The 57671-nt window shown below is 56.9% G+C and carries 44 protein-coding genes, 1 other RNA gene and 1 pseudogene (2 of these 46 cut by a window edge); 21 read left to right on the forward strand and 25 right to left on the reverse strand.

Annotation, left to right across the window (positions count from 1 at the left end; translation table 11 throughout):
- The 6 genes from carB to grpE all read right to left on the reverse strand — a co-directional run.
- On the reverse strand, positions 1-1641 hold the 5' portion of the coding sequence (gene carB, locus HBO09_RS14110; RefSeq protein WP_169995160.1) for a carbamoyl-phosphate synthase large subunit. 1581 nt of this gene lie to the left of the window's left edge; only the first 1641 of its 3222 coding nucleotides appear in the window; the start codon lies at positions 1639-1641; the stop codon falls past the left edge of the window.
- A 105-nt stretch (positions 1642-1746) separates the two neighbouring features.
- Positions 1747-2883, reverse strand: a complete 1137-nt coding sequence (carA, locus tag HBO09_RS14115; protein WP_169995163.1) for a glutamine-hydrolyzing carbamoyl-phosphate synthase small subunit — start codon at positions 2881-2883, stop codon at positions 1747-1749.
- Between the two features lie 259 nt (positions 2884-3142).
- A complete protein-coding gene (dapB, locus tag HBO09_RS14120; protein WP_029298999.1) occupies positions 3143-3949 on the reverse strand; it encodes a 4-hydroxy-tetrahydrodipicolinate reductase in 807 nt (268 codons plus the stop codon).
- Positions 3950-3959: 10 nt separating this feature from the next.
- Positions 3960-5084 carry a molecular chaperone DnaJ gene (gene dnaJ / locus HBO09_RS14125; RefSeq protein ID WP_169995165.1) on the reverse strand — a complete coding sequence of 375 codons (1125 nt, stop codon included), beginning with the start codon at positions 5082-5084 and terminating at the stop codon, positions 3960-3962.
- A 316-nt stretch (positions 5085-5400) separates the two neighbouring features.
- On the reverse strand, positions 5401-7323 hold the full coding sequence (gene dnaK / locus HBO09_RS14130; RefSeq protein ID WP_029299003.1) for a molecular chaperone DnaK: 1923 nt from the start codon (positions 7321-7323) through the stop codon (positions 5401-5403).
- Positions 7324-7426: 103 nt separating this feature from the next.
- The gene (gene grpE, locus HBO09_RS14135) at positions 7427-7996 is read right to left on the reverse strand and encodes a nucleotide exchange factor GrpE (protein ID WP_038445951.1); all 570 of its coding nucleotides are present in this window, start codon (positions 7994-7996) and stop codon (positions 7427-7429) included.
- Between the two features lie 232 nt (positions 7997-8228).
- On the opposite strand from grpE, the gene recN reads away from it, so the two are divergent.
- Complete coding sequence (recN, locus tag HBO09_RS14140) at positions 8229-9902, forward strand: DNA repair protein RecN (protein WP_169995167.1); 1674 nt, start codon at positions 8229-8231, stop codon at positions 9900-9902.
- Positions 9903-9999: 97 nt separating this feature from the next.
- On the opposite strand, the gene fur is transcribed toward recN, so the two are convergent.
- Positions 10000-10404: a ferric iron uptake transcriptional regulator gene (gene fur, locus HBO09_RS14145; protein ID WP_003194220.1), complete on the reverse strand. Its 405-nt coding sequence runs from the start codon at positions 10402-10404 to the stop codon at positions 10000-10002.
- A 98-nt stretch (positions 10405-10502) separates the two neighbouring features.
- On the opposite strand from fur, the gene HBO09_RS14150 reads away from it, so the two are divergent.
- A complete protein-coding gene (locus HBO09_RS14150) occupies positions 10503-11030 on the forward strand; it encodes an outer membrane protein assembly factor BamE (RefSeq protein ID WP_029299006.1) in 528 nt (175 codons plus the stop codon).
- A gap of 61 nt (positions 11031-11091) precedes the next feature.
- Here HBO09_RS14150 and HBO09_RS14155 read toward each other — a convergent pair whose 3' ends face one another.
- Positions 11092-11406 carry an RnfH family protein gene (locus HBO09_RS14155; protein ID WP_169995169.1) on the reverse strand — a complete coding sequence of 105 codons (315 nt, stop codon included), beginning with the start codon at positions 11404-11406 and terminating at the stop codon, positions 11092-11094.
- Positions 11399-11833, reverse strand: coding sequence for a type II toxin-antitoxin system RatA family toxin (locus HBO09_RS14160; RefSeq protein WP_169995171.1), 435 nt, complete (start codon positions 11831-11833; stop codon positions 11399-11401). The genes HBO09_RS14155 and HBO09_RS14160 overlap by 8 nt, the downstream gene beginning before the upstream one ends.
- 168 nt (positions 11834-12001) lie before the next feature.
- Between HBO09_RS14160 and smpB the strand changes: the two genes are divergently transcribed.
- Positions 12002-12484: an SsrA-binding protein SmpB gene (smpB, locus tag HBO09_RS14165; protein WP_029299012.1), complete on the forward strand. Its 483-nt coding sequence runs from the start codon at positions 12002-12004 to the stop codon at positions 12482-12484.
- A gap of 66 nt (positions 12485-12550) precedes the next feature.
- Here the strand turns inward: smpB and HBO09_RS14170 are convergent, their stop codons facing one another.
- Positions 12551-13318, reverse strand: a complete 768-nt coding sequence (locus tag HBO09_RS14170; RefSeq protein WP_070994380.1) for an FCD domain-containing protein — start codon at positions 13316-13318, stop codon at positions 12551-12553.
- Positions 13319-13577: 259 nt separating this feature from the next.
- Here HBO09_RS14170 and HBO09_RS14175 point away from each other — a divergent pair, with 259 nt between their 5' ends.
- The 5 genes from HBO09_RS14175 (at position 13578) to HBO09_RS14195 (ending at position 20557) form a co-directional block, all read left to right on the forward strand.
- Positions 13578-15272, forward strand: a complete 1695-nt coding sequence (locus HBO09_RS14175) for a lactate permease LctP family transporter (RefSeq protein WP_169995173.1) — start codon at positions 13578-13580, stop codon at positions 15270-15272.
- 126 nt (positions 15273-15398) lie between these two features.
- Positions 15399-18233 (forward strand): FAD-binding and (Fe-S)-binding domain-containing protein, encoded by a 2835-nt coding sequence (locus HBO09_RS14180; protein ID WP_169995175.1) that lies wholly within the window; start codon positions 15399-15401, stop codon positions 18231-18233.
- Positions 18234-18334: 101 nt separating this feature from the next.
- Positions 18335-18619 carry a hypothetical protein gene (locus HBO09_RS14185; RefSeq protein WP_169995177.1) on the forward strand — a complete coding sequence of 95 codons (285 nt, stop codon included), beginning with the start codon at positions 18335-18337 and terminating at the stop codon, positions 18617-18619.
- Between the two features lie 102 nt (positions 18620-18721).
- Positions 18722-19115, forward strand: a transfer-messenger RNA (tmRNA) gene (gene ssrA, locus HBO09_RS14190).
- Positions 19116-19300: 185 nt separating this feature from the next.
- Positions 19301-20557 carry an integrase domain-containing protein gene (locus HBO09_RS14195; protein WP_044268624.1) on the forward strand — a complete coding sequence of 419 codons (1257 nt, stop codon included), beginning with the start codon at positions 19301-19303 and terminating at the stop codon, positions 20555-20557.
- Between the two features lie 459 nt (positions 20558-21016).
- On the opposite strand, the gene HBO09_RS14200 is transcribed toward HBO09_RS14195, so the two are convergent.
- The 3 genes from HBO09_RS14200 to HBO09_RS14210 form a co-directional block, all read right to left on the reverse strand.
- A complete protein-coding gene (locus HBO09_RS14200) occupies positions 21017-23590 on the reverse strand; it encodes a nuclease domain-containing protein (protein WP_169995179.1) in 2574 nt (857 codons plus the stop codon).
- Positions 23563-25728: an AAA family ATPase gene (locus HBO09_RS14205; protein WP_044268634.1), complete on the reverse strand. Its 2166-nt coding sequence runs from the start codon at positions 25726-25728 to the stop codon at positions 23563-23565. The genes HBO09_RS14200 and HBO09_RS14205 overlap by 28 nt, the downstream gene beginning before the upstream one ends.
- Before the next feature lie 410 nt (positions 25729-26138).
- The gene (locus tag HBO09_RS14210) at positions 26139-26789 is read right to left on the reverse strand and encodes a HEPN domain-containing protein (protein WP_044268637.1); all 651 of its coding nucleotides are present in this window, start codon (positions 26787-26789) and stop codon (positions 26139-26141) included.
- A gap of 187 nt (positions 26790-26976) precedes the next feature.
- Between HBO09_RS14210 and HBO09_RS14215 the strand changes: the two genes are divergently transcribed.
- From HBO09_RS14215 to HBO09_RS14235, 5 genes are all read left to right on the forward strand, one after another.
- The gene (locus HBO09_RS14215) at positions 26977-28254 is read left to right on the forward strand and encodes a DUF445 domain-containing protein (RefSeq protein WP_153429524.1); all 1278 of its coding nucleotides are present in this window, start codon (positions 26977-26979) and stop codon (positions 28252-28254) included.
- A 104-nt stretch (positions 28255-28358) separates the two neighbouring features.
- Positions 28359-30449, forward strand: a complete 2091-nt coding sequence (locus HBO09_RS14220) for a hypothetical protein (protein WP_044268641.1) — start codon at positions 28359-28361, stop codon at positions 30447-30449.
- Positions 30442-32331: a dynamin family protein gene (locus HBO09_RS14225; RefSeq protein WP_044268643.1), complete on the forward strand. Its 1890-nt coding sequence runs from the start codon at positions 30442-30444 to the stop codon at positions 32329-32331. Before HBO09_RS14220 ends, HBO09_RS14225 begins: the two co-directional genes overlap by 8 nt.
- The gene (locus HBO09_RS14230) at positions 32331-32960 is read left to right on the forward strand and encodes a hypothetical protein (protein ID WP_044268646.1); all 630 of its coding nucleotides are present in this window, start codon (positions 32331-32333) and stop codon (positions 32958-32960) included. Before HBO09_RS14225 ends, HBO09_RS14230 begins: the two co-directional genes overlap by 1 nt.
- A 272-nt stretch (positions 32961-33232) precedes the next feature.
- Positions 33233-34264, forward strand: coding sequence for a WYL domain-containing protein (locus HBO09_RS14235; protein WP_044268649.1), 1032 nt, complete (start codon positions 33233-33235; stop codon positions 34262-34264).
- A gap of 280 nt (positions 34265-34544) precedes the next feature.
- Here HBO09_RS14235 and HBO09_RS14240 read toward each other — a convergent pair whose 3' ends face one another.
- The 8 genes from HBO09_RS14240 to HBO09_RS14275 all read right to left on the reverse strand — a co-directional run bounded on the left by HBO09_RS14240 (position 34545) and on the right by HBO09_RS14275 (position 41569).
- Positions 34545-34754, reverse strand: a complete 210-nt coding sequence (locus HBO09_RS14240; protein ID WP_044268652.1) for a hypothetical protein — start codon at positions 34752-34754, stop codon at positions 34545-34547.
- A 26-nt stretch (positions 34755-34780) separates the two neighbouring features.
- Positions 34781-34981 carry a hypothetical protein gene (locus tag HBO09_RS14245; protein ID WP_044268654.1) on the reverse strand — a complete coding sequence of 67 codons (201 nt, stop codon included), beginning with the start codon at positions 34979-34981 and terminating at the stop codon, positions 34781-34783.
- Positions 34982-35272: 291 nt separating this feature from the next.
- Positions 35273-35833 (reverse strand): hypothetical protein, encoded by a 561-nt coding sequence (locus tag HBO09_RS14250; protein ID WP_044268656.1) that lies wholly within the window; start codon positions 35831-35833, stop codon positions 35273-35275.
- Positions 35830-36276, reverse strand: coding sequence for a hypothetical protein (locus tag HBO09_RS14255; RefSeq protein WP_235369364.1), 447 nt, complete (start codon positions 36274-36276; stop codon positions 35830-35832). The genes HBO09_RS14250 and HBO09_RS14255 overlap by 4 nt, the downstream gene beginning before the upstream one ends.
- Before the next feature lie 99 nt (positions 36277-36375).
- The gene (locus tag HBO09_RS14260) at positions 36376-37980 is read right to left on the reverse strand and encodes a DUF2357 domain-containing protein (RefSeq protein WP_044268663.1); all 1605 of its coding nucleotides are present in this window, start codon (positions 37978-37980) and stop codon (positions 36376-36378) included.
- 3 nt (positions 37981-37983) lie between these two features.
- Positions 37984-40248, reverse strand: coding sequence for a hypothetical protein (locus HBO09_RS14265; protein ID WP_044268671.1), 2265 nt, complete (start codon positions 40246-40248; stop codon positions 37984-37986).
- A gap of 155 nt (positions 40249-40403) precedes the next feature.
- Positions 40404-41234 (reverse strand): HNH endonuclease signature motif containing protein, encoded by an 831-nt coding sequence (locus tag HBO09_RS14270; protein WP_044268675.1) that lies wholly within the window; start codon positions 41232-41234, stop codon positions 40404-40406.
- Between the two features lie 74 nt (positions 41235-41308).
- Entirely contained in the window at positions 41309-41569 is a 261-nt protein-coding gene (locus HBO09_RS14275) for a hypothetical protein (protein ID WP_169995181.1), read from the reverse strand.
- A gap of 117 nt (positions 41570-41686) precedes the next feature.
- Here HBO09_RS14275 and HBO09_RS14280 point away from each other — a divergent pair, with 117 nt between their 5' ends.
- From HBO09_RS14280 to HBO09_RS14290, 3 genes are all read left to right on the forward strand, one after another.
- Positions 41687-42562: a WYL domain-containing protein gene (locus tag HBO09_RS14280; protein ID WP_044268680.1), complete on the forward strand. Its 876-nt coding sequence runs from the start codon at positions 41687-41689 to the stop codon at positions 42560-42562.
- 145 nt (positions 42563-42707) lie between these two features.
- The gene (locus HBO09_RS14285; RefSeq protein WP_044268682.1) at positions 42708-43382 is read left to right on the forward strand and encodes a hypothetical protein; all 675 of its coding nucleotides are present in this window, start codon (positions 42708-42710) and stop codon (positions 43380-43382) included.
- Positions 43383-43407: 25 nt separating this feature from the next.
- A complete protein-coding gene (locus HBO09_RS14290) occupies positions 43408-43572 on the forward strand; it encodes a hypothetical protein (RefSeq protein ID WP_017528830.1) in 165 nt (54 codons plus the stop codon).
- Here HBO09_RS14290 and recD read toward each other — a convergent pair.
- From recD to HBO09_RS14310, 4 genes and pseudogenes are all read right to left on the reverse strand, one after another.
- Positions 43560-45653 carry an exodeoxyribonuclease V subunit alpha gene (recD, locus tag HBO09_RS14295; RefSeq protein ID WP_044268683.1) on the reverse strand — a complete coding sequence of 698 codons (2094 nt, stop codon included), beginning with the start codon at positions 45651-45653 and terminating at the stop codon, positions 43560-43562. The genes HBO09_RS14290 and recD overlap by 13 nt on opposite strands.
- Positions 45650-49327, reverse strand: coding sequence for an exodeoxyribonuclease V subunit beta (gene recB / locus HBO09_RS14300; RefSeq protein ID WP_044268688.1), 3678 nt, complete (start codon positions 49325-49327; stop codon positions 45650-45652). Before recB ends, recD begins: the two co-directional genes overlap by 4 nt.
- Positions 49324-52806 carry an exodeoxyribonuclease V subunit gamma gene (gene recC, locus HBO09_RS14305; RefSeq protein ID WP_153430001.1) on the reverse strand — a complete coding sequence of 1161 codons (3483 nt, stop codon included), beginning with the start codon at positions 52804-52806 and terminating at the stop codon, positions 49324-49326. The genes recB and recC overlap by 4 nt, the downstream gene beginning before the upstream one ends.
- A 446-nt stretch (positions 52807-53252) precedes the next feature.
- Positions 53253-53504, reverse strand: a pseudogene (locus HBO09_RS14310) (exodeoxyribonuclease V subunit alpha); the annotation flags it as partial.
- 250 nt (positions 53505-53754) lie between these two features.
- On the opposite strand from HBO09_RS14310, the gene HBO09_RS14315 reads away from it, so the two are divergent.
- The 5 genes from HBO09_RS14315 to radC form a co-directional block, all read left to right on the forward strand.
- Complete coding sequence (locus HBO09_RS14315) at positions 53755-54084, forward strand: hypothetical protein (RefSeq protein ID WP_044268694.1); 330 nt, start codon at positions 53755-53757, stop codon at positions 54082-54084.
- Between the two features lie 71 nt (positions 54085-54155).
- Complete coding sequence (locus HBO09_RS14320) at positions 54156-55124, forward strand: DUF932 domain-containing protein (RefSeq protein WP_044268697.1); 969 nt, start codon at positions 54156-54158, stop codon at positions 55122-55124.
- Between the two features lie 110 nt (positions 55125-55234).
- Positions 55235-56239 carry a lambda-exonuclease family protein gene (locus HBO09_RS14325; protein WP_044268700.1) on the forward strand — a complete coding sequence of 335 codons (1005 nt, stop codon included), beginning with the start codon at positions 55235-55237 and terminating at the stop codon, positions 56237-56239.
- A gap of 76 nt (positions 56240-56315) precedes the next feature.
- Positions 56316-57233, forward strand: coding sequence for a hypothetical protein (locus HBO09_RS14330; RefSeq protein WP_044268703.1), 918 nt, complete (start codon positions 56316-56318; stop codon positions 57231-57233).
- A gap of 54 nt (positions 57234-57287) precedes the next feature.
- On the forward strand, positions 57288-57671 hold the 5' portion of the coding sequence (gene radC / locus HBO09_RS14335; RefSeq protein WP_044268705.1) for a DNA repair protein RadC. Its footprint extends 114 nt past the window's final position; 384 of the gene's 498 nt are visible here — the first part of the coding sequence; it begins with the start codon at positions 57288-57290; the stop codon falls past the right edge of the window.

A 57671-nucleotide genomic window follows, 5' to 3' on the forward strand; every position in this document is an offset into this window, starting at 1 on the left:
GTAGGTGGAGTACATGTAGGCGGTGTCGGTGGCGAACTCTGCGGCGCAGGTGTCAACGCGCTTGTAGACCGGGAAGATATCCAGCTTGTGGCGATGGGTGCGCAGGTTCTTCTCGGTCACGCCCAGCAGCTTGGCCAGACGCTGATCAGAGAAGCCTTTGCGCTTGAGGCGGAACATCAGGTCGCGGTCGATAGAGGACAGACCCAAGGTCTTGACCTTCTCTTCTTCCTTGATCAGATCTTCGATCTGCACCAGGAACCACGGATCAATCATGTTCATGCCGAAGATGTCTTCGACGGTCATGCCAGCACGGAAAGCATCAGCCACGTACCAGATACGCTCGGCGCCCGGCACGGTCAGCTCGCGCTTGAGCACGCTCATGCTTTCCGGGTTGCTCAGGTCGAGCTTCTCGTCCAGACCGCAAACGCCCACTTCCAGGCCACGCAGGGCTTTCTGCAGGGACTCTTGGAAGGTCCGGCCGATCGCCATGACTTCACCGACCGACTTCATCTGAGTGGTCAGGCGGGCGTCGGCTTTCGGGAATTTCTCGAAAGCGAAGCGTGGCAGCTTAGTGACGACATAGTCGATCGACGGCTCGAAGGACGCCGGCGTAGCACCGCCAGTGATCTCGTTTTGCAACTCGTCCAAGGTGTAACCGATCGCCAGCTTGGCAGCGATGCGCGCAATCGGGAAGCCAGTAGCTTTTGATGCCAGCGCCGAAGAACGCGATACACGCGGGTTCATCTCGATCACGACCATACGGCCCGTGTTCGGGCAGATACCGAACTGAACGTTGGAGCCGCCGGTTTCAACGCCGATCTCACGCAGTACCGCCAACGAGGCGTTACGCATGATCTGGTATTCCTTGTCCGTCAGGGTCTGTGCCGGAGCAACGGTGATCGAGTCACCGGTGTGCACGCCCATTGGGTCGAAGTTTTCAATCGAGCAGACGATGATGCAGTTGTCCTTTTTGTCGCGGACAACTTCCATCTCGTACTCTTTCCAGCCGATCAGGGATTCGTCGATCAGCAGCTCTTTGGTCGGCGACAGGTCCAGACCGCGAGCACAGATTTCTTCGAACTCTTCACGGTTGTAAGCGATACCGCCGCCGGTGCCGCCCATGGTGAAGGACGGACGGATAATGCACGGGAAACCCAGCTTTTCGAGAACCGCGTTGGCCTCTTCCATGCTGTGGGCGATACCCGAGCGCGGGCAATCAAGACCGATGGACTTCATGGCCTTGTCGAAACGCGAACGGTCTTCAGCCTTGTCGATGGTGTCGGCATTGGCGCCAATCATCTCTACGCCGAACTTTTCCAGGACGCCTTCACGCTCCAGGTCCAGGGCGCAGTTCAGTGCAGTCTGGCCGCCCATGGTCGGCAGCAGTGCATCTGGACGCTCTTTCTCGATGATCTTGGCAACGGTCTGCCATTTGATCGGTTCGATGTAGGTGGCGTCGGCCATGTCCGGGTCGGTCATGATGGTGGCGGGGTTGGAGTTCACCAGGATGACGCGGTAACCCTCTTCGCGCAGGGCCTTGCAGGCCTGGGCGCCGGAGTAGTCGAATTCGCAGGCCTGGCCGATAACGATCGGGCCAGCGCCGAGAATCAGGATGCTTTTTATGTCTGTACGTTTTGGCATGGGTTTGTCACTCAAATCCGCAGGTCAGTCGGCAAGCCGTCTTGAACAATCCTTGAAGAGCCTGAGGGGGCCGCCGGTTTCCCGGGCCGCCCTCAGGCCACTCATTTAGCGTCGCTTGGCCATCTCATTGATGAAACGGTCGAACAGCGGCGCTACGTCGTTCGGGCCCGGGCTCGCTTCAGGGTGGCCCTGGAAGCTGAACGCGCTCTTGTCGGTGCGCTCGATACCCTGCAGGGAACCGTCGAACAGCGACTTGTGAATGGCACGCACGTTGGCCGGCAAGGTGGCTTCATCCACCGCAAAACCGTGGTTCTGGCTGGTGATCATCACTACGCCAGTGTCCAGGTCTTGTACCGGGTGGTTAGCACCGTGATGGCCATGGCCCATTTTCAGGGTCTTGGCGCCGGAGGCCAGGGCCAGCAGTTGGTGACCGAGGCAGATACCGAATACCGGGATCTCGGTATCCAGCACTTCCTTGATGGCCTGGATAGCGTAGTCGCAAGGCTCAGGGTCACCTGGACCGTTGGACAGGAACACACCATCTGGCTGCAAGGCCAACACGTCGGCGGCCGGGGTTTGCGCCGGCACCACGGTCACGCGGCAACCGCGCTCGACCAGCATGCGCAGGATGTTGTACTTCACGCCGTAGTCATAAGCGACCACGTGGTAAGGCAGTTCGCTAGCCTCGATGGTCGCGTGGCTGTCGGTCTTCAAGTCCCAGACAGTGGAGCGCCATTCGTACTGCTCTTTGGTGCTGACGACTTTCGCCAGGTCCATGCCTTTCAGGCCAGGGAAGCCTTGCGCTGCGGCAATCGCCGCCTCTTCGGAAATATTGTCACCGACCATGATGCAGCCATTCTGCGAGCCTTTTTCACGCAGGATGCGCGTGAGGCGGCGCGTATCGATACCAGCGATCGCCACAACGTTGTTGGCTTTCAGGTAATCGGACAGCGACATCGTGTTACGCCAGTTGCTCGCAACCAGTGGTAGATCACGAATCACCAGACCAGCCGACCAGACACGATCAGACTCGACATCTTCCGGTGTAGTACCGGTATTGCCGATGTGCGGATAGGTCAGGGTAACGATCTGTTGGGCGTAGGAAGGATCGGTAAGGATTTCCTGATAGCCGGTCATGGCGGTGTTGAACACCACCTCTCCAACGGTCTGACCGTCGGCTCCAATGGCTTCGCCGCGAAAAATGCTGCCATCAGCAAGGGCGAGTATGGCTGGCTTAGTCAAGAAGACCTCCCGTAAATAAAGCCTGAAAGGGCGATCGCAGGTTGTAAAAAAGCGGAGTGACGTATGGACACGTCACCCCGCTTCTTCACTGAATTATTCTGCGCGCTTTTAGTGGACACACTAAAGCTGTAGCTTACAGAAAAAGGGTTTTTTGGTCCACCGCTAAAGAGCCTAAAAGGCAGGAGAATGCGACAGGACGTCGCTTAGCGGGTAAAAACGGGGCCCTAGAGTAATACCCAGGGCCCGTTTTTGCTACTGATTAACGCAGATCCAGCACATCTTGCATGTCGTAGAGGCCCGCTTCGCGACCCTCCAGCCACAATGCCGCACGCACTGCGCCCTTGGCGAAGGTCATACGACTGGAGGCCTTATGGGTAATCTCCAGGCGCTCGCCTTCGGCAGCAAACAGCACCGTGTGGTCACCCACCACATCACCGCCGCGCACCGTAGCAAAGCCAATGGTCTCGCGCTCACGCGCACCGGTATGACCTTCGCGACCATACACCGCGACTTTCGACAAATCGCGCCCCAAGGCATCGGCAATCACTTCACCCATGCGCATGGCGGTGCCCGATGGCGCATCCACCTTGTGCCGGTGATGGGCCTCGATGATCTCGATATCCGCATCATCACCCAGCACCCGTGCGGCCATGTCGAGCAACTTCAGCGACAAGTTGACGCCCACACTGAAGTTGGCGGCAAACACGATAGGGATGTCCTTGCCCGCCGCAACCAGCAACTGCTTCTGCTCGGCATTCAGGCCAGTAGTACCGATAACCATGGCCTTGCCAGCCTTACGGCAGAAGGCCAGGTTTTTCAGCATCACTTCGGGCAGGGTGAAGTCGATCAGCACATCGAACTCATCAACCACCTGCTCCAGGCTACCGGACAACGACACTCCGATCCGCCCCAGCGAAGCCAGCTCACCAGCATCGGCGCCAATCAACGTACTGCCCGGGCGTACGATCGCCGCAGTCAACCCCGATAGAGGCGAGCGCTGCTGCACCGCCTCCACCAGGTTCTTGCCCATGCGCCCGGCGGCGCCCATCACAGCTATACGTCGCATATCCAAGTCCTTACAGGTCGCCGAAGAAGCGCTTCACGCCTTCGAACCAGCCAGCGCTCTTGGGCGAATGGGAGCCATCACCGTCCAGCGAACTGCGCAACTCTTCGAGCAACTCGCGCTGACGACGATCCAGGTTGACCGGGGTTTCGACAGCCACACGGCACATCAAGTCGCCGGCCCCACCGCCACGCACTGGCGCAACGCCTTTGCCACGGATCCGGAACTGCTTGCCGGTCTGCGTCCCCTCAGGGATCTTCAGCTTGACCCGGCCATCGAGGGTCGGAATCTCCAGCTCGCCACCCAAGGCTGCATCGACAAAGCTGATCGGCACTTCACAGAACAGATGCTTGCCGTCACGCTGGAAGATCGAGTGCTCGCGCACATTGATCACCACGTACAGGTCGCCCATCGGGCCGCCCTGCGCGCCCGCCTCGCCCTCACCCGACAAACGGATACGGTCGCCAGTATCGACACCCGCCGGGACTTTCACCGACAGGGTCTTGTACTCCTCGACACGCCCTTCGCCGTGGCAAGAGTCGCACGGATCGGAAATGATCTTGCCCTGGCCATGGCAACGCGGGCAGGTTTGCTGCACAGAGAAGAAGCCCTGCTGCATGCGCACCTGGCCAATACCGCCACAGGTCGGACAAGTGATCGGCGAAGAACCTTTCTTGGCACCCGAACCGTCGCACGGCTTGCAATTGACCAACGTCGGTACGCGGATATTGACGCTGGTGCCGCGCACGGCTTCTTCCAGATTCAGCTCCAGGGTGTAGCGCAAGTCGCTGCCGCGCTGGGCACCGCCGCGCTGACCGCCGCGACCGCCACCGAAGAAGTCGCTGAACACGTCGCCGAAGATATCGGAAAAGTTCTGCCCGCCAAAACCGGCACCGCCACCACCCATGCTCGGATCGACACCCGCGTGGCCGTACTGGTCGTAGGCCGCGCGCTTGTTCGGATCACACAAGCATTCGTAGGCCTCGTTGGCCTCCTTGAACATTTCTTCGGATTCTTTGTTATCCGGATTACGGTCCGGGTGGTGCTTCATCGCCAGGCGACGGTAGGCCTTCTTCAGGTCCGCCTCGCTGGAACCGCGCTCCACACCCAATACTTCGTAATAGTCACGCTTTGCCATAAGTCTTTGCACTCTTAAGGACGTCCGGCAAAACCCTCCTGAGCCTGCCAAACTCGTTGAGCCCCAATACAGGCCCGGACCCAACTCACGTCAAATTCAACGATCCTGGTCTTTACTGCTCTCAGCCGAGACCCAGCTAAAAATGCGGTGACTGTCGATCGCAAAGCAGGAGCATTCCCGATCACACCGCCAGCATCCGAAGCTTGTCGCATGCTGTAAAAATTCGCGTACCCCAGACACGCCAACGCGGGAGCAAGCTCCCGCGCGGCGACATCCTACCAGTCACCGCTTGATAGCGGTCAACCGGGCGACCAAGTTACTTCTTCTGGTCTTCTTTTACTTCTTCGAACTCGGCATCGACAACGTCGTCGTGCTTGGCTTCAGGCTCTGCCTGTTGCGCAGCACCATCAGCTGGCTGGCCTTGCTCGGCGTACATCTTCTGAGCCACTGGCGCGGAGACTTTCGACAGCTCCTCAACCTTGGCTTCGATAGTGGCCTTGTCATCACCTTTAACGGCGGCTTCCAGGGCAACCACAGCAGCTTCGATTGCAGTCTTCTCTTCAGCTGTCACTTTGTCGCCAGCATCAGCGATCATCTTGCGAGTCGAGTGAACCAGTGCATCGCCCTGGTTGCGGGCAGCGGCCAGCTCTTCGAACTTGCGATCTTCCTCGGCGTTCTTTTCAGCATCGTTGATCATCTGCTGAATTTCTTCCTCGGACAGGCCGGAGTTGGCCTTGATCACGATCGACTGAGTCTTGCCAGTAGCCTTGTCCTTGGCGCCTACGTGCAGAATGCCGTTGGCGTCGATGTCGAAGGTCACTTCAATCTGTGGCACGCCACGTGGAGCTGGTGGAATCTCGGCCAGGTCGAACTTGCCCAGGGACTTGTTCTGCGCAGCCTGCTTACGCTCACCTTGCAGCACGTGAATGGTCACTGCGCCCTGATTGTCATCGGCAGTCGAGAACACCTGCGATTTCTTGGTAGGAATCGTGGTGTTTTTCTCGATCAGCGCAGTCATCACGCCGCCCATGGTTTCGATACCCAGGGTCAGCGGGCTGACGTCCAGCAGCAGCACGTCTTTCACATCGCCGGCCAATACCGCACCCTGGATGGCAGCACCCATGGCAACTGCTTCGTCCGGGTTGACGTCTTTACGCGCTTCTTTACCGAAGAACTCTGTAACTTTCTGCTGCACCAGCGGCATACGGGTCTGACCACCGACCAGAATCACGTCGTTGATCGAGCCAACATCGATACCCGAGTCTTTCAGGGCGATGCGGCAAGGTTCGATGGTGCGCTGAACCAGGTCTTCAACCAGCGATTCCAGCTTGGCGCGCGAGATCTTCACGTTCAAGTGCTTAGGACCGGTGGCATCTGCAGTGATGTACGGCAGGTTCACGTCGGTCGAATTGCTCGAAGACAGTTCGATCTTGGCTTTTTCAGCGGCTTCTTTCAGGCGCTGCATCGCCAGCGGGTCACCCTTGAGGTTCATGCCGCTTTCTTTCTTGAACTCGTCTACGAGGTAGTCGATCAGACGGATGTCAAAGTCTTCACCACCCAGGAACGTGTCACCGTTGGTCGCCAACACTTCGAACTGGTGCTCGCCATCGACTTCAGCGATTTCGATCACGGAAACGTCGAAAGTACCGCCACCCAGGTCATAAACGATCACAGTGTGGTCGCCCTTGGCCTTGTCCATGCCATAGGCCAGAGCAGCCGCGGTTGGTTCGTTGATGATACGTTTTACGTCCAGACCCGCGATACGGCCGGCGTCTTTGGTCGCCTGGCGCTGGCTGTCGTTGAAGTAGGCTGGAACGGTGATCACCGCTTCAGTCACTGCTTCACCGAGGTAGTCTTCGGCAGTCTTCTTCATCTTTTTCAAGATTTCAGCCGAGATTTGCGGTGGCGACATTTTCTGGCCGTTCACTTCAACCCAGGCGTCACCGTTGTCGGCCTTGGCGATTTTGTACGGCACCATCTTGATGTCTTTCTGTACGACTTCTTCGTCGAACTTACGACCGATCAAACGCTTCACCGCGTACAGGGTGTTATGCGGATTGGTCACAGCCTGACGCTTGGCGGACTGGCCTACCAGGATTTCGCCGTCGTTGGCATAAGCCACGATGGACGGAGTGGTGCGCGCACCTTCTGCGTTCTCAATAACCTTGGATACGCCGTTTTCCAGCACGGAGACGCAGGAGTTGGTAGTCCCCAGGTCGATACCGATAATTTTGCCCATGATTCACTCTCCCGAAACTTTGGATTTGGTTGCCGCAGCAGTGGTGGCTAACTGCGGTAGCACTTAAACGCTTGACTTATAAATGGGGTCGTTACGAACGATTTCAAGCCTGCTCATCAATCGATGGCGAAACCGGTGCGGGAGCCTTGCTCACCACCACCATCGCCGGGCGCAACAGGCGACCATTGAGCTGGTAGCCCTTCTGGAACACTTTCAACACGCTATTGGGCTCAAGGTCAGCATTTTCCTGCATGGCCATGGCCTGGTGATGCTCGGCATTGAACGGCTCGCCGCCTTGTGGATCGATGGCTTCCAACTGATAACGCTTCAGGGTGTCCTGGAACATTTTCAGGGTCAGTTCGATCCCTTCGCGCATGGCACGGATGTTTTCGTCGTCCGGGCTGGACAGTTCCAGGCCGCGCTCCAGGCTGTCGATGATCGGCAACAGATCACCGGCAAACTTCTCCAGCGCGAACTTGTGGGCTTTCTCTACATCCTGCTCGGCGCGGCGGCGGACGTTCTGCAGATCGGCAGCAACACGCAAAGCCTGATCCTGAGCGCCTGCCAGTTGCTCTTCGAGCACTTGCACACGAGCCGCCAGGTCTTCACCCGCTGCCTGCGAGGCCTGGTTGGCGTCTGGGTTTTGCGTATCCAGCGTCTGTTCGTCAGCCATAATTTTCTCCTTTCAGAATCCTGCGCGAACTCAACTCGCGCTTCTGTTCCGGTATATGGGGCCACAATTTCCAGGTTCAAGGGCCGACATGCCCTGACTCATACTTTCCCGCACATTCCACATCGCACTAAAAAATGCCGACATCCAAGCAAATTGAGCTAAACCTCAGGATTGTCAGCGCCAAACAAAACACTGTATAAATAACCAGACCTAAAGCCTGGGAGCAGCCACTATGCTGGTTCACCTGTCCGTACATAACTACGCCATCGTCGAGCATCTGGATCTTGAACTGGATCGCGGGATGAGCGTAATCACAGGCGAAACCGGCGCCGGCAAGTCGATCATGCTCGACGCACTGGGCCTGACCCTTGGCGATCGCGCCGACAGCGGCGTGGTTCGCCCCGGCGCAGACAAGGCCGATATCCTGGCGACTTTTGATTTGGCGGATATCCCGGAAGCCAGCGCCTGGCTTGCCGAGCGCGACCTCGATAACGACGGCCCGTGCATTCTGCGCCGCGTGATCACCGCTGAAGGCCGCTCGCGGGGCTATATCAATGGCACGCCCTGCCCCCTTGGCGACCTGAAAGCCCTGGGCGAATTGCTGATCGATATCCACAGCCAGCACGAACATCAATCCCTGCTCAAAACCGACACTCATCGCCGACTCCTGGATGAATACGCTGGCGCCACCGACCTGGCGCGCCAGGTGCAACTGGCCGCACAGCGCTGGCGCCAGACCCGCCTGGAGCTGGAGCGCCTGTCCAACTCCGGCGACGAGCAGCGGGCCCGCCACCAACTCCTCAGTTATCAGCTGGAAGAGCTGGAAAGCCTGGGCTTGGGCGAAACCGAGCTGGAACAGCTGGAGCAGGAGCACAAGAACCTGACCAATGCCGAAACATTGCTGGGCATTTGTCGCCAGGTTGTCGAGCAATGCAGCGAAAGCGATTCCGGCAATGTGCTGAATGCATTGACGGCAAGCCTTAACCGCCTATCGAGCGTGAACAGCGGCTCTGGCTCGCTGAATGAAGCCACCACCCTGCTGACCAGTGCGCAGATCCAGGTAGAAGAGGCGGTTGGCGAGCTGAACCGCTTCCTTGACCACTTCGATGCCGATCCGGCGCGCCTGCAAGAGATAGAAGAGCGCCTCGACACTATCTATACCCTGGCGCGCAAACATCGGATCCAGCCAACCGAAGTGGCAGCCATGCAGCAAAAACTGCTGGACGAGATCGAAACCCTGAATGCCAACGATGAATCCATCGAGCGCCTGGGCGATGAACTGGCCTCCTTCGCCCGCCACTACCAGGAAAAAGCCCGGGAGCTGAGCGACCTGCGCCAGCAAGCAGCAACCGGCCTGGCCTGCGCCGTGGAACAGGAAATCCAACGCCTGGGCATGCCCGGCGGGCGCTTCACCATTGAGTTGCACGCCAACAGTGGCAACGAGCTGCAGCCCAACGGCCTGGAGCAGGTCGAGCTACTGGTGAGCGCCAACCCCGGCCAACCCCTCAAGGCACTGGCCAAGGTGGCGTCTGGCGGCGAACTGTCACGGATCAGCCTGGCGATCCAGGTCATTACTGCCCAGACTTCGCGCGTACCCACACTGGTATTCGACGAAGTGGACGTGGGGATCGGCGGGCCGACCGCAGAAATCGTCGGCCAATTGTTGCGTCGCCTCGGCGAACGCGGGCAGGTATTGACCGTTACCCACTTGCCCCAAGTGGCAGCCCAGGGGCATCAGCATCTGTTTGTGCATAAGGTCAGGGGCAGCGATGCGACACATACCGCTGTGTCCAAGCTGAACAAGACCGAACGGGTCGAAGAAGTCGCGCGCATGCTCGGCGGCATCGACCTGACCAAGGAGTCCCTGGCCCACGCGAAGAAAATGGTGGTGACGGCGAAGGCCTGAGCCTTACTCCACCCCGAGTTTTCCTCTAAACAGAAAACACGAAGGCGACCCTAGGGTCGCCTTCGATCGTTTCGCAGAGTGAATCTGCGTAGCTTTCTTACTTTTTCTTACGTATGTACAGAACCAGATTGTGGTCAACCAAATCGAATCCGTGCTCCTCAGCAATCTTGTGCTGCAGCGCTTCGATCTCTGGGCTGGTGAACTCGATAACCTCATTGGTATCCAGGTCAACCATGTGGTCGTGATGACCACCGTCAGCCAGTTCAAACACCGCATGACCGCCGTCGAAATTATGACGAACCACCAGCCCTGCGGCTTCAAACTGGGTCAGTACACGGTAAACCGTGGCCAGGCCGACGTCCTCGTTAGACTCCATCAGCGCCTTGTAGACATCCTCGGCACTCATGTGGCGCTGCTCGGCGGAATCGAGCATTTGTAGAATCTTGACTCGTGGCAGAGTCACTTTAAGACCGGCTTTGCGTAGTTCGCTATTTTCAACCATGGTTAGCTTTCTCGCGGATGCTGCTTCGCAGCTTCTCTTAATACGGGTATGATCGGCGTTTACGTTGTCCCAGCCAAGATAGTGGAAGTCGCCCACCGATGCAAAACACCAAGCTCTTGCTAACCAGTTTCACCCTTGTGGGACTGCTCGCACTCGCCGGTTGTTCATTCCCCGGGGTTTACAAAATCGACATCCAGCAGGGCAATGTCGTCACGCAGGACATGATAGACCAGTTACGCCCGGGAATGACCCGACGGCAAGTACGGTTTATCATGGGCAATCCCCTGCTGACCGACACATTCCATGCCGATCGCTGGGATTATCTCTATAGCCTGCAACCTGGAGGCGGGGAACGCCAACAGGAGCGCGTCAGTGTCATCTTTAATGGCAACGATCAGCTCGTCAGCCTTTCCGGTGACTTCATGCCCGGCGTAAGCCGCGATGAAGCCCTGCTGGGCAAGGACAGCGGGACCAGCGTCACTGCGCCAGCGCAGAATGCTGAACAGCCCAAGTCCGAGGTACCGGCCAAGCCAGGTTCCTTGCTTGACCAGATCCAGAAAGATATCGACGGTGTGCAAACCGTTCCGGTGCCAACTCCAGAACCTCTGGACGCCAGCCCGCAATAATTTGCATCGCTCAACAAAAAGCCCGGCATGCCGGGCTTTTTGTTGCCTGCTGTTTCACAGACTATGGATTTAGCCGCCGGGCTTCGGCTGCTTTTGCCGCTCGCAAGCGTCTTACTTCCTTCGGATCGGCGAGCAAGGGCCGATAGATCTCGATGCGGTCACCGAACTGCACGCTCCGGGTTGCAGCGTCCGCCACAACCTTGCCGAAAATCCCCAATGGGCAACTGTTGATATCCAGTTCAGGAAACTGCGCCGCAACGCCTGAAGCCAGCACCGCCGCGCGCAGGCTCGTCCCCGGCGCAACCATCAGACTCAACAACAATTGGCGATCCACTGCGGCGTAGACCACCTCAATCTCAATCAGTGACTCAGCCATGCAGTTGCTTGGCCCGCTGGCAAAACGCATCCACCAAGGTATTCGCAGCCTGGTTGAACAGCGGCCCCAAGGTCGCCCGCACAATGGAGCCTGCGTAATCAAACGTCAGGTCCAGGCTGATCTTGCACGCCTTCTCCCCCAATGGCTTGAATACCCAGACACCATGCAACTGAGTGAAGGGCCCTTCTTCCAGATTCATCTCGATGGACTGCCCAGGAACCAGCACATTACTGGTCACAAACTTCTGGCCAAGCCCGCCCTTGGACACTTCAAGACTCGCACGCATATGCTCAGCGCTGCTCTCCAACACCGTGGATGAGGAGCACCAGGGCAGGAAATCCGGGTAGCTCGCCACGTCGTTGACCAGGTCATAGAGCGCTTGCGCCGGGTAAGGCAGCAGGGCCGAGCGTTGAATATGCGTCGTCATGGGAGCGTTATTTCCGAAGCTGAGCGGCAAACATCGCGAAAAGACTGCGCGATTCGCGAGAGAAAAAAACCAGAAAACTGGCGGTATTGTCCGGGATTCGTCCAACACGCTCAAGCACGCAGGTTGACCGTAGCCGACACGCTCGCAACTGCCTATAATGCCGCCCCTATGGCTAAACAAAAGAAACACCCAACAGGGACCATCGCGCAGAACAAAAAGGCGCGACACGATTACTTCATCGAACATCGGTTCGAGGCTGGTCTGGTCCTGGCCGGCTGGGAAGTAAAAAGTCTGCGCGCCAGCAAGTTGCAGCTGGTCGACAGTTACGTGCTGCTCAAGGATGGCGAGGCCTGGCTGCTCGGCAGTCATATCACGCCGTTGATGACCGCCAGCACCCACGTGATTGCCGATCCGGTGCGCACGCGCAAACTGTTGCTCAATGCACGCGAACTGGAAAAGCTCGCCGCCGCGGTACAGCAGAAGGGCTACGCCTGCGTCTGCCTGTCGTGGTACTGGAGCAAGCATCTGGTCAAGTGCGAAATCGCACTGGGCAAGGGCAAGAAGGAATACGACAAGCGTGATACCGAGCGCGAGCGCGACTCCAATCGGGAACTGCAGCGCGCCGTACGCAACAAGGGCAAGGAAGACTGATCTTCGCCGCCCCTTGATGCGCGCCCGTGTGGCCAGGGAGCCTGCTCCCTGCGCCGCAACTGCAGGCTACATCCCCTTGCGCCGCTCCGCCCGTGCCATGCGCTGCACTTCCTGACGCACCTCCTCCAACACTTCCTGCACATACAGCAGGTGCCGTGTTGAAACTTCCCGCGCCTGTTCTGCTCGCCCTTCGATAATCGCCAGGTACAAGTCCCGATGCTGATTGATCAGCATGTCCCGGGTTTCGCTACGCTGCTGGTACATACCACCGATATTGGTCACCACGTTGCGCTTGAGCAGATCAAACAAGCCGCGAATGGTGTGCAGCAATACCGCATTGTGGCTGGCTTCGGCGATAGCCAAGTGAAACCTGGCATCGGCCGCACCCTCTTCAATACGGCTCACCTCATCATCACGCGTATAACAATCCTGCAAGGCATCAAAAGCCGCAGTCAGGCGTTCGCGGTCCACTTCCGTGGCGCGCAGCGCGGCGTAATAAGCACAAGATGCTTCCAGCGTCTGGCGAAACTCCAACAGATCACGCTGAGCTTCGGGGTTGTTTTCCAGCAGATGCAACAACGGGTCGCTGAAGGTTGAACCCAGCGTCTCCACCACATAATTACCGCCGCCCTGACGACTGACCAGCAGCCCCTTGGCCGCCAGCTTCTGGATCGCCTCACGCAACGACGGGCGCGACACACCGAACTGTTCAGCCAGTGCGCGCTCGGCCGGCAATCGCTCGCCCGACTTCAACGTGCCCTCAAGGATCATCCCCTCAAGCTGCTCGACGATATCGTCGGACAAACGGCGCTGACGCACCTGATCAAACGCCATAACTGACTCTCCACCATCCCGGCCACTCGCCGGGCCCTCTATTCTGGCCTATTGCCGCGCTGTCGGCACCTATCAGAACCCCTTTGATTACACCGATCAGACCCAACGTCGCCGACATGCGACCAAAGTTTCTCAGGCGGCAAATTGACACACCACCCCGAAGGCTCTTAACCTAGCCATCAGCGATTGTAAATTGGTCTTACCAATTATCCAAATCAGCTAAGCATGCATGACCAACAACAATTAGGGGCCACCCCATATGCAAACCTGGCAACAGCTCTACAGCCCACTCGGCAGCCTCGGCCTGTCCGCACTGGCCGCCGTTATTCCCATCGTATTTTTCTTCCTGGCCCTGGCGGTGTTTCGCCTTAAAGGTCATGTTGCCGGGAGCATCACCCTGGCGTTGTCGATCCTGGTAGCGATCTTCGCCTTCCAGATGCCAGTCGATATGGCATTCGCTGCCGCCGGCTACGGCTTTGCCTACGGCCTGTGGCCAATCGCCTGGATCATCGTCGCCGCGGTATTCCTCTACAAACTGACGGTCAAGAGCGGCCAGTTCGAAGTAATCCGCAGCTCGGTGCTGTCGATTACCGATGACCAACGCCTGCAAGTGCTGCTGATCGGCTTCTGCTTCGGCGCATTCCTCGAAGGCGCCGCCGGTTTCGGTGCGCCGGTAGCGATTACTGCCGCGCTACTCGTAGGACTGGGCTTCAACCCCCTGTATGCCGCGGGCCTGTGCCTGATTGCCAACACCGCGCCAGTAGCGTTCGGTGCCTTGGGGATCCCGATCATCGTCGCCGGCCAAGTCACCGGCATCGACGCCTTCAAGATCGGCGCCATGACCGGCCGCCAACTGCCGCTGCTGTCGCTGTTCGTGCCGTTCTGGCTGGTGTTCATGATGGACGGTGTGCGCGGCGTCAAGGAAACCTGGCCTGCCGCATTGGTGGCCGGCTTGAGCTTTGCCATCACCCAGTACTTCACCTCCAACTTTATTGGCCCGGAACTGCCTGACATCACCTCAGCCCTGGCCAGCCTGATTTCCCTGACCCTGTTCCTGAAAGTCTGGCAGCCCAAGCGTACCGCGGGCGCCCAGATTGCCGGCGCGACTTCCAGCGTGTCGGTCACCGGCAGCGTCGGCGGTTTCGGCCAACCACGTACTTCCGTGGCTTCGCCTTACAGCCTGATGGAAATTTTCAAGGCCTGGTCGCCGTTCCTGATCCTGACCGTACTGGTCACCATCTGGACCCTCAAGCCGTTCAAAGCCATGTTCGCCGCCGGCGGCTCGATGTACAGCTGGGTGTTCAACTTTGCGATTCCGCACCTGGACCAGATGGTGATCAAGGTTGCACCGATTGTCACCAACCCCACTGCCATTCCAGCAGTGTTTAAGCTGGACCCGATTTCCGCTACCGGCACAGCGATTTTCTTCTCGGCGCTGATCTCCATGCTGGTGCTGAAGATCAACTTCAAAACTGGTCTGACCACTTTGAAAGAGACCTTCTACGAACTGCGCTGGCCGATCCTGTCCATCGGCATGGTGCTGGCGTTCGCGTTCGTCACCAACTATTCCGGCATGTCTTCGACCATGGCGCTGGTACTGGCCGGCACCGGCGCAGCATTCCCGTTCTTCTCGCCGTTCCTGGGCTGGCTGGGTGTGTTCCTCACCGGTTCCGACACCTCGTCCAACGCCCTGTTCAGCTCCCTGCAAGCCACTACCGCACACCAAATCGGCGTCAACGACACCCTGCTGGTCGCGGCGAACACCAGTGGCGGCGTAACTGGCAAGATGATTTCCCCGCAATCGATCGCCGTGGCCTGCGCCGCGACCGGGCTGGTGGGCAAAGAATCCGACTTGTTCCGCTTTACCCTCAAGCACAGCCTGTTTTTCGCCACGATTGTCGGCCTGATCACCTACGCCCAGGCGTACTGGTTCACCGGCATGCTGGTGCATTAAGACCACAGGCCATACCGTTAGAACCGACGCCGCAGCCGCCTTGCGGCGTCAGCTATTCACAACCCAGTCTGCTGGACCTTGGCGCCTAGACTCCCCAGACTGGGCGCTGCTGATCCTGGAGGACCCATGAGTCTGCCCATCGCGTTCCTTGATGCTGTCGCACGACTGATCCCGAAAGATCGGCGCTTCGACGATCCTCTCTCCACCCTGGCTTTCGGTACCGACGCCAGTTTTTACCGACTGATCCCACAACTGGTGATCCGGGTCGAATCGGAAGATGAAGTCGTCGAACTGCTGCAACTGGCGCAACGCGACCGCGTGCCAGTGACCTTTCGTGCGGCTGGCACCAGCCTCTCCGGCCAGGCCATTAGTGATTCGGTGCTGATCGTGCTCGGCGACAACTGGAACGGGCGCGAGATTCGTGGCCAAGGTACGCAAATCCGTCTGCAACCCGGGGTGATCGGCGCCCAGGCCAACGCCTGGCTTGCGCCGTTCGGGCGTAAGATCGGTCCGGATCCGGCGTCGATCAATGCCTGCAAGATCGGCGGAATTGTCGCCAACAATGCCAGCGGCATGTGCTGCGGCACCGCCCAGAACACCTACCACACCCTGGCCGGGATCCGCCTGGTACTGGCCGACGGCAGTCGCCTCGACACCGAGGATGCCGCCAGCGTCGCGGCCTTCCGCGCGCAACACAGCCCGTTGCTGGAACGCCTGGCTACCCTGGGCCGCGAAACTCGGGCCAATGCTGAACTGGCCGCAAAAATTCGCCATAAATACCGTCTGAAAAACACCACCGGCCTGTCACTCAACGCCTTGGTGGATTTCGACGAGCCACTGGATATCCTCAGCCATCTGCTGGTGGGTTCCGAAGGCACCCTGGGCTTTATCAGCGCCGTGACCTACGACACGGTGATCGACCACCCGAACAAGGCTTCGGCCCTGATCGTATTCCCCGATGTCGAAACCTGCTGCAACGCCGTAACGGTGCTGAAAACCCAGCCGGTGTCGGCGGTCGAGTTGCTGGACCGGCGCAGCATGCGTTCGGTGCAAGACAAACCCGGCATGCCCACTTTCGTACAGCAGCTATCGGAAGGTGCCTGCGCGCTATTGATCGAATCCCGCGCAGCTTCCTCGTCGCTGCTGCATGAGCAACTGGCGCTGATCATGGCGTCGCTGGCCGACTTCCCGGTTGAGAAACAAGTCGACTTCACCGAAGACCCAGTGGAAAACGCTCGCCTGTGGGCCATCCGCAAAGACACCTTCCCTGCCGTCGGCGCTGTACGCAAAACCGGCACCACGGTGATCATCGAAGACGTGACCTTCCCGGTGGAGCAACTGGCTATCGGCGTGAACCGCTTGATCGAGTTGTTCGACAAACATCACTACGACGAGGCCATCCTTTTCGGACACGCTTTGGAAGGCAATCTGCACTTTGTCTTCACTCAAGGCTTCAACAGCGCGGAAGAAGTCACACGCTACCAGGCGTTCATGGATGACGTAGCGCAACTGGTGGCCGTGGAGTTCGGCGGTTCGCTGAAAGCCGAGCACGGCACCGGTCGCAACATGGCGCCTTTCGTCGAACTGGAATGGGGCAGCGATGCCTATCAGTTGATGTGGCAACTCAAGCGCCTGCTCGATCCCAACGGCATTCTCAACCCCGACGTGGTGTTGAGCGAAGATCCGCAAATCCACCTGAAAAATCTCAAGCCGCTGCCGGCCGCCGACGAGATTGTGGATAAGTGCATCGAGTGCGGCTTCTGCGAGCCAGTATGCCCATCCAAGGGCCTGACCCTCAGCCCGCGCCAGCGCATCGTGATCTGGCGCGATATCCAGGCACGTAAACGCGCCGGCATCGACACCACCGAACTGGAAGCGGCGTATCACTACCAAGGCATCGACACCTGCGCCGCCACCGGGTTGTGCGCCCAGCGTTGCCCGGTAGGCATCAATACCGGTGACCTGGTGAAAAAACTGCGTAGCCGCGACGCTGACAGTACGAAAACCGCCGAGTGGCTAGCCAGCCATTTCTCCACCGCATTGCAAGGCGCACGCTTTACCCTGCATGTGGCCAACGGCGCCCGCATGCTGCTCGGCGCGCCGCGTCTGGCGAAACTCTCGGCTTCCGTGACCAAGCTGTCCAAAGGCCAAATCCCGCAGTGGACCAGCGCCATGCCACAGCCGGAAAAAGCCATCCGCTTCAGCCCCGCCGTCAACGATGAACGACCACGGGTGGTCTACCTCGCGGCCTGCGTATCGCGAGCAATGGGCCCCGCGGCTGGGGACAAAGAGCAAATGTCGCTGTACGACAAAACCCGTGGCCTGCTGGAAAAAGCCGGTTACCAGGTAGTCATCCCGGACAACCCGGACAGCCTGTGCTGCGGCCAGCCCTTCGCATCCAAAGGCTACGCCGAACAGGCCGAGCACAAACGCCAGGAACTGATCGGCGCCCTGCTCCACGCCAGCCGTGGCGGCCTCGACCCGATCTATTGCGATACCAGCCCCTGCACCCTGCGCCTGGTCCAGGACCTGGGGCAAACGCGCCTGGACCTCTACGACCCTGTCCGATTTATACGCACCCACCTGATGGACCGCCTGGACTTCACACCCCAGGATGCACCCATTGCCGTGCATGTCACCTGCAGCACCCAGCACCTGGGCGAAAGCCAGGCCCTGATCGACCTCGCCCGGCGCTGCAGCAACAACGTGGTCATCCCCGAAGGCATCCACTGCTGCGGGTTCGCCGGCGACAAAGGCTTCACCACCCCGGAACTCAACGCCCACTCCCTGCGCTCCCTCAAGGACGCCGTGCAGTACTGCAGCGAAGGCATCTCCACCAGCCGCACCTGTGAGATCGGTCTGACCCAGCACGGTGGGATCGATTACCACGGCCTGGTCTACCTGGTCGACCGGGTGACCCAGGCCCGCGCAATAAAAACGAACCCCTGCATACCGGCGTAGTCACTTGCTTAAGCCCCGGGCAACCGGGGCTTACCAACAACCTCGCCGGCTGCCCGCACGTACCGCGCAGCATCGAGACCTCTTTGCACAAGGAGATACCCATGAAGCGTTCCGTACTGGCTGGCGTATTCGTTACCGCTGCGATGCTGGCCTCCCCCGTGTTTGCCGCAGGCAATGAAACAGATCTGTGCCAGATCAACCTGGAAAAAATCAACAACGGCAAAGCGCTGCTGGCCACCGACACCAGCGGCAAAAGCGGCGAGATCGACACCGCCGTCTCCCAAGCCAAAGCCGCCCATGCGGCCAGAGATGAAAAGAAGTGTATCGAGATCACGTCCAAGGCCCTGCAAGAGCTGCAGAACCTGGACAAAGGCGGCAACCCATAACCCGCCAACCGCTCAAGGCCAACCTTTCGGGTTGGCCTTCTGTGACCGTTTGACGTACACTGCGCAGGCTTGTTGCTCACGATCACATCGAGCAACAAGCACGGGGCCGTTTAGGATTCGACGCCGGTTGCGAACCTTTAGGTGCATGCCGAGTTGGTAACAGAACTCGTAAATCCACTGTTGCAACTTTCTATAGTTGCCAATGACGAAACCTACGGGGAATACGCTCTCGCTGCGTAAGCAGCCTTAGCCCTTCCCTCCTGGTACCTTCGGGTCCAGCAATCATCAGGGGATGTCTGTAAACCCAAAGTGATTGTCATATAGAACAGAATCGCCGTGCAGTACGTTGTGGACGAAGCGGCTAAAACTTACACAACTCGCCCAAAGCACCCTGCCCGTCGGGTCGCTGAGGGTTAACTTAATAGACACGGCTACGCATGTAGTACCGACAGCAGAGTACTGGCGGACGGGGGTTCAAATCCCCCCGGCTCCACCACTTCATCATCTAAAGACGTCCGCGGACGTCTTTTTTTGTGCCTAAAATCCAGCAAAATCAAGGCCTTATGGTCTATTAGCGTCCATAGACGTCCGACACAATCCACGTTATCGGGTATTCCAGATGGTATTCCAAGCCCTTCAGTGGTAATTTTTGGAATACCAATTGATGTCATGGAACACCTCATGTGCGCCCAAGCCACCCGCCTCTCTGACCGCCAGCTCAAAGCGGTAAAGCCGAAAGACAAGGACTACGTCCTCAGCGATGGAAATGGCTTACAGCTGCGCGTGCGGGTCAATGGCTCTACGCTATGGAACTTCAACTACCGCCAGCCAATTACCAAAAACCGCATCAATATGGGCCTCGGTACCTATCCAGAGCTCTCACTTGCGCAAGCCAGGAAGAAGACAGTCGAAGCCAGAGAGCTTCTCGCCCAGGGCATCGACCCGAAAGAACAACGTAGCGAGTTGGAGCAGACAAAAAGGCAGGCAACCGAGCACACATTCGAGAACGTGGCATCTGCCTGGTTTGAACTGAAAAAGGATTCGGTCACTCAGGCTTATGCCGAGGACATCTGGCGCTCGCTCACACTGCATGTCTTCCCATCACTGGGAACAACACCTATCTCGCAGATCAATGCCCCTATGGTCATCGAGTTGCTGCGTCCTTTGGAAACGAAGGGCAGTCTGGAGACAGTGAAGCGACTGACCCAACGACTCAACGAGATCATGACCTACGGCGTGAACTCAGGAATGATCTTTGCCAATCCGCTCAGCGGCATCCGAGCGGTTTTCAAAAAACCGAAAAAGCAAAACATGGCCGCCCTCCGTCCCGAAGAGCTGCCAGAGCTGATGGTTGCCATCGCCAATGCGAGCATAAAAAGAACAACACGCTGCCTTATCGAATGGCAACTTCACACAATGACCCGACCTGCCGAAGCCGCTACGACTTCTTGGGCGGACATCGATCTCGACAAGAAAACCTGGACGATTCCAGCGGAGCGTATGAAGAAGCGTCGTGCTCACGTCATACCGCTGACCGAACACGCACTTGCCCTGCTAGAGACGATCAAACCCTACAGCGGCCACAGAGATTACGTTTTCCCTGCTGACAGAGACCCACGGACTCACTGCAACAGCCAGACAGCAAACATGGCCCTGAAACGAATGGGCTTTGAAGGTCGATTGGTGAGCCACGGCATGCGCTCCATGGCCAGTACCATCCTGAACGAACAGGGATGGGACGCCGAACTGATCGAGGTCGCACTTGCACACGTCGACAAGGACGAAGTGCGTAGCGCCTACAATCGTGCGGATTACATTGAGAGAAGACGCCCGATGATGATCTGGTGGAGTGAACACATCCAGCAAGCCGCCACTGGCAGCTTGTCAGTCTCAGCCATTCAGGGAACCAGAGGCATGAAAGTAGTATCGATGCGTTAGAACCTCCAACAAAAGCAGCGCAACACAATGACAGGAAAATGCTGAAAGCGCTTTGGCGAGCGCTAATCAAAGCTCAAGCAGAATCATAAGCTACTGAATTATAAGTAGTTTACGTAGACAGTGCGACGACCGCCCCCAAACAGAGCTCAATGCCGTCAGGCGCTTTTACAACCACGCGTAGTCTGGCAGATCGCGCCAAGATGATGCAGCAATGGGCTGACATACTGGACACCTGGAAGCACATGCCGTTCATGATGACGTTGCGAATGCCCAGGCACAGCGACCAAACAGGGCAAAACTCGGAGCACATAGCCCGAGCGCCTGGCCGGCAGGTCGGCTTTTGAAGTAACTGGGTTATCGGCACGGAAAATTAGGACCAATTCAAACCATCCCAAAGGAAATAGGCTTGGTTTTATAGCCAGTGCTCCAAATAGCCGTCATGATTTTGGAAGCCTTCCATCAAAGAAAACTATTACAACTTGGGCACACCACATTTGAAATCTGAGCAGCACGGGTGCGGTGATAGGTCCAGTAATAGCCGTTTTTGTACAGATCGGCCGAACAGTGGACACATACGGTTCTGATGGAAATCAGGCTGCATGCTGAACACTCAATGACCACTCGATTGTTGCCGCCACCAGTAGTTGAAATATCAACCACGAGGCGGTTCTGATCGTGATTTCCGCAACCTATGCAAGTGAAGCTGTGAACAAGCTTCTCCTCGGTCCTACCTCCACCGCGGTGCGTGGCTAAACTCTGCAACACCATGCCGATCAATCGTTGCAGATTGTCCAGTGATGACTTTCCTTTGAGACTCGGCGCCAGATAGATGCCACCATACCTATGGTCGACTATCTGTCCATAATCACAATCACGCCCCCACTCCAGAGGTGATGTGCGCCTGCTGATTGCCTGGCGACTGGGATGCAGAATGAAAACCTGGTTGCTCCCGTCTTCCGAGTAGTTCTTGCCCAGATACATGTCCTGAACCAGTTCAGCCAAGGAGTCATCATTGAGGCCATCACGGAATTTGGCATCCATGATCAGGCGGGCACTCAAAGCAGGAACTGCAGGTGGCGAATCCATATTGGACAGCAAGTCATATACACAGAAATCCAGCACGAAATCCGGACGTTTCCCTGAAGCAAGTTGTTTCTCGTAGGTCAGTCTGATCCGCTGTTTGCGCTTGACACAATGCAGATCAAATGAGACATCAAATTGATTGCACTTCACCGCCTGAACTAGCCGTCTTTTCCAATCATCATCCCGGATAGTGAACCCGTATATTTCGGTCAACACTTTCAGTATTTTCAGTAGGCACCACTTTTCATACAAGCTGGCGACATTCACCAGTCCGATCTGCTCGATCACCGTCATCGACTCGAACAGGCTTGCATCCATGCCCGGCATGGCCATGATCTTCCTGTAGGAGGCACGCGACATGGCGTAGTCCGGGTTCTGGACGAAGGCCATCGAGTTTGGAAACGAGTGGCGCTGCCCAACACCCTGCTTGCGGAGAAAACCACGCAACTCTGCAAGGCGTTTTTCAAGTGGAAGCACTTTTATGATGAAATCATTGAGACTAGTAACCTGCTCTTCATATAGCCAGGCTCTTGCCTGAAGAGTCTTCAGTTCCTTTTTTACCTCACTTCGCTCTGCACTAACCAGAGGGATTTTCCATTCATTCCTTGCTAACTCATAGCGCTGCTCAAGCTGTCGATCCAAAATTTGTTGCAGGGGGCTTTTAGAAATGGCCACGCTATTAACGTAAAAAAACTCAAGCTGATCAGCCCTTTCATAACTTAACTTCCTGTAAAAGCCCTCAACCCTGAATTCGAACTTGCTCTGTTGAAACTTCTGAGCAAACGAAGCAAATGAACCTGGAAGTTTTACGGTTAGATACTTTCCATCACTGATTTCTTTTTTGTAATCACGGCCATTAACCTGATTGCAGAAAAACTCGGTCTCTGCGTTACGGAAAAGCTTCCCAAGGACAATATTGCAGCCTCCCTTGCGCAGCCCTGCTACAGAGCATTCCTTCTGGCCACTCAGTGCGTCCTGAAACACGTTTTCGTTGCGACGCAACTCCCTTTCAATTTCACGTATTTCGTTGTCAAAGACCGTCTGATCAACAACGCGAAACTCGGTTTGCGCAAGCTCTTGCAGTCGTGACAGATCAGATGCCATGGCAAGCTCGAATGCCCTGATCCGGGCAGAACCAATCTCACGAAATCTGCTGACGAGGTAGTTGACTCTGGAAAGACAGTAGTGCAAATGCTGGTTGTCCGGTGTATTCAGACTTTCCTGAAAAGTGCGCCCCGTTAGAAAACGTGACTGCCCCTTGGTGGCAAGCTCCATGAACGTTCGATTGATAGGTCTGACTGATCTTGCCGGCATCAAGGCCTGTATCTCCTTGAGCTCGACCCCCGGCGTTTTAGCGATATGTTCCAAGGCCTCGACAAAGTCCTTGAGGCGATCAACCAGTTCATCCGAATACAGGTTGGGCACCTCCTGCTCCGTGCGCCCCTTGATGGCACTTTGCTCATTCAGAATCAGCATCCACAACTCATTCTTGAAATCGCGCAGGTAATACTCCAGTTCGTCCACGTTGAAATTGGCCGTGTGCACGACCAGATCGTAGCGTCGGTTCTGGACAACCAGCTCTACGGTACCAGCCGTCCGGTACATTTCCGACAGATGTCGAGTGTTCTTTTCATCCCAACCGGTGCTGTGGATCCACCAGATTTGCCGAGTGGCTGGATCCTTAACCGGCAGCAGCGGGATCTGCCCACCACTGCCGAGCATGCAGTATGGAGGATGTACGAGCGGCTCATTTATGCGCAGCCCCAGCCATGGCTGATACCGTCTGAATGTAGTGGTTTCCACTCGGTAGACACCGCAGCTCTCAACCGCATCAAGGGCATCGCTGGAGGACTCAAGTTTCAGTAGGGTCTCCGCATCAGCCCAGGAGATGTCCAGGTTACGGAACTCAAGATTCGGCTGCATCACCGGGCCCAGTAATTGACGACCCAATCATTGGCTTCGGCGTTGCGCAGCAGTTCATCCAGTTCAGCAATACAGCTGTCCTCGCCACCTATTCCCTCAATCGCGTCGATTCTCTGTTCGAGGAAAACACGCATCTGCTGCAGGACATCCTTGCGGGTGATGCCTTCGGATACCTTTTTCGAACCATCGAGCATCAGCTTCGGCAGCACCTTGTGCAGTATGAAATTGTTCAGCAAAGTCGCATCGTCCAGGCCCAGACGTCTTGATTCAAAAGCGTAGTTTCTTGCCTGACGAACCGTTCTGAGACCGAACTCAATACCAAGCTTGCTGAGAAACTCCCGGGCCATATCGACCAGAACCCCAACAAATACATCGCTTCGATCAAACTCTGGGTAAGGCGCACGTTCGCCCAGGTGAACCGCCTGCAAGCGAACCGGCATACTTACATCCAGTTTCTGGGGTTGCAGTTCGGCCTCGAATGCCTGCCAGTCAAACAACAGCGGATTGCTAAAACGAATCACATGGGCTCGATCTAGGATCTTGGGCGACAGGTAATGTGTGGTTTCGTCCACGTTGATGGCGCCGACAAAGCGCACGTTGGCCGGCAGTGTAATCGAAGATGGCGTTCGGACCAGACCGGCGAGTACCCGGCGCAGTTGGGAATGATACTTGAGCAGGGACTCACCATCCTGGAAACCACAGAGCTTGTGCAGCCTGGCATTGGCTTCTTCGTCCTTCAGCAAGTCGGTGAAGTCGGTCAGCGACTGCGACTTGCCCTCGCCCATTACCTCGTCCACAAGCTTGAGGAAAGTGTCGAATTCACGCTGCACATGGGACGCTTCGGTATCGGAATAAAGGAAGATCTCGGGCTGTTTGCTGCGTTCCTCAAGCAAACTCAGGAAGTCGGCAAAATAGTACTCCACACGAGCCAGGTTCATCTCGTCCAGGCAAATCAGATAAGGAACCTGCGGATTGTTGGCCGCCTCGATCAGCGCATCAAGAAACTGGGTGGTGATGTAGCGCTTTTCCAACGGATTGTAGTAACCCAGCAGATCCTCGGTGCTGGTCCAGTTCGGCTTCACCGGAATGACAATTGCCTTGCCACCAATGGCCTGCGCGAAAGACTTGACCAGATAGGTCTTGCCCGAGCCCGAGTCGCCAGCCAGCACGATCAGATCCTGGGTTCTGAGCAACGCCAGAAAATCCTTCAGCAACGCCTGCCTGTAGTAAATACCTCTGGCGTGCAGAAAAGCCTGTATATGGGCAATAGCGGCATCGGCGTCCAACCCGAACACCAGCTCGAAGTCATGACACTCCGTCGCGTCATGCTGCTGCGCCTCACCCAACAGGGCCTGCATGTCTCGTTCATCAAGAAACCCCAGACGCAACAATGTATCGGCCTTGTCCCTGACAAAATCATTCAATCGCGCGAGCTGGCTATCCATTACGGCTTTCCTGGTCTGGTAATTTTCTGTCAGCACACTCAGCCGCTGGTGCTGTACTTGCACCTGCTCTTGGGTCTGTTGCAGACTTCTGGTCTTTTTATCAAGTTGCTCGCTGATTTGTTTCTCGTCGCTTTTCAATTGCGCAACAGACTCGTCAAGGTGAGCCTGCTCCTGCTCGAGTTCGGACTTGAGTAACGTGAAATCAGCCTCTAGCTGGGTTCGGTGCTTGTGCCTGTAGAAGTCAACAATCGACTTTTCCAAGAACACCTTCCCCTCCTCCATGACTTTGGAACCCAGCTCGAACGGCAGCTCTTCGAGAGCTTCTAGACTGCCCGATACCGTCTGAAGCGTCAGCCGATTTCGTTGACGCTCCCGCTCAATCTCAGGGCTGAGCTGAACACGTGCTGTGTAATAAACAGCGCCTTCGTTTCTTTCAAGCAGAAAGGATCCATCGCGCGGACTGATGTATACCCTATGGCTTATGGGGTATACGTCGACAGGATATTCAAGCCTGCTGGAATCGTTCGTGCTTCTCAAAAGTGTGAGGAAATATGGACGTTGACCACCCTCCCCGGCAGTAAACTTTCCAATCACTGTCAGCGGCTGATCTGCCGCATATCCCCAAGATTTTTTGAGGAGTGACAACAGTTCCGCATCACTCTTGCCTATGAGTTCATCCGGGGCATATTTGACTGTTTCAGACACAATTTCGTGCACCATTCGAGGTATTCATGAGAGAAGTCTGCAGGGGATCAACGGTTGCGGAGCAAGCCGAAGCAGTGCATTGGCAGCCACAACAGCTTACCAAAGACTGCCCGGTCGGACGTGTATCGGCGCCTGGGCTCATTCCAATAGCGCTTGGCGGGCGAACAGAACCTGAATCGGACCCCGTTAAGTTGGAGAGTTTGAGGCTGGCGTTGTCCGAGAATTGGATTTCAGAACGCGTTGGGGTCTGCAGTTGACTAGATCCAACCCAATGACTGCTCACGCAAGCGGGGCCCGATTTAAACCGTGATACGGCGAAGGACTTGAGCAAGTATTTGAGCAGCGCTCAGGCTGACAGTGAAATGCAACCTTAGCTGAGGGTGCGGAACATGTTCCTGTGCGAAAAATGTTCAAAAACCGAAGTACTAGGTCTTGACCACCGGGTAACAGGCATCGCCCCACAGTGTGCGTGGGTTATCGAGCATCAACAGAATCACCAGCGGTACCAACTTGCCGAGCAAGTTCGCACAATCACGTAATTGCGCCCGGTTGACGCTGCCATCCCAGGTCGCGCCGCCGTGAATCAACTGATTGCGCAGGGTGTAAATGCGGTTAAACATCACCCCCAGCACTTTCGCCGTATCACGGTTGGCCAGCGCCGACTGTGCACTGCGCTTGCCGCTCCGCAGACGCTCCTCCCACTCCACCTCAGTGATCTTGCCGTTCTGGAAATCCCAGAAGCTCTGGAACACATAGGGGTTATCCAATAGCGCACGGATACTGCCGGCGAACTCCGACCAAACAAGCTTTTCGATCAGGTTCCCGGTATCCAGCGTGCAGAGTTTTTGCAAAAAGCTCTTGAATGACTCCTGCTCGGACAACCGATACTGCTCATCAATGTCCGTGGCATAGGCCGCATTAAAGGCAATCCATAAAAAAATAAATCGCCCGTCCACATCCTCAGCCTGCTCAGCACGGTTCAGCCAGCTCAAAGCCCGGTGCACACGTAAAGCCAAATTCGGGTGATGAGCATCGCGTTCGATACGATGGCGTGCTTTGAGCGTCTGGTAATCCATTCCAGGATGTTCCTTGAGACTGGTGAAAGAAAGCAGTGATAAGGCGAATTTTGTGGAATTCGCAACCGGACGCGACACATCTTGCCGCAGATGGCTATAAGCTACCACTCATTCAGGATTTGGATCCATAGGTGGTTTCCCTGAAGATTTTTTTGTAGCTACGCCAATCCCCATCAAGGACTCGTTAATGTTCAAACTCGACACGCCGCTAGCCCGGATGAAGACAATTGCCTCCGGGTTATTATTGATGGCGGCTGCTCTCTACGTGACGGCGCTTGAACTTGCCCATGCGCAACCCGTATTTGCCGGCTACCTCAAGGCGTTTTCGGAAGCAGCGATGGTTGGCGCCATTGCCGACTGGTTCGCGGTCACAGCCCTGTTCCGACGTCCACTCGGGCTGCCTATCCCGCACACCGCGATCATCCCGCGCAACAAGGCGCGCATCGGCGCCAACCTCGGCGACTTCATCTGTACGCACTTCCTCTCTCGCGAACAAGTACTCGCCAAAGTCGGCGAATTCGACACCGCCAAACGGCTTTCCGTGTGGCTCTCGACGCCTGCCCACGTTAGCGCACTTTCCAACCTATCCTTGCGCCTGGCCGGTCACGGTGTAGGTGCCCTGCGCGATGAGCGCGTACGCCAATTCGTGCGCAGCACCGCCTTCGCACGCCTGGAACAAATCGATCTCGCACGTATGAGCGGCCAGCTGCTTGAAGTACTCACCGACGACGGAAGGTCTCAAGAAGTACTTGAAGGCCTGCTTGATCAGATCGATCTGATGATGCAAAGCGAGACCACGCAAAAGCGCATCGGTGACTTGATCGCTGCAGAACTGGACATCTTGCGCTTCAACGTCTTCGGCAAGGAAATATCCTTCAGTGGGCTGGCCGGTAACTGGACATCCGACAAATTGGTCAAGCGCATTTCTACTGTCATCAGTGAAGTCAACGAAGACCCCGAGCACGAACTGCGCAAGCAATTTAACGAGCAATTGCTGGACTTGGTCGCCAAGCTCAAGGATGACCCGGCCTTTCGTCTGCGCGCCAGCCAATTGCGCGCACAACTCATCCAACACCCGACACTGCACGACTACCTCACCGATCTGGTCGACGGTGTCGTCGATTGGTTCGAAGCCGATATCCAAAGCGACACTTCCACCCTGCGACAACACCTGAACGCCGGCGTACTCAAACTGGGCGAAGCCCTGAGCGAAGACGCTGCCATGCAAAACTGGATCAACGAACAAGTCCTCGCCCTCGCCGGGCCGATGGTCGAACGCTATCGAGCCCAGATCGGTAACTACATCCGCGAGCGAATCGAGCAGTGGAATGAGGAGGAACTGGTGGAGCAACTGGAGGCGCATGTGGGCCGAGACCTACAGTTCATCCGGATCAACGGAACGCTGGTGGGTGGCTTGGTGGGTGTGCTGATACATGTGGGGACGCAGGTTTTCGTGCACGGGTGATTGCCACGATTACATGCGCAGAACTTAAAGCTCATTAGTGACCAGCCGATAACCTTCCGACTCGCCTGAAAGGCATCGTCGGTCAACCCAAAAAGGATGATGAAGTGACCCCTGATCTGATCAAGAATCTTGAACACGCCGTGGCCGGCGTTCTGGATGTAGTGGCCGGGCTCGATAGCCGTTCCGCCCACCGTGCCACGTTGAAGTCCGTGTTGCGCAAATTGCGGATTACGCGCGAACTTTCGTCCCTGTATTACATCTGCGTTGCCGGTAGCCAAAGTGCGGGCAAGACGCGCCTAGTCAGGGAGCTCTATAACCTCAACGGTGAACACGAGTGGTTGGTTGATAACCAGGGCCGTGGTGAACGAGTACCGGTTTTTATCCTTGAGAAGGACTGTGCGGCACCTTATGCCGTCGGAGTACGTTACAAGCCAGGCCCTGATGGCAGGGAGGAAGAGGCACTCGACAAGGAGTCTTTCCGCCGAATCATCAGCGCTTACGACGTCAACGATGATTACCTGTTCACCAAGCTGTATGTGCCGAAACAATATTTTTCGGCTCAGAGTTTCGGGCTTGTTCTGTTACCGGGTTACGAGATGCTCAACCGCGACAACGCCGAATGGCAGGGGTTGATGCGCCACACGTTGATCCACTCGTTGGGTAGCGTACTGGTTACCGACCGCACTCGAATTGCCGATAACGCCCAGGTAAAGATTCTGGCTGATCTCAAATCTCGGTATTTCCCCGATCGCAAGCCCGTCATTGCCGTTACCAAGACAGAAGCCTTGGAAAACCAGCAGATTGAGGACCTTACTACAACGGTTGCCGATGTGTTCGAAGTCCCTGGACACGAACAGGATCGAATCATCTGCACGGGCGTGGGAGATGAGGATTATCGGAGGAAATGGACCCGCAACATCATGGACATTGTCGGTAAGTACGCCTTATCTTCGGCGGGCTCGGAGACCGTTCGGATCGAAGAGCTGGAACGCATCATCAATGATGAGCTGGATAATGTTTCTGCGGCGCTTCGCGAGGAAGCGGCGGGAGAAGGTATCAGCGAGCATCTGAAGGAGCGCCAGGTCGAGAAAGTTCGTTCCGCATTCCGCAAAGCGTCCGATCACTATCGGCGCCGGTACGCGAAGGAACTGCGAAACAACATGATCAGCTATGCCAATCACGCGATCGGCATTGCGACAGATAAATACATCAAAGAAGAGGAAAACCTGACGGCCAAGCTGCGTCAGGCCGGTAATTTTCTAACGTTCCAGTCGGGTGAACATGAACAGCGTTTCCACAAGCGCATAGTCGACTGTTGGAACGGCGCGGACGATCAAGGCCAGTCACCGTTGATCAGTGACTATCGCGCCATCACCGATATGTCTCGCAAGGAACTTGAAATCGAGCCGCCTGCACAAGGGACACCGGCACTGACACAACAGCCACTGCACAACCTGATCGGCCATGGGACCACCAGGGAGCAAATTCCCGACGATAAGCTCCTCGAACTTCGCCAGGATCTGCGTTTGTTGATGGGGCAAAACCTGAAAGACGAGGAAAACCTCACCCCGCAACTATTGCAGAGTGAGCAGCTGGAGGAGGTCCTGCGCCAACTGCCCGCGATGACGATGGAATACGTTCGGATTAATCAAGCCATTGCTCTGCGTAAGCCCGAATTGCTCAACAAAGAGTTGGCGAATTTCGACTTCAACGCACTGCGAACGGAAATCGAAACCGAGCTGCCACAGGCTCAAAAAACTTTCGGTCCGCTCCTCAAGTCCATTGCCGCCATCATGGCGGTAGACGTTGCCATTGATGGGCAGTTCGATGTCTTGAACACTCTTACCGGTGGGGGCGCGGCGACTGGGCTGGGCGGTACGCTCTCGATGGCGGCTGCGGGAGCCATCGCGGTTGGCTTCATCGCTTACAAAACGGCCAATCAGGTTCAGGCGTACGACGCGGCGAAAAAAGGCTTTATCCGGGAAAGCCTGATGCACTTTGCCGAATCGCACATCCAGAAAAGCCTCGAACTCTACGATGACCTGATGGAAAACCTCGACGACCGGATGACCAGAAACCTGCGCCTGGCTTATGGACTGGGGGGTGAGTTGACCAAGCACGATTCGTTGACCCGCAATTTGCACCGCATGGACGTGGCCCGCACCAACGTGATCAAGGCTCTGGACCGTGGCTGATATCTGGACGCAAAAGTTTCGCCAACGCAACGATTGGGCCCAGCACGCCTATGACCGCTTCGTCGCCGAGGTGGACCCTGAGCTGGTCGGGGATTTCACCCGCTCGGAGCATATTACCGTGGTGGTCTACGGCACCACTCAGGTTGGCAAGACCACGTTGATTCTTGATCTGCTCGGCATTCGCAAGGATGCGTTGCCGGCGGTCTCCGAGGTATTGCGGGGCGGGCAGCGGCTGGGTAAATCGTCTACCGCCGCACCAATTCGCTATGGGCGCTCCCCTGACGATCTTTGGTACTTGGAAGAAGACCCGACGGGCTTGAGCAATGACGAGGCCGCGGAGCGCTTTGGTGAGATTCGCGAACAAGTCATGACTGGCAGCGCCCATTCCTCGCCCCTCATGAATGTCCGTATTCCGGGCATGTTTTTCCAGAGTGAAGGAGAGGGGGCGCTCAGCCTGGATCTGCGGCTGATCGATATTCCGGGGATCAATGCGATCAACGAACACGAACAACAGGTCGTCAGGCGAATCGCCGAGCGATATGTCGCCTCGGCTGATTTGATCCTGCTGGTGGGGCGTGCGGACAACCTCGGTTTTCTTCACCCTCGCGCCCTCGATTTTGAGGCACTCAACGACTGGATGCTGCAACCCAGCCGGTTTCGCGTGGTATTGACCTATACCTTTTCTCCGGCAAGTTTCCAGACCTGGTTCGGCAAGGCCCAGGACGCGAGCCCCCTTACGGCTCGCGATGTTCAGCAGCACCTTTACGATGAAATGTGCACCCACGATGAAAAGCCACCGCTGGAGATGCTCAAGCATATTTATCCGCTGGAGTTTGGTGATTCTCTGGAAAACATGCGCAATCATTCGCAAGCTTACTTCGAGCGTGCAAGTAGCGTAATCGAGGCATTGCGCGGTGAATTGCTAACCAGCATTACGGACGCCGCCAGCCCGTATGCCCGATTGTGGTCTGCCTTTCGGGTGGGGGAGTTCATTGAAGCAAAGGTCCAGCGCCACAACGACGCATTCGACACCCAGAGACCTGTTCTGGAACAGGCGATTACCAAAGCGCAACAGCGCGTGAGGGATGCCGAGTCGCAGTTGAACGATGCAGTAGGCGATCACCAGGGCATGGAGCGGCAGCGCCGTCGTCATGAGCAGCGTCTGAGGCATTTCAATCGGGGCGCCTACGCAAAACGCCTGAAGCAGTACTTTACCGCCGATATCAAACTCGCCAGCGGTGAGACCGTGCCCGTGCTTCAAGACGCGCTGAATGAGTTCCGGATCCGTATTCGCCGCCTTTGGAGCAATCTCTGGGACGGATTGAAACACTCCTCTGCCAATTTTGATGAGAGTGACACAGGCCCGCCCTCCACCGCGGCATTGCGCATGATCGGGGACCGACTCGACGGATACTGGACCGACAACTACTTGCTGAGCAGCAACTTCCAGACCGATGCCTCGGTCCTTCGAAACCAGGCAGATATCGTGTGTGACACCTATGCCCAGGCGGCTGACCGGGTGTTGGGGAAACAATTCAGGACAGCACTGGCTCGTACTGTTCAGCAAACGCGTAGTAGTGAAACGATGCTCAAGGCAATGAAACTGGAAATACAACGCCATGAGCTCAAGCTGAAGGAGGCCGAAGCACATTTGCTGAAGACCGAGCAGCAACATGCGCTCTTCAATGAGCGGATGGAGCAAGGCCTGGTGCACGCTTTGAAATTCAAACAGTACATCTTCGAAGCCTTCAGGACTGAGCTCAGCACCGTGCGCGATGTGGTGGCCCGGCCCAGGAACAGTGTCGAGCAGCTGTGTGATGCCTTTTATGGACTGCTGTTGCCGAACGAGCTCGACAAGATGCTTAAAGGAGATGAAAAGTGATGGACCGTGCAACCCTTGAACCCGAGATCCAGCAGGCGCGTGAAGAGCTGGGCCGCTTGCTCGACGAGCTGATAAACCAACCGTTGGTGGAGGAGGCCCGGCGTATAGCAGGTGACAATCTCGACCAGTTGCAAAGCGATATAAAAACTCAGGGAGGCGGCCTTCGGCGACAAATCGATACGGGCTTCACCACGACCAATGATGACCTTGGCGACGCGGTGGACAAGGTGCGTTCGGCCGTTTCGAAAATCGGCACCGACGTCACCCAGGCGGCACAGACTACCCAACTGCGGCTGGAGGGTATGGAGCCGTTGCTGAACAGCCTCGCTGCAGGGATCGTGTCCAGTGAAGAGCGCCTGACCAAGTTGATGCAGGCGCAACTTCACCACAGCGCCACGTCATTCAAGGCCATGACTTTACTGCTCAATACTCAGCAAGAGGAGAACAGCAAGTCCATCGCCAACCTGTCGGCGGAACTGGAGGGTGTGAAAGGAATGCTCTGCGCCGAGCGTGAAGACTTCCAGCGGGCGCTACAGGAACAACGCTTTAGATTTAAAACCCTGTTAGGGCTGTTACTGCTAACAGGCGTTGGGACCTCTTCTGTGCTGCTCAAACTGTTTCTTGGTTGATTACTTGCCTGCAGGGGTTTCAAGACGAGCGCAACCACCGAATTACACGCATCGTCTCATAAGGCTCGTTTAGGGCGTTTCAGCCGTTCGCTAGTCCCAACGAGCTGGCAGGTGCGTCGCTGGCCAAGTTTCGACTGAAATCCACCGGGCAGCAGCGGTCTATGAGGGTTCACGCATTGACCACACCATAGTTGGTGGATTCACGCCGATAGGCAGCTTAAAAGCTTACTCGCCAGCTAATGGCCAGCTTTAACTCTACAAGGATGACCCTTTTGCCTTCAGCCAAGACTCACAGCGCCCTGAGTCGTCAGTGGGAGCTGTTACAACAACTCCCCAAACGCGCCCCGGGTATTACAGTCAGTGAATTGCTGGCCCGTTTAGTTGCTGCTGGTTACTCTATCAGCCGCCGCAGCATCGAACGCGACTTGCGCGATCTGTCCACAGTATTTCCACTGCAGTGCAACGATAGCGGTACGCCATTCGGTTGGTACTGGAAGCCAGGCGTGAGCGTCGAATTGCAGGGCATCACCCTGACCGAAGCCGTAAGTCTTTCGCTAGTCGAAGATGCCATCCGCCCGCTGCTTCCGGGCAGTATGCTGAGCGTTCTGGAACCGCGCTTCGAGCACGCTCGGCAAAGACTCAAAGGCCTCAAAGATGGCAACCCCGCAGCCCGCTGGCCTGACAAGGTCGCCAGCGTTCGGCCGGATTTCAACCTTCGAGCCCCGGAAATTCGGGCAGAAACACTGGAGGCACTGCAGCACGCTCTCATCAGCGAGCAGCAGCTGCGCTGCCAATACTACTCGGCGCACAACGACAAACTCAGTGAACTGACCCTCAACCCCCTAGCCATTGTCCAGCGAGGCCTCGTAACCTATCTCATTGCTACCGCCGCGCCATACACCGATGTACGTCAGTTCGCAGTGCATCGCTTTCGAGCGGTTACGGGGCTCGATACGCCTTGCCAAGGACTGGAGTCATTCGAGCTGAAAACATACCTTGCCACTGACGCTTTGCAATTCGGCAAACCGCAGAAGATTCGTTTCAAGGCTTGGCTGAGCGAACACCAGGCGCGATTGATTAGAGAGACACCATTGAGCACGGACATGGTGCTGGAAGCGCTGTCGGACGGTTTTCAGGTGAGTGCGACCCTAAACAATACATGGCAACTGCACTGGTGGATTTTGTCTTTGGGTGATTCGTTGGTGGTGAAGGAACCGGCAGAGTTACGCCAACAGATGAGAGACACATTGCGGCGGGCGGCAGCAGCGTATGGGCACGAAGAAGACAAGGTGAGCTCGGTGTAATCCATCAGCCCGCTTGCCTGGACCCGCTTAACGAAGCACCAAAGGCATCGCTGTGGAACGCTGTAATCGCTGTCTGTGACGACGAAGGCAAAGCGGTGCGCGGCGGTATCCACGCCTGCGATGATTGAGGCATGGACGGCCAGGTATCGCCCCGCAAATTTGACCACTCGTTAATGCTGACCAAGAGTTAAGCTCTGCCTGCGGTGACACCGTCTTGTCGTCACCGCGTTCACGGCACCCCCTCATTCATACAGGCTCACCTGTACGGCCGAGCAGGCATCTAATGCACACTGCCCAAGCCCCGGGCCTCGAGAATCATGCGGTCAAGCAGTGCGAGCATGTCGTCGACATCAATGTCCTGGAACCGGCCATTCGTATCCTGATCAAGGATCATGGCGGCGAATTCTTCGCTGTACTCGACCACTGCCTCAGCTTCAACCTCCGCGAGTGATAGGTCATCCGCGTGACTGTCAGCTTCATCGTTACGCATCGCGAACCTCGCACCTAGATGGGGCTTCAGCTGAATGGTTGCAACAGCTTGGCTTTGAAGATCTCCAGCCCCGTCGCAGGCCGGACATCCAGATCGACGTGCTGGCATGAAGGGCAGGCCGAAAACCAGTCTTTGCCCTCACGCAGCGCATCGCTGTGTGGCACCGTTGTTTTATGCCAGTGGCATTGGGGGCAGGTGAAAGTGAAGGGATGCGGTGGCCAGGGCATGGGATAACCTGCTAGTCGTAGAAAACATGGAGTAGCCGATACCGCACTGGGTCAGGCTGAATCACCGGTGCGCTTGTCCAGTTCCTGCTTCATCTCGTGGTATTCACGGAAGAACTCGTAGCCCTTTTTTACAACGACGATGACGCCAATGACTGCGAACAGATTTTTCATACTACGGCCTCTTGTGGTTGGCTGATTCCTGATGAGGCGAGCATGAGGGTGCAGCACGACAAGACGTGTCGTGACCGAATGATCCGTCGGCGTTTTACTGATTACTGCACCCTGCGCGCACTACCCTTGTAAGAGCCCGTTCACCAATCGATAAGCCTCAGGCAACGCCATCTTCCCGCCTTCCACCGCCTCGATCAGGCGCAGCGCCTTATCGGCACTGATGACATCTTTCTCGATCACCTCTCGAAGTGACGAAATAAAGCCGGACTTGTCCAACAGCGTGATAGCCCCCATGCGTTCCTTGGTCTCCATCTCGGCCAACCGCTCTTGATAGACCAGCAACAACTCCTGCTTGCGCCCCTCTGACATTGCACCGCCGCGAATCCACCGCGAGACACCGTATGCCAGAACGCCACCGGCGGCCGCAGCGCCGAGTGCCCAGCCAAGTGGCGTCGCCGCCACGGCAGTCACACCCACCCAACCGGCGGCCGTGGTGAGAACCGGAATACTGGTTGCACCGGCGATACCCGCCACAGTACCGGCCGCGGCGGCGCCAAGGCCGATACCCAGCGTGCTGATTCCCACTTCCCCGAGAATGCGTACACGGTCGTGGGGCGTGCGTTCCAGCTCGTCGATAACTTTGAGCAGCTGTTTTTTGCTGACCTTTGGCTGCCGACTCATGAGGCTTTCACCGAAGTCAGTTCAGCCATGACAGCCTGGAGCATTTCGATGAACAGGTCGAAGTACGTCCGGGCGATCTCCATCAAATTCTGCGGAAGCGCCAGCAAGCTCACACCGTCCCCGTTCTCGGTTGGTTGCTTATCGCTTTGATGACCGGAGACCGCGATCGTCAGGCCCAGCAACGCACCCAGGGGCGCCAATATCGAACCGAGCAACGGTATTGCAGCAACCAGCGAAGCAATGGCCACGCCCATCAGGGTGCCAATGGCCAGCCCCTTGTGCGCCGTGATGAACTCCCGCAACTTCATCACGATCAGCTTGCCGATGGAGACAACCTTGTTACCGATACGTTGGGTCACGTTCACCAGCTCTTTGAGCCGCACAGCGATTTCCGGCGACAGACCGCATTCGCGCAACCAGATATAAAGATCGCTGCTGGCCATGGAATCACTTTCGGCTTGCATCAGTGCAAGCTCGAACTCGGCTTGAGCCTTTGTAATTATTGTTGTCATTGCGCTTCCCCTTACAGTGGTACGTAAATTTCAGTTCAGTGGCCAAGGAATTGCGGCCATAGAAAGCTCCGTTGACTCTGAATCTGTGAAGCCCGGTACGAAGGGGGTTAACACAGCCTGCAATCCATTGTGTTCAACACTCAGCACCGCGACGCCAACACCATTGGCTTGCTGGTATGTCATCGTCTCCAACAACGGAGCACCTCCCGCGCGAGGCACCAGCAATATCGATAAATTCGGTTTGCGGCCTTTCCAGCGCAAGCAGTCCCGGTACAAGTGAGCAGACACCATGCCCTCCAATACCCACTTGCGCTCAACCCGGTACTTGGCGTCCATCACAATAAACGAGCTCCCCACCGGGCTTTCCACGGTGACAACAATGTCGGGGTAACGCGCCCCTGAAATGCTGGAAAAACCGTGACTGGCTGGCTGGTCGAATGCCGGGCAGTTTACCTGTAGCCAGACATCGACCTGCGTGTCGATACCTCGTCCTGTACAACGTATGTAATCCAGACTCGTGCCTGGCCAACGATCACACCACTGCAGGTCGGGATAGATCGACTTCATCATGGCCACCACCTGGAGATAACACCAACGCTCGTATATTTCCCAAGTAGGGCTGATCCATAAGCGCTCTCCCTCGCTACTGCCGTCAATACCAGGACGCAGTACGTACCATCCATGGCGATAAACCCGCGCGTAAACAGGATGAGCGGAGATCGCGTTGAGCCCGGCAGCGGAAATTTGAGGCTGACGCATGGAACCGAAGGGTTCCTTGCGTTGAATCTTTCGAAGGTCGCGGTGCAAGCCTTCGAGGAACTCAATCCGCCGTCCAAGCCGAGGGGCCAACGCGGAGCGAGCCCCCGTGTCGCCCTCCCCATCAATGATCTTTTGCAACGCGTCAATGACGTGTCGGCTACGTCGCAGGATTTCGCCAAGGACAACAGCCAACGCCTGATTGGCTGGATTATCCAAGTTTTCGAACACAGTGGGCACATCAAAGTGCAACACCTGAACGCTGGCATTGGCCCGTTCGAGGTTGTAGAGCAACGCCATCGCCGCAGGGTCTTGCCAGGCACGTCGCAGGGTCTGGCGATCAACACGACGCAATTGGTGCGCTGGCCGCAATGTGCGCTCTCGGTGCAACCGGGTCAGCGGCTTGCGCAAGACTTCGTTAAACGCCGCTAACAACGCCGGACCATAACGTTTCAACCGGGCATATTGAAGATGCGGGTTACTGGTTAGCCCTTCACGCCCCACTTCCAACTGGGCGTATTCGTTGCCCATCAGCAAACGTGCATCAAAGGCAAGGAGTTCATCGAGCATCGCGGCAAACGAAGTTTCGCCAAGCTTGTTTTGATCCGGAGCTACATCAAAGTGATAGGTCGCTAAGACTTTTCCGCCGCTATCAACCAACTCAGCGATGACTTTGCCCGCATAGAAACCCGGTTCCCATCGCCACGCGTCAAATGCCTCATGGTGCGAGCTCTCTAACGGCTCATCATCAACAAACAAGCGGGACTCGGGGATAATCTCGAAATAATAAGTGCCGCGCTCCATGAACCCCGAAGCCAACGCTTCGGGGCTGACCGTGAATTCGCTGCCTTGTTTGTCAACGCATCGGATATCCGCCATGTTTCAGCGCCAGAATCGCGCGGAACCCAAAGCGCGCAAATCATCCTGCAATTCGCTGACTTTGGTTGCCGAATCCGTCAGTTTCATATCCCGCAGCAAGGTACGGCTGTCTGCGAAGGCTACCTGAACCCGAGGCGTGTCTTCACCGCGCAGCTTGGGCAGGACTTTGGCGTAGATGGCTTGATCCAATGCCGCATCGAAGTCAATCACGCCGCCGCGCTCGGCCTGTTCGATGTAGCCAATGACATCGTGGATAGTGCGCCAGCCGAAATGCAGACGTGCCGGGCGCAGGGCCTTTACCAGCCCCTTGAGCGTGTCGCGTACCTTGGCAATTTGCGCTTCAGACAAAACACTGGTTTTCCAGCCGGGGAATGCTTCAACATCGATGTCCCAGAACTCGATCACTGCCGCTCGGTCGAGCACCTTGTCGCTCAAGCCATGTGTCGTTTCATCCATATTCACGGTGCCAATAATCACCAAATTATTCGGGTACGTGATGGTCGCCGGCACACCGCTGATGTCATTGTCCTGAGCATGGAAGTCAATGTGACCACCTGTCTCCATGGCCGAAAGCAGGGGGGCCAAATATTGCTCCGGGTGAGACAGGTTCATTTCGTCGAGCACTACCGTGTATGGACGTTCGGTGTCGGCACTGGCTCTAAGCAGGAAGTCGACAAATGCCGTGCGTACGTAGCTCTCGCTATTCAAGGGATTGACGTAACCCAGCAGGCAGGAGGGATCATGCCAGCCTGGCTGAACGGGGACTGTGAGCAAGCCCTCAGCCGGATTGGTTTGCCCCCCATGCAACGCAAGCGCATAACCCCGAGCCAGTACTGTCTTACCAGCACCGCTGAGCCCGGTGAGTACGGCGAAGTGACGGCGCGGATGACTCCAGAGCCCCGCATCAAGGCGAGCAACCAGGCTGATTGGAAAGGCAATATCTTCGGGAAAACTACGCTGGATGGTTTCCAGCGAGGGTCGCTCGAACGGTACAGCCTCTTCACTGTATGGCACTACGCTGGTTGAAACGGCCCCAGCGTCTGGAGTAAGTGATTGGGGTTCCCAGTAGATTTGCGCTGCCCAGGTTTCACCGAGTTCGGTCAGGTGCATCAGTTTGTCGGCACGGGTTTCGACCAATTGCAGGGCACGCAGCCAAAAGGTCAGACTGGTCAATGCTCGATCGCTGGTCCACCCGGGGTTTACCTTTCTCAACGCATCATTCAACGCACTGACGGACATTGGGCCGCTTCGCAATGCATAGAGCATGTGATCAAACCCGAGAACACGGGTCAGTAGCCAGTCCGATACTTCATCAGGTTCGCCAGAATCCAGCAGTCCCTCACCTCGCGGTGTCAGATGGATTTCGTCACCTTGAGCCCGCAGAACACCCCATTCGGCAATGAGTGAATTGAGTTGTGTTCGGATACTCGAAAATGCGTGACTTGGATTGATCGAGCGCATGTGCTCCACCAAATCCTCTCGCTTGCATCCCTCTTTGGCGAACTCAATGATCGCCCTGATGGTCGCAATACCACCACCAATGGCGAGCATGCCACGACGCCGGCGCTCAGCAGGTAAAGGATTCAAGCGTTCCTGGCCTGTAGCGGGGTCAGCGATTTCCGTGGACTCGGCTTCCTGCTCCTTTACGAACTTCATGTAGAGCAGCCAAGGCAGAGTCATGCGCTCCAACGTCGGTGTTGATAGTCCTTTTTCTGGCTCACCCAAAACATTGTCCAGGCGCTCAAGCACACTCCGATGCAGGGAAAGCTCACGCTCCGTGCCTCCTACACCTATCAGCGACGCCAAAGTGCGCAACTTAGGATAGTGAGCGAGTGTAGTCAGTTCAGTTGGGCACAACGCTGCAAAAAGACGATACTTTTTAAGTCTCGGATTGCGTCGCACAAGGGGAGGAACAACGAGTTGGTTCAACTCGCGCCAGCCTTCCTTGAGCACCTGATCACGAAGGTGAACATCAGCAGTTTTAAGTGATGCCCGAATATTCCAAAGACATTCGGCGACTCCAGGGTTGGCGATCACCTCTGAGACATTGACCGTGCCCATTCCCGTTTTTGTAATGACCTCACTTTCCCACAGCAGCTCTTGAAACTCTGTACTACAAAACTCTTCCTGATCAGCGTCTTGTACAATACGAAGGAACTCCGACAGCTTTTTCAGCCAGTTCTGATACCAGGGCAGTTCGCGATTGTGAGCCAATACCGCCTCGCAGGCTGCCTTCAGATTTGTGTTGTCCTTCAGATCTACCGCCACCAGTCATGCCCCTTATTGTCTTGTTGGGCGACCGCGCCCATATAGCGTCTCTGCTAATTATTTACATGCGGAATTACACCGCCTCCCAGGAGAATCCAGCCTCTGACACTGGTTCCTGGCCCATCACCTTTCAGGCAAACGATTAACACGAGCCACTAGCCACTGAATACGTGCTCGCGATGCCAGGCCAAGTAGTTCAAATGACGGTCATGAAGGCTACGCAATCGGCATTGCGGGGTAATACCAAGTGCCCGTTGCAGTTCAGCGGTCAAGGTTTGCGCAATAATAATATCGCCCTCGTCGGTGAAGCTGATCAGCCCCTGGTCAAAGGCTTGATCCAGGTTGGGCGTCAGAAGCAGTCCGTTAAAGGGATCGAGGCGTTCCAGATGCGTCGCGTCACGCCAAGGCTTAATGTGAGAAGCACGCAACATGGAAGCAAGCGCTATACCGCTAACGGCGCAACCTTGCCAATGCTTGAGCAGAGCTTGGCGATAAACACTTTGTCCTACCCGCGCTCGAATAATGGCTTCGCGCTCGGTACTCTCAATTTGCTGCCCAAATGATGATTGCTCGAATATCTCAATCAGGCTGAGTTCATCTTCCAATCCTTGATCGATGGCCGTCGATTCGCCGGTAAGCACTGCGAACAGGCTGCGCAAGTCTTCACTATCCGCACAATTGACCGCTATACCGGTATTGCTCGTTGAGTCCAGCGCGCGCGGAAATACTTCCAGGCTGGTGCTTTTATAGTTCTCATTGGGAGCGCCCTGCGTCAATACCTTGATTTGCTCCCAATGCACTGACTTGCGGTATGCCGGGTGCAAAACCAATGGTTGGAGTCCCACGGCGCCGATAGCTTTATGCTTGACGAATAGCGGGTACTCAAGCGCAGGATGCTCATAGCCTCTAGCGTAGGCCTTTTCTTTGTACTTCAAGCTGCAACCATGGCCTTCCAGTAGCCTGCAAATTTCCAGCGAATCAAGCATGCGTTCCTCCTGATGTTTACAACGTATCGGCGCCAATCACGAGGACCTTGAATAAAGGCCCTCGTACCTCACACCTAAGGCAGCAAAGCCTGCAGAATCTCCACCTTGCGCTGCAGCTGCTCCACATGAGCCTTCTCCGCCCGCAGCGCCGATTTCAACTCGCGATTCTCTTCGGCGTGCCAGCTCATCCGCTGCTGGCGCTCCTTCGTGGTCGCATGCCAATGCTCGAGCAATCTCCAGGCTTTGTTAGTCTGCAGATACTGCACCAAAAGCATCAGCAGGATCATCAACAGCATCAGCATCGCTACCGACGCTATCCAATCCCAACCATCCATAAACATGTCCCTCATGTCGTCAACTCCAAACTTGCCAGAGTCACGATATGTAGTGTTAAACGACACGTCTAGAATGTAGACTTATACAGGTAAAGTATTCACTCACATGGAGGCGACATGAAACGCAAGCAAACCATCGCGCAGGTCCGTTGGGACCTCGCCCTTCGCTACCGACTGATCGAAACGGTCGCATGGTGGGAAGGCCGGCTGACCACGGTGCACTTGATGCAGAGCTTCGGCATCAGCCGTCAGCAGGCATCCAAGGACATCAACACCTACATCACCGAGCATGCGCCCAAAAACCTTACATATGATCGACAGATCAAGGGGTACGTGCCGGGCAAACAGTTCAAGCCCCTGTTCATCGACGACAGTGCAAGCGCCTACCTGCACCTGCTTTACCAGAACAATGCCCGAGCGGCACACGTTGAGGGACTGGCGTTGGCCTACGCCCATACCAAAGTGCTGGAGGTGCCGGATCGCTCGATCAAGGCCGAGATACTGCGCCCACTGCTCAAGGCTTGCCGGGAGCATTTACGCCTAGACATCGACTACGTTTCGCTCAACAGTCCCGAACCTGAAGGGCGAACCATTGCGCCGCATACGCTGGTTTACACAGGCATGCGCTGGCATGTGCGTGCCTACTGCGAAAAAAACCGTGAGTACCGCGACTTCGTGCTGAGCCGACTGCGCGGCGTCCCAGAGCTGATGGACGGAGAAACCGAGAATGGCCTCTCGGACGACGACCAGTGGAATAAAGAAGTCAACGTCATCATCAAACCCGATGAGCGTCTGACGTTAATGCAGAAGGCGATAATCCAGGAGGATTTCGGGATGGTCGATGGGCGACTGCAGATTCCCTGTCGCCAGGCGTTGGTCAAGTATGTGTTGCAGCGCTATCAGATTGATCCAAAGAACATGGACCCGAAGCCAGAGGCGCAACAGATCGTGGTGGAGAACCTGAAGGAGTTGAAACCTTGGCTGTATGACTGATACCGGTCCCTTTCGACTGCCCTGTTCGCGACAACCTTGCCGCTGGCACTCGACTCCAAAAAATACCGAGCCCTGACGCAGTGCGACATGATCTGTCGCACGAGTGAATCAAGCTCTGTATCAGACCCCACGAGAGAACACGATATTGAATAATCTGGAAGCCCTGAAGCTGGTGGAAACCACGTTCACCGAGATACTGAACGCCGACAAAGTGTCCGACCTGCAAAAGATGCTGACGTCCGATTCCCTGCTGGAAAAATGGCAGATGGACCGCAACAAGTACCCAGAATTGCAGTTGAAGTTGACGGACCACGACATCAGTTCCCTCATGACTAAGGTTGGCAACGATCTTCGCTTGCATGCGGACCTCAGCGCCAAACTGGAAACACCTCTGGAAAAGCTGCTCTACGCCCTGGTCTGGAAAAATGGCGACCTGCAAAAGGTGGCGCACATCATCAAAGGTGCAGCCGATGTCAGACCAACATCGCTGACTAACGGCCCAGGCCAGGTATTCAGACAGTTCGGTCGGCACCTGGCTGATCGCTCGGAATCCATTGTCGATCAGCACGTGCTTCGTGCCTTCGAACTCTATGAGCAGATCAACGACCCAGACTTTTCCAAGATCAAGACCATTCGCAAGAAGATCAATTGGGACAACGATGTCGCCTGCATCGAACGCTACAAAGGCTGGCTCTCGAAGCACTTTAAAGTGCGTCAGGATTCGGAACCGGGATTCGTAGTAAACATCGACATGCTGCTCTTTGCGCTCGGTCGAGCGGTAAAGATCACCAGCAAGCGTGGTAACGGCGAAGCAGCGTAATCCCACCACCATCGAGGACAGCGCCATGAAAACCTACAAAGCCTTCATGCAACGTGTGGTTGCCACCGCCGGCCCCCAAGCCAACTTCACCATCACGGTTCAAGCGGTGACCTCTGCCATGGCAAAGGTCACCGCTGAAGCCCAGTACCCAGGCTACAAATGCCTGAACGCCCCCACTCAGGTGCGTTGAAGTTTTGCCAGCTCATCTTGCAGTAGCAGCGCCAGCCCACTGGTTCGCTGCACATTGCGACTCACCGCCCCTTCAAATACGCCCGGACTGGCTTCGACTAGGCTGAACCATTGCTTGGCACGAGTGATGGCGGTGTACAACAGCTCCTTGGTCAGCACAGGGTTCAGCGCATCGGGCAATACCAGAGCCGTATGGTTGAACTCCGACCCCTGGGACTTGTGCACCGTCATGGCGAAAACGGTCTCAACCTCCACCAGCCGACTCGGCATCACGAAACGTACGCCGCCGCTGCCATCGTTTCGCGGGAAGGCCACACGTAGAACCCGTTCTGCAGAGGGACCCGGCACCCAGAGAGCAATGCCGATGTCACCATTCATCAAGCTCAGGCTGTAATCATTGCGGGTGACCAGTACCGGTCGCCCTTCGTACCAACCCTGGTCCCCCGACAACAACTCACAGCGGCGCAGTTCGGCGGCCACTCGTTGATTCAGTCCCTCTACACCCCAAGGCCCGCGACGCAGCGCACAGAGCAGACGGAACTCATCAAATGCGCCCAATACTTTGCCAGCCCAGCCCGCCCAGAGGGCACTGTCCCAGGGAGTGTCTTTCGCAGGACGCTGGTCTCGTAGCTGCTCAAGGTAACGGCGATAACCAGGAGCATCGCCTATGCCGTTGATAATCAACTCGGTGAGTGCGGCATCATGCTCGCCTCGCAACTTGAGGTTGAACAGCTGAGGCAATTGCTGATCAAGCAGGCTTCGTGCTTCGGCGGCATTTTTCTCATTGACCAGTTTGGCCAGACGCCCAATGCCCTGCTGGGCGTCGAAGCGTCGGGAGTAGCGCAGCATGACGGTTTGCTGGGCCAGCGGATCGCCAGCACCGACTGCCGTTTGCAACCCCGGAGCGCTGACCGACTCGCCACTGTGGGCTTCCAGCCAGACCACTGTTTGCTCGCTATAGCCGCCGGCTTCAGCGTTGCGACAAAGGTCGCCCAACACGGAGCCTGCATCCACCGATGCCAGCTGATCCTTGTCACCCAACAGGATCAAGCGCGCCTGCCGAGGCAAGGCATCGAGCAGGCAAGCCATCATTTCCAGGTCAATCATCGACGCTTCATCGACCACCAATACATCCAGCTCCAGTGGCTTATCCCGGTGGTGAATGAAGTTGCGCGAATCCGGTCGACTGCCCAACAGACGGTGCAATGTGGAAACATCCGTCGGAATCGCCTCCTGCACCGGGGCGCTGACCGGCAGCTCACGGACGGCCTTGCCAATGGACTCGGACAAGCGTGCTGCTGCCTTGCCGGTGGGGGCGGCGAGACGAATTCGCAGCGGCTTCCCTTCCTCCACGGCCGGTGTTTGCAACAGCCCCAGCAAGCGCACGACCGAGGTGGTCTTGCCGGTGCCGGGGCCGCCGGTGATGACGCTGAAGTTACCTCGTGCCGCCAGCGTACAGGCAATTTTTTGCCAGTCACTACGGCGTTCACCGTTAACTTCGAAGGTGTCAGGGAACAAGGCATCGAGCCGACTGGAAAGTTTTTCCGGTGTTACCGCGTCCACACTCAAACGGGCGCTCAGCGCCTGGGCAATGCTGCGCTCATAGTTCCAGTAACGACGCAGGTACAGACGCTGTCCGGTCAACACCAGCGGCCGCTCCGGGAATCGCTGCGGCTCGTCCCGATCCTCCACCATCGTGCTCAAGCACAACGCCCGGCGCCATTGCGCGACGTCCAGGCCCAGCAACCATTGCGACGGTAATTGGCCGCCCTCCTCCCCTTCAGGAGGTAACGACAACACAAAGTCAGGCGCTTGCAGGGTAGCGACCAGATCCAGGCAGGAATGCCCGCGACCCAGTTGATGACTGGTCATCGCAGCGGCCAGCAACACACTGGCCTGGGCCTGGGGATCCTGTTCAAGTATGAAGGTGGCGAATGAGCAATCCAGTGCGCGCAACCAGCCTTTGTTCACCCAATTGTCGAGTTGATGCAGCAGCTCGCTGCTGTCGGCATCGCCAACGAACAACGGCGGGTGATCAACGTTGCGCTGGCTGTTGCTCAGCTGCTTAAGGGTCTGGCTCATGCGCTGACCTCCGCGTATTGGCCCATGAAGAGTTGGTCCAGTTGTTCAATCAACTGCCGTGGCGGTCGTTCGAAATGCGCACCATGGGTGGGCGCCTGGTGCCCACGGACGAACAGATACACCGCCCCGCCCATGTGCTGTTCGTAGTCATACCCAGCAAGGCGCAGCTTGAGCTGGCGATGCAAGGCCAGCAGGTACAGACACAGCTGCAGGTCGTAACGCTTGTCCAGCATGGTCTCGGCCATCGCCTCGGCGTCGTAGGCTTGGTCGTTGCTGCCCAGCCAGTTGGATTTGTAGTCCGCCACGTAGTAGCGACCCTGATGTTCAAACGTCAGGTCGATGAAGCCTTTGAACATGCCGTTCAACTCATTGGGCGCCAGCACAGGGCGCGGTGCACCACCCAACGTATGTTGGCGCACCAGGGCATCAAGACGCTGAACGTTCACGGAGCGGCTGGAAAACCAGAACTCCATCTCTACTTGATAGGTGCTCAGGGTCGAGAGTTTGCACTGGGTACCGTTGAACCGCAGTGGCGCACTCAGATAGCTGCCAAGCCAAGCGGACAGTGGCTCGATCCAGGTTTCCCAATCGCGCAGGTTGCAGCGTCGGGCAACGGTGTTATGCAGGGTGATCCGATCTCCAGCGGCCTTGGCGAAACCTTCGCGGCCTGCCCACTCGAACAGCCCGTGCAGAAAGGTGCCCGGTCCTGCGCCCCGAGGGAAACCGTGAATCCCGGCCCCTGCAGACAAGGCTTCAGCTTCGTCTTCTTCCTGCAAATTGGCTTCCAGCGCGGTCGCCGGCTCAAGATTGACACCCGGCTGCGCCCCCATCAGGACATTCCCGTCGGAAATGGCCAACGCCGAGTAACTGGCGATCCACCAGTTAGCCGCAAGCTTGTGCAGGGGGCGCAATGCCGGCCCCACCAGCGGTGGCGTTGGCGCCGTATGCACATCGTCGGACGGCACGGGGGCTGCGCACACGTCTATGTCATTGCAGTTCTTTGCGAAAGTCTCGACCACGCCGAGAAGCTCATCGGGCGTGACCTGCTTCTCACCTGCCAACATGTAACCCAGGCCTGTCTTGTGCAAGTGCGTCGTTTTACTTCTGCGATCCGATGCTTGGGCTGCCATGCAAATCCAGGTGGCGTAACGAGCTCGGGTCAAGGCGACGTAGAGCAAGCGCATCTCTTCTCCCATACGCTCATCGTTGGCCCGCAGTTGTGCCGGTTTTGCCGATTCACCTTTTACCAATTCAATCACCAACGAATCATTTTCATCGTGAAACATCGGCGGGGTTTTGCTTTTGCCATCAATCTCCCTTGCGCTACAGGCAAACGGCAGCAGCACCAAGGGGTATTCCAGGCCCTTGGACTTGTGCACGGTGATCACCTTTATCAGGTCCGAATCGCTTTCCAGACGCAGAATTTCTTCTTCGCTCTGACCATCGACCTGCTCGGCCAGATGGCGGATCAGCGCATGCTCGCCATCGAGTTCGGCAGCGCTGCGCTGCAACCATTCGGCCAGATGCAACAGGTTGGTCAGGCGACGCTCACCCTGATCCTCCACAAGCAAACGGGCCGGCACCTTGAACGTGGCCAGCAGCTTTCGCAGCATTGGCAGAACACCTTGTTGCTGCCACAAGACACGCAAATCCCTGAACAACAGCACCTGTTGCTCCCAGAACAACTCATCCTGGTTCAATTGCTCCAGCGTCTGCCATGGCAGCCCGATGCTACGGGTCGCCATCGCCGCTCGCACCAGCCGATCGCTGTTCGGTTGAGCGCAGGCTCGCAGGATATACAGCAGGTCTTTGGCCTCCTCGCTTTCGAAGACCGAGTCCCTGTCAGAGAGATAGACGCTGGCCAGTTGGCGCTGCGCCAGGGCTTTGCGGATGGCTTCGGCTTCCTTGCGATTGCGCACCAGAATGGCGATATCGGCGGGCCGCAAGGCGATGAATTCACCCTTGTCGTTCAGCAAACCGGACCGTTTGATTGCAGCGGGATCGAGCCAGGCCTGAATCGCCGATGCCGAGGCTTCAGCGGCTTTGCGCAAGTACGTGGCGTTATTGATTACGCCCTGGGTTTCCAGATGCCAGAACGTCAGGGCCGTTTGGTCCGTGCCGTTGATCTGCAAAATATCGTCGCGCCCGTTGGCTTGTACGGTGTTGAACGGCACCGGATTGCCCTGATCTTCCTTGGCAAAACGAAACGCTCCACGCGGCTGTGATTCGGCGAACTTGAAGCAGTGGTTGGCTGCATCGACCATCGCCTGGGTGGAGCGATAATTGGTGCCCAGCGTGTAATGACGGCCAGCCGTGGCCTCTCGCGCCTGCAGATAAGTGTAGATATCCGCGCCGCGGAAGGAGTAAATCGCCTGTTTCGGATCGCCGATCAGGAACAGCCCGCAGTCTTCCAGGTTCTCGCAGATGCGGTAGATGGTTTCAAAGATCCGGTATTGAACCGGGTCGGTGTCCTGGAACTCATCGATCAGAGCAACCGGGTACTGCTTGCGAATGGTCTCGGCCAAACGAGGGCCGGACGAGCTCTGCAAGGCGTGGTCAAGGCGATTGAGCAGGTCGTCGAATCCGATTTCAGCTCGGCGGCGCTTTTCTTCATCGAAGCGCTCATGCACTTCATGCAAGGCATGCAGCAGCACCTGCGCCCTGATATCAACCTTGGCGTTACGTTTTTCCAGCCAGGCATCAATGGCCTGTAGCGCCTGATGTTGGGGAACCTTGTCTTTACCAGTGAGCCTCAAGCCGGATTGACTGAACGCCTTTATTTTTTCAGGTGCAGGTTGCCCCCTACTCCACCGCTCCAAGTCGCGCAAGTAGCCATTGAATACATCATCCTGGTCTGCCCCCCTATAGGTACCTCCATGCATCCGGACCCGAACACTCTGCAGTAAGGCCTCTAGGTCGAACTGATGCTGTACCCACAACTGGCGAGCATTACGCTCCAGTTCGCCGACTGTTCCGTACCATTCACCCGGTTCCTGGAGTAATGCCTGCAAAGACCCAGGCGCTTCAAGAGGCTGGGTTTTGTATTGATAAGTCGCGTCCCGGCGTGTCAGCAACGAACCGAGCGCATCCCCCAGCTCCTGAGGGCTTTTGAAACAATCACCGATCGATCGCGCCTGCTCCACCGGCAACTCATAGAAATGCCGGCGCCAATAATCCCTGACCACCTCGGCCAGTAACTCGCTCTGGTCGGTTTCCAGTGTCTGGGTGAACAGGCTGCCACTGTCGAAGGCATGCTCACGCAGCATCCGATAACACCAGCCGTGAATGGTCGAGACGGCGGCCTCATCCATCCACTCCCCGGCCAATTGCAAGCGTCGAGCGCAGTCAGGCCACTGCTCCGTTGGGTATTCGTCACGCAGTTGCTGCAGCAACTTGTCATGTTTGCGATCCGGTTCCAGAAAGCACTGCGCCGCTTCGGTCAAGCGCGCACGAATACGGTCGCGCAGTTCCTGAGTGGCGGCGTCCGTAAACGTCACCACCAGGATTTGCGGCGGCGTAAGCGGTGCCTTGAATGCGTTTTCGCCGCCATGCCCCAGCACCAGACGCACATAAAGCAAAGCGATCGTGAAGGTTTTGCCCGTGCCGGCACTGGCCTCGATCAATCGGCTGCCATGCAATGGAAAGTCTAGGGGGTTGAGATTAACTGGGCTCATTGGTCGCTCCCTGCGTGGCTGGAAGAAAGGTGTTTGAACAGTCCGCCATACAACCGCTTGGACCATGTGCCAAAATCACCGCAAGCACATAGCTGGTCAAAGTCCGCGTAGGCGCGGCGCAAGGCGAAGGAGCTCTCTGCTTCTCCGGTGCGCTTGTAGCCACCCTCGAATGTCTCACGGGCCTTGTCCGAGGCCGCGTCTTTGTCTTCGCCATTCGCCCCCGCTTCCTCAAGCCATGCGAATGCGCTTTTGCAGGCGACCGGCAGCGGTTCACGCATGCCCGCCACCCAGGCGTCGAGCAGCGATTGCAACTGCGCCTGCGCCTCTTGCGCGGGCATTGGCCGGAACACCACATCACCGTTCAAACTGACCAGAATCGTGGTGCAGCCCAAACCGCTCAGCTGCAACGCCAGATGTCGCACCCAGGGTCGAACCAGGTTGTGCCAGCGCCAACTGTCGTCGTTGCACAGTTTCTTGCTGTCGAGTTGCAAGTACACCCGCTCACCTTGGGCATTACAGCGAATGCCGCCCAACCAGTCATTCAATCCCGGTGTCGATTCGCACGCGGCAATCGTGGCGGCAGTCTGGCCGTCCTCGATTTCAGGCCATGCCTGCAGCTGCGCGTGGTAACGCTCCAGCATGTCCGGTAGAGGCTCGGCCAATGCCGATGCGCTCAAGGTTCCGAAGCCACCCAGCGGCAACTTGCCTTCGCGCTGCAATCGCTGAACGTGCCGATCGAGCTCGGCCACCGCGTTCTCGGGCCGGTAATCTTCTTCAACCCAGCGCTTGAGCGCCTGGCTGAGCCGGTCCTGGTGCTGCCAGTTTTCGAGGCCGTCGAGCTGAAAGGTTTCGTCGTCGCGGCCGGTCAATTCGTCATTGTCGAAATTGACCTTGAGCCGTTGCTGGAAGAATGCCCCGACGGGATCACGGACAAACCCGGCCAGTTGGCGCAGGGTCAACGGCGTGTCTTGAGCGAGCGATGGCAACAAACCGGCCGATGGTTGCCCGGCTTGTGAATCATGCACTTCGCGCCACTCGTGAGAATACGTGAACAGCCCGTCGGGCCCGGGTTTATTGGCAAAGTAGGCAGGGCTGAAAGGCTGGAGCGGATGTTCCTGAGTCAATGCATGGAGCAGCGCATCAGGCGTCGCATCGGGCTGCGCCAAACGCCAGCCACTGGCCAGATGATCGCGCAGTTGACCGATCAAAACCGAAGGTACGCGCTCGCTGTTGTCGCGAATATTGCGACCGACCCAACTGACGTACAGTTGTTCCCGGGCCGATAACAGCGCCTCAAGCAACAGGTAACGATCATCCTCGCGCCGCGAGCGATCGCCCGGACGGTAATCGTTGCGCATCAGATCAAAATCTACAGGCGGTTGTTGGCGCGGGTAGTCGCCATCGTTCATGCCCAGCAGGCACACCACCTTGAATGGAATGGCACGCATCGGCATCAGCGTGCAGAAGTTCACCGCGCCGGCAAGAAACCGTTGTGACAAGCCGCCCTCTTCAATGCCGGCCATCCAGGTTTCATGCATCACACTCAGCGGCAGCGGTTCGTCGAACTGCGCGGACTCACATGTGCGCAACCAGTCGTCGAGCAACTTGAGCAGTTGGTTGACCAACAAATCTTCGCCATCACCCACCGGCCGGAAGAACACTTTCAGCAGCGATTGCAGACGCTCAACCCAGAGTACCGGTGTGGCTGGCTGTTGCAGGTCTTCGCGGGCAATTTCCAGGTGATCGAGCAAGGTCAACAGCGGCCCGGCCAAGGCGGCTTCCAGTCCCGACACTTCATCGTACGGCTCGATGCCATTCAGCTCAGGTCCCTGGCCGGTCGCGTAGCCCAGCAACATGCGACGCATGCCGAAGCGCCAGGTGTTTTGTTCCAGGCCCGCCGGCATGTCCAGGCTCTCGCGCTGCTGCGCATCGAGTCCCCAGCGCACACCGGCACCGTCGATCCAACGCTGCAGAATCGGCACATCCGCTTCCTTGATACCGAAGCGCGTGCGCAGCGCCGGTACGTCCAGCAGGTCGAGAATATCGCTGACGGCAAAGCGGCTTTGCGGCAGTTCAAGCAGGTGTTCGAGGGCGATCAGCAAGGGCTGGCGCCCACGCTGTCCCTGGTCGGCCAGGGTAAAGGGCAGATAACGAGGATCATGACGCGGCACCTGACCGAACACGGCCTCGATATGCGGTGCATACGCATTGATGTCCGGCACCATCACAATCACATCGCGCGGGCTTAGCCCAGGATTGGCACTGAAGCGAGCAAGCAACTGATCGTGCAGCACCTCCACTTCGCGCTGGGCACTGTGGACCACGTGAAAGCGCACGGAGCGATCCTGTGCCACGTCGACCGGGGCCCACACTTCGCGAGTTTCAGCCAAAGGACGCAATTCAAGAATGTCGCTTTGCAATTGACCTAGGAGGCTTGAAGGTGGCTCGTCATTGAACAGGTCGATACGCCCGCCGTTTAGGCCCTCGAAAAGGTGTCGATAACTCGCTGGCTCGTCATAGTGGTCGAGCAAATTGATGTAGTCGCGACCTTGCTTACCCCAAGCGGCGAGCAATGGCTGGCCATGTTGGCTCGCCACCATAGAAGCACTTCTGTTTGGCTGACGGCGATAGGCATGGCCCAACAAGTCTTTGTCAGCGACGATATCGCCCCAGTGATGGCGACAAGGGTTGTGCACGCACAGCAACACCTGGCTGTAGCGCGAGAGTATGGCCAAGGCTTCCAAAACCTGTGCCGGCATAGATGAAATGCCAAACACCACCACACGCCGAGGCAACCCAGCCGGGGCCTCCCCTGCTTCACGCAGACGTGCGACAAAGCGCTTGTGAACACCGGCGCGGCTCTGCTCAAGAGCGCCCTCGCCAACATCCGCCAATACTTCACGCCACAGCTCCGCTTGCCACAGGTTGTCGGGATCCAGCGGTTTCACACCGCCTTTGATGTGCTTTAGCTGATCACGCCCGGCCGCCCAGTCCTCCAGCCAGTCGGCGCGATAGACCTGATACTGATCAAACAGGTCCGCCAGCCGCTCGGAAAGCTGATGGCGCTTGCGCTGATCGTCATCCCCCTGGAGGAAACGCCGCAAGCTGCTGAAATGGGTTTTGTCGAGCAATTGAGGCAACAAACGCATTAGCCGCCAACTCAGCGCGGTCTTGTCCAGCGGCGAAGACTCGGGGGTTGTCTCTACCCCCAGGACAGACCTGTAGGCCTGCCACAGAAAACGCGCGGGAAGTTGCACATCCAATGCGGCAGCAATACCGCAGCCACCGTGATCAGGATCTTCGGCCAGCGCCAGCTTCAACCATTGGGCAATGCCGTTGCTGTGCACCAGCACGACTTCATTTTCCAATGGGGCTAATGGGTAGCGCTGCATCCAGCTCACAGCGAGCTCACGCAAATCGTCCAGACGATTGCCGTGAATGATCATGAAGCCGGGCTTCAACGAGTCCGCATCCTGCATAAACGCTTCCCTCAGGTTTGAACGGGCAGCTCTGCAGTACAGAGCAGCAAAAGGCCATCACTTTAAAACGATATGGTTACACGCCACCAGCCCGAAGAAGGTCAGCACAACCATCCACCGGAGCCGAGCATAGGTTGCCCAAGGAGGAGAGCAAATGCTGGGTGTTTGCACAGGTCAACTTCCCACGCACATACCCAACCGTTTCTGCTTAGACGACAGTTAGAAAGAAATGAAAAGGCGTAAACATCTGTGCTGTTTGTTGACAGTCCACGGGGTTCATCACCACTCACTTGAGCCTGCCCCCATGAAAACCTACCTAACCTTCATGCAACGTGTAGTTACTACCGCCGGCCCTCAAGCCAACTTCACCATTACCGTACAAGCAGTGAGCTCAGCCATGGCTGGCCAAGGTCACTGCCGAAGCGCAGTATCCCGGTTACAAGTGTTCAATGCCCCACACAGGTTCGCTGATGCTTTTCCAGCTCAGCCAGCAATTGCAGCGCCAGCCCGCCGGTATGCTGCACATTGTGAATCACGGCACCTTGCCTCGGCCGGGCCTCGACCAGGCTGAACCAGCCCTTGGCTCGTGTAATTACGGTGTATAAAAGCTACTTGGTCAGCGCGGGATTCAGCACATCAGGCAATTCCAACGCGGTATGGCTGAGTTCCGAGCTTTGAGACTTGTGCACCATCATCGCAACCTGCAGACAGGTTGTCGCGTGGATACCAAATTCTTCATCGGCATGGGCGATTCGACTTAGAAAAAACCAAATCACTTGCTCCAAGACAGTTTTTTCGAGACGAGACGCTCCCTAATTCGATCTGAATTCAGTTCAAAAAAATTTCAAACCTATATCACCTCGATGAACACCCTACCGTATTGACTGCGGCAGGGAATTTGGCGTGCCTGCTTTTGGCTGAGCACGCTCATCATTGGAGGATTTGCGAATGTATGCCCCCTGCCCTAGCTGCAACTCTGGACATGTCGTCACGAAAAATATCGGTAAACAAGCGGGTGGATTAGTTGGGGTCGCCGGCGGTGCAGCCAGTGGAGCCGCCGGAGCCTTATCGGCGGCGGAAGCCGGTGCGGTAATCGGTGTGGTCGGTGGGCCGGTCGGGATCACTATTGGCAGTATTGCTGGAGCGATTTTGGGTGGTCTGGTCGGCGGGGTCGCCGGTGGGATTGCCGGCGCCACGCTGGGTGAACAAATGGATGACAAGGTACTAAACAACTTCCAGTGCCTAGAGTGCGGTTACAGCTTCAGCGTCAATCGTTAAGTCGTTGTGAACAGGCGCCGTGCCTCACTGAAAAGGCGCCGTCTCCCCTTTATTCGCAAGGAAACATTCCCATGGCACACCTGATCGAACAAATGGCTTACGTCGGCTCTACTCCCTGGCATGGTCTGGGCAGTCGCCTTTCCGAGAAGCAACCGCTGGAAATCTGGCAACGCGAAGCCGGCATGGATTGGAAGATTCAAGAAAGCCCAGTTCACTTCAAGGCTGACAGCATCGGCCCATTGGGAACCATCCACTCGTTCCCGGAACAAAAAGTGCTTTACCGCTCCGATACCAAGGCACCGCTCTCCGTCGTGTCCAACCGGTACCAAATCGTACAACCGCGTGAGGTCCTGGAGTTCTACCGAGATCTGACTGAAGTATCCGGCTACGAGCTGGAAACGGCGGGCGTGCTGAAAGGTGGTCGCAAGTTTTGGGCGTTGGCACGTACCGGACAAACGGCCGAATTGAAAGGCCATGACCAGGTAAACGGCTACCTATTATTGGCCACCTCCTGCGATGGAACCCTAGCCACCACAGCGACGCCAACCACGGTTCGGGTGGTCTGCAACAACACCCTGACCATCGCTCTTGATGGTACGACCCGTGCGATCAAAGTGCCTCATAACACCCGCTTTGATCCGCAAGTGGTGAAAAAGCAGTTGGGCATCGCCGTTTCGCAATGGGATGAGTTTATGTGCCGGATGCGGAATTTGGCTGAACGCAAAGTGCAGTGGCATGAGGCAATGGGTTTCTTCATGAACGTGCTGTGTGACGTCTCCCCACACAGCACGTTGCCGGAAGTCCTCCCCAACGAACGGGCGCTGCGTAGAGTCCAAGAACTGTACGAAGGCCAAGGTCGCGGCGCAACGCTGGAATCATCTCGCGGAACGGCCTGGGGCTTGCTCAACGCTGTCACCGAGTACGTCGACCATGAACGACGGGCTCGGAGTAATGAGTACCGCATGGACTCGGCCTGGTTCGGCCAAGGGGCTGCGATCAAACAGCGTGCCTTGAGCGCAGCCCTTCAGCTCGCCGCCTAGTGGGGTTACTCGCGGTTACTTTCGGCTCGTACGTCTCGTTCCTGTCACCTATTAAAACGCCTGATCAGCTTGCTGCTGGTCAGGCGTTTTTTATGCATTAGGAAATACTCATGGCCTCTCAAACACTACCAAAAACGACCGTAAAAACCCGGCCAGCGTTACGCTTGGTTGGCACCAAACAACTGCCGCGTGAAGATTGGCTGGCGGTACGTAAAGGCGGCATAGGCAGCTCGGATGCAGCCGCCGCTGTCGGCCTCAACCCTTATAAGTCCCAGTTGGAACTGTGGCTGGAAAAAACCGGACGCGATGCCTCCTTGCCCAAGATCGATCCTCAGGACGAGGAGAGTCCGGCGTACTGGGGCAACATCCTCGAACCCATCGTCGCCTGGCATTACAGCAAGCGCAGTAACAATCGAGTGCGGCGAATCAATGCCGTGCTGCAGCATCCCGATCCAAAACTGCCCTGGATGCTGGCCAACATCGACCGTGAGGTCATCGGCACCGACGATGTACAGATCCTTGAATGCAAAACGGCCGGCATCAACGGCGCACGCCTCTGGAAAGAGGGCGTGCCGGAGTATGTGCAGTTGCAAGTGATGCACCAGCTGGCGGTAACTGGCAAGCAGGCGGCCGATGTCGCAGTGCTGCTCGGTGGTCAGCACCTAGAGATCCATCGCATCGAACGGGACGCGTCAATGATTGCGCGATTGATCGACCTGGAGCGGTTGTTCTGGGATTACGTAGTCAGCGACACCCCACCACCGGCCGACGGTACGGCCTCCGCCGAGGCGGCATTGCGCTGCCTCTACCCCGAGGACAATGGCCAGACCCTAGACTTCAGCCAGCACACAGAGCTGGCCACCACCTACCTGGAGCTCAAGGCTATCCGCCAGAGCATTGCCCTGCAGGGGACGCGTGAGGCCCAGCTCAAACAAGTCCTGCAGCAGGCCATGGGTGCAGCCACCCGTGCGGAGTTTGCCGAGGGCTGCATCAGCTGGAAGAAGTCCAAGGACAGCATTGGTCTGGATGTCGAACAGATGCTCAAGGACAAACCCTACCTGCAGGCCCGCTATAGCAAGACCCGCGAAGGAAGTCGCCGTTTTCTGATTGCCTGAAGCCCCCCCTCACTCAAGCCACCCGGACCGCTCACGTCCCGGTGGCTTTTTTATTTTCAGATGCAGGAGAACCATCATGCTCAAAGGTTTAGCCATCACCCCGCCGGTACTCGGGCGCATTTCCATCGGCAAGGTTGTCGAGAAAAACGGCAAGCGCCTGCCGGAGAAAGACGATCAGTTCACCCTCACCTCCCAGGTACAAAGCCGCGACGGCTGGTTGTTGCACCCGCTCAATGAGGAATTACGCAACGGCCAGGACGGCAAGCTGCGCAGCATTCCGATCCGTTTACTGTTCAACGAGCCGGATCTGAATTTTCGTGCGGACTACAGCTTGTTCGACCGTAATACCGGTCGGCCGCTGTGCGTCGGCAATGGTGAAACTTGCAAGCGTTTGACCAAGGACGGAATCCAGTCGCTGCCCTGTCCGTCACCGGATGGGTGTTCACTCGCTCAAGGCAATGCCTGCAAGCCTTACGGCCGACTGAACGTGGTGATTGGCGATGACGATCCGCTGGGCAGCTTCGTCTTTCGCACCACGGGCTACAACAGCATCCGCACCCTGGCAGCGCGTCTGCATTACCTGCAAGCCATCTCCGGCAATCGCCTGGCCTGTCTGCCGTTGGAGCTGCGTCTACGCGGTAAGTCCACTCGGCAAAGCCACGGTACACCGATCTTCTACGTGGACATCACGGTACGCAGTGGGTTGATCCTGGAAGACGCGTTGCTGGAAGCCAAACAGCGGGAACAAACCAGACAAGCCTCCGGCTTTGACCAGAGCGCCTTGGATATCGCGGCCCGCCAGGGCTTTAAAAATGGAGCCTTTGAAGACAGCGAAGAGGACACCGGCGCCATCGTCGAGGAATTTTTCCCCGTCATTGAGGATCAGCCCGGCCTTGTAGCCCACCAAGTCCAACTGACAGCGCCTGCCAAACCCTCACTCGCTCAAAAGCTGGATTCGCAAGCCACGCGGCACACCAGCAAGCCCACAGTTTAGTAACCCCCTCTCGACATTCCCAGCGTTCTCACGCATTCGTATAGGAATACCCGCATGAAATATCACAAGCTCAGAGCCGGTGAAGAAACCGGCACCTATGTCATGGACTCTCCGGTTACCGAAGCCGACATCCTGCAGATGGCGCAACAACTTGCGATGAGTCGTCTGTCTAAAGGTCGAGCACTGACTGAGCCAAGACACGTATTCAGTCATCTGCAAACACTGCTGCAGTACCATGAATACGAAGTCTTTGCTGTGCTGCTACTCGACAGCAAACACCGGGTGATTGGTTTCAGGGAGCTATTCAGAGGCACACTGGACGGTGCCAGTGTGTATCCACGGGAAGTGGTCAAGATCGCTCTGGAGCATAATGCGGCAGCGGTGATCTTGGTGCACAACCATCCCTCTGGCGATCCGGAGCCCAGCCAAGCCGATCGC

The sequence above is a fragment of the Pseudomonas sp. WS 5027 genome (assembly GCF_012985695.1).
Taxonomy (GTDB): domain Bacteria; phylum Pseudomonadota; class Gammaproteobacteria; order Pseudomonadales; family Pseudomonadaceae; genus Aquipseudomonas; species Aquipseudomonas hygromyciniae.

Bases quoted from the DNA above. Each gene is read 5' to 3' on its own strand.
- HBO09_RS14320 (WP_044268697.1), top strand. From the start codon at position 54,156: ATGGCACACCTGATCGAACAAATGGCTTACGTCGGCTCTACTCCCTGG.
- HBO09_RS14185 (WP_169995177.1), top strand. From the start codon at position 18,335: ATGAAGCGTTCCGTACTGGCTGGCGTATTCGTTACCGCTGCGATGCTG.
- HBO09_RS14210 (WP_044268637.1), bottom strand. From the start codon at position 26,789: ATGGATTACCAGACGCTCAAAGCACGCCATCGTATCGAACGCGATGCT.
- HBO09_RS14150 (WP_029299006.1), top strand. From the start codon at position 10,503: ATGCAAAACACCAAGCTCTTGCTAACCAGTTTCACCCTTGTGGGACTG.
- HBO09_RS14170 (WP_070994380.1), bottom strand. From the start codon at position 13,318: ATGGCGTTTGATCAGGTGCGTCAGCGCCGTTTGTCCGACGATATCGTC.
- HBO09_RS14195 (WP_044268624.1), top strand. From the start codon at position 19,301: ATGTGCGCCCAAGCCACCCGCCTCTCTGACCGCCAGCTCAAAGCGGTA.
- recB (WP_044268688.1), bottom strand. From the start codon at position 49,327: ATGAGCCCAGTTAATCTCAACCCCCTAGACTTTCCATTGCATGGCAGC.
- HBO09_RS14330 (WP_044268703.1), top strand. From the start codon at position 56,316: ATGCTCAAAGGTTTAGCCATCACCCCGCCGGTACTCGGGCGCATTTCC.
- HBO09_RS14325 (WP_044268700.1), top strand. From the start codon at position 55,235: ATGGCCTCTCAAACACTACCAAAAACGACCGTAAAAACCCGGCCAGCG.
- HBO09_RS14215 (WP_153429524.1), top strand. From the start codon at position 26,977: ATGTTCAAACTCGACACGCCGCTAGCCCGGATGAAGACAATTGCCTCC.
- dnaJ (WP_169995165.1), bottom strand. From the start codon at position 5,084: ATGGCAAAGCGTGACTATTACGAAGTATTGGGTGTGGAGCGCGGTTCC.
- HBO09_RS14315 (WP_044268694.1), top strand. From the start codon at position 53,755: ATGTATGCCCCCTGCCCTAGCTGCAACTCTGGACATGTCGTCACGAAA.
- HBO09_RS14290 (WP_017528830.1), top strand. From the start codon at position 43,408: ATGAAAACCTACAAAGCCTTCATGCAACGTGTGGTTGCCACCGCCGGC.
- HBO09_RS14230 (WP_044268646.1), top strand. From the start codon at position 32,331: ATGGACCGTGCAACCCTTGAACCCGAGATCCAGCAGGCGCGTGAAGAG.
- HBO09_RS14205 (WP_044268634.1), bottom strand. From the start codon at position 25,728: ATGGTGCACGAAATTGTGTCTGAAACAGTCAAATATGCCCCGGATGAA.
- recN (WP_169995167.1), top strand. From the start codon at position 8,229: ATGCTGGTTCACCTGTCCGTACATAACTACGCCATCGTCGAGCATCTG.
- recD (WP_044268683.1), bottom strand. From the start codon at position 45,653: ATGAGCCAGACCCTTAAGCAGCTGAGCAACAGCCAGCGCAACGTTGAT.
- HBO09_RS14240 (WP_044268652.1), bottom strand. From the start codon at position 34,754: ATGCGTAACGATGAAGCTGACAGTCACGCGGATGACCTATCACTCGCG.
- dapB (WP_029298999.1), bottom strand. From the start codon at position 3,949: ATGCGACGTATAGCTGTGATGGGCGCCGCCGGGCGCATGGGCAAGAAC.
- recC (WP_153430001.1), bottom strand. From the start codon at position 52,806: ATGCAGGATGCGGACTCGTTGAAGCCCGGCTTCATGATCATTCACGGC.
- grpE (WP_038445951.1), bottom strand. From the start codon at position 7,996: ATGGCTGACGAACAGACGCTGGATACGCAAAACCCAGACGCCAACCAG.
- HBO09_RS14160 (WP_169995171.1), bottom strand. From the start codon at position 11,833: ATGACGACGCATATTCAACGCTCGGCCCTGCTGCCTTACCCGGCGCAA.
- HBO09_RS14175 (WP_169995173.1), top strand. From the start codon at position 13,578: ATGCAAACCTGGCAACAGCTCTACAGCCCACTCGGCAGCCTCGGCCTG.
- HBO09_RS14270 (WP_044268675.1), bottom strand. From the start codon at position 41,234: ATGCTTGATTCGCTGGAAATTTGCAGGCTACTGGAAGGCCATGGTTGC.
- HBO09_RS14255 (WP_235369364.1), bottom strand. From the start codon at position 36,276: ATGGCCAGCAGCGATCTTTATATCTGGTTGCGCGAATGCGGTCTGTCG.
- HBO09_RS14180 (WP_169995175.1), top strand. From the start codon at position 15,399: ATGAGTCTGCCCATCGCGTTCCTTGATGCTGTCGCACGACTGATCCCG.
- dnaK (WP_029299003.1), bottom strand. From the start codon at position 7,323: ATGGGCAAAATTATCGGTATCGACCTGGGGACTACCAACTCCTGCGTC.
- HBO09_RS14260 (WP_044268663.1), bottom strand. From the start codon at position 37,980: ATGGCGGATATCCGATGCGTTGACAAACAAGGCAGCGAATTCACGGTC.
- HBO09_RS14245 (WP_044268654.1), bottom strand. From the start codon at position 34,981: ATGCCCTGGCCACCGCATCCCTTCACTTTCACCTGCCCCCAATGCCAC.
- HBO09_RS14275 (WP_169995181.1), bottom strand. From the start codon at position 41,569: ATGGATGGTTGGGATTGGATAGCGTCGGTAGCGATGCTGATGCTGTTG.
- HBO09_RS14280 (WP_044268680.1), top strand. From the start codon at position 41,687: ATGAAACGCAAGCAAACCATCGCGCAGGTCCGTTGGGACCTCGCCCTT.
- fur (WP_003194220.1), bottom strand. From the start codon at position 10,404: ATGGTTGAAAATAGCGAACTACGCAAAGCCGGTCTTAAAGTGACTCTG.
- HBO09_RS14155 (WP_169995169.1), bottom strand. From the start codon at position 11,406: ATGGCTGAGTCACTGATTGAGATTGAGGTGGTCTACGCCGCAGTGGAT.
- HBO09_RS14250 (WP_044268656.1), bottom strand. From the start codon at position 35,833: ATGAGTCGGCAGCCAAAGGTCAGCAAAAAACAGCTGCTCAAAGTTATC.
- smpB (WP_029299012.1), top strand. From the start codon at position 12,002: ATGGCTAAACAAAAGAAACACCCAACAGGGACCATCGCGCAGAACAAA.